The organism is Rhizobium sp. 01T437 (assembly GCF_056398505.1).
The window spans coordinates 113,210-170,366 of the sequence record NZ_JBFTPM010000002.1; the positions used below are offsets into that span (position 1 = coordinate 113,210).

Genomic DNA, 57,157 nt, shown 5'->3' on the forward strand with positions numbered 1-57,157 from the left:
GAAGACGGCATCTATGATCGCTATGCCGAGGCGCTTGCCAAGGCCGTTGCGGCCATGAAGGTTGCGTCCGGCGTCGAGGATGGCGCGGCTCAGGGGCCGCTCATCAATGCGCCGGCGCTGACGAAGGTCGAGCGGCATGTGACCGATGCCGTCGAGAAGGGCGCCAAGGTTCTGACCGGCGGCAAGCGGCATGAGCGCGGTGGTCTGTTCTACGAACCGACGGTGCTGACCGGCATGACGACCGATATGGCGCTCGCGACCGAAGAGACCTTTGGTCCCGTCGCCGGCCTTTTCCGCTTCAAGGGGGAGGAAGAGGCGATCGCGCTTGCCAATGATACGGAGACCGGTCTCTCGGCCTATTTCTTCACGCAGAATCTCGGCCGCGCCTGGCGTGTCGCCGAAGCGCTGGAAGCGGGCATGGTCGGCATCAACGAAGGCGTGATCTCGACGGAAGTTGCTCCCTTCGGCGGCGTCAAGCAGTCCGGCCTCGGCCGCGAAGGTGCCAGCGAAGGGCTCGACGAATATCTGGAGAGCAAATACGTCCTGTTCGGCGGGCTTGCGGGATAATGACGGAGGATCGCTCTCCCCAGACGAAGAAAGAGCCGGCGGTCGATCGCCGCCGGTTGCCGCTGAATGCGCTCCGGGCCTTCGAGGCCGTTGCGCATCACGGCAGCTTCACGGCGGCAGCCGCCGCGCTCAACATTTCGCAGAGCGCGCTTTCACGGCATGTCATTGGTCTGGAAGAGAGCATCGGGCGCAAGCTTTTCGAACGCGGTCACAAGGCCACGACGCTGACGGATGCCGGGCGTTCGCTCGCTGCCGGCATTGGCAAGGGTTTCGACCGCATCGAGCAGGCGCTGAAGGAAGTCTGCGCGCCGGACGAACAGCGCCAGCGTAAGCTGCGCATCAACCTGCCGCCGAGTTTTGCCATGAAGCTCACCGTGCCGCTGCTGACCGATTTCCGGCGCAGCTTCCCGGACGTGCTTCTGGAGGTTTCGACGCCTTACGGGGTGCCGAACAGCGAATTCGATGTGGCGGTCGTCTATACGCGGCCGGCCGTCGATGAATGGATTACCGACTTGCTCTGGGAGGAGCGGCCGACGATCTTGTGTCATCCTGATCTCGTGGGAAGAGGGTTTTCGGATATTGCTGCATTCATTGCCGCAAACGAAATCATCCACATCAAGATCGTCGATATGGAGCCCTACCTCACTTGGCAGCGGTTCCTTGTCCAGAACGGTCTTGGCGGGGTTTCCGTGGCGCGGGGCGTGACATTCGACAGCGCCAGCCTTGGAGTTCAGTACGCATTGTCGGGGCAGGGCCTAGTGCTGGCAGACCCGGCGCTGTTTCGGGAGGAAATAGAAAGCGGCCGCTTGGTTGCGCCGGTCACCGCACACTATTACGAAGGCTTCGGGTATTACCTGAAGACCGATGCGGAAGGGCTGGTCGATCCTTTGATTGCAGGGTTTCGATCCTGGATCATCAGCCGCTTTAGCAATCGTATGGTGAACGAAGGTGAAAAGCCCGCCCTGCGCATCGTGTCTGGCGCAGAGGGTGCCTGAAACGAACTCACTGCCATTCAAGGAGGAGGCAGATTATGACTGAATTGAAGACCAATAGCGGCAAGCCGCTGCATCCCTCGGTGCCGGAGCTGTGCGAACAGGTCCGCGCCGGCAAGATCGATCGCCGCGGCTTTCTGCGTGCCGTCGCCTGGCTCGGTGTGACGGCGGCCTCCGCCAGCGCCTTCCTCGGTGACAGCAAGCCCGCACTCGCCCAGGAAACGCCTGCGGATGGCGGCACGCTGCGCTTCGGCTGCCAGATCCAGGAATTGACCGATCCGATGATGACGAGCTGGATCGAGGCGTCGAATCTCTACCGCAACAGCTTGGAATTCCTGACCTTCGTCGATGCCGACAATGTCACCCATCCCTATCTCGCCAAGAGCTGGATGCCGTCTGCCGATCTCAAGACGTGGGATTTCGAACTCGACGAGCGTGCCAAGTGGTCGAACGGCGATGCCTTTACGCCTGAGGACGTGATCTTCAATATCCAGCGCTGGATCGCACCGGACTCGCAGTCTTCCAACAAGACCGCTTTCTCGGCCGTTGAGAAGGTGGAAAAGACCGGCGACCACACGGTTCGCATCACGCTGTCGCGCGCCGTTTCCTCGCTCCCTGAGCAGCTTTATTCCTACACCTGCCCGATGCTGCACCGCGATTTCGTCAAGGGCGGCGCCAACTGGCCGGCCAATCCTGTTGGTACCGGTCCGTTCAAGCTGGACGCTTACGAAGTCGGCCGTCAGGCCGTGTTCAGCAAACGCGCTGACTATTGGGGCACGCCGGCCCATCTCGACGGTATCCAGTATATCGACCTCGGCACTGATATCACGACGCATCTCGCAGCGCTTTCGAGCGGCCAGATCGATATCATCTACCGCGCGACGATCGCCGAATACGATCTGATGAAGTCGCTGCCGAACATCCAGATCCTGACCGGCAAGGCGGCGCATACGCTCGTCATGCGCATGCAGTCCGACCAGAAGCCGTTCGATGACATTCGCGTCCGCAAGGCCGTGCAGCTTGCCGCCGACAACAAGCAGATGCTCGACGTCGCCTATCGCGGCGAAGGTGAAGTTGGCGCCAACTTCCATGTCTCGCCGGTCCAGCCCGATTATTTCGCGCTGCCCGCCGTTGCTCGCGACGTCGAGAAGGCGAAAGCCCTGCTCACAGAAGCAGGCCATAAGGATGGCCTCGATCTGGAACTGACGCTCGGCAATACACAGGGCACTTGGGAGCAGGATACCGCGCAGGTGCTGCAGCAGAACCTTGCCGAAGCCGGCATCCGGCTGAAGCTCAACGTCCTGCCGGCCTCGCAGTATTGGCCGATCTGGGACAAGGTTCCTTTCGGCCTCACCTACTGGGCGCACCGTCCGCTCGGCGCCATGACGCTCGATCTGGCCTACCGCTCAGGCGGTGCCTGGAACGAGAGCCATTTCGCCAGCAAAGAATTCGACGCCGCGCTCGACAAGGCTCTGGCCGTCGTCGATCCGGCCAAGCGCCCCGAAGCCATGAAGGATGTCCAGCAGATCCTGCAGGATTCCGGCGTCATCGTTCAACCCTACTGGCCGAACCGCTTCAGCGCCGCAGCCACCACCGTGCGCGGTTTCGTGCTCCATCCGGCGGATTACTTCCGCATGGACGGCGTCTGGCTCGCCAAGGCTTGATCTTCGGCGGGGCCGCTCCTCGCGGCGGCCCCGACCCGGCAAAGAGGTGGTTCGTGACCGTTTTTCTTTTCATTCTCCGTAAACTGGCAAGCGCACTCGCGGTGATGTTCACCGTGTCGCTGCTCGTTTACCTGGCACTGGAGGTCAATGTCGGCGATGTCGCCGTCAAAGTCCTCGGCCAGTTCTCGACGCCGGCACAGCGCGCCCAGTGGCTGACTGCCAACGGTTACGACGCCCCCTTCATCATTCGCTATGGCCGCTGGCTCTGGTCCTTCGTGACCGGCGACTGGGGCATGTCCACCTACTATCGTGCGCCGGTTGCCCAGCTTATCCCGAACCGCCTTGCTGCCTCCGGCATTCTTGCCGGCGGTGCGTTGTTGGTGATCGTGCCTGTCGGCCTATTTGCGGGCATCATTGCCGGCATGCGGCCTGGTTCGTTGCTCGATCGTGTCGTCTCCTTCATCGCGATCGCCACGACCTCGATCCCGGATTTTGCCTCCGCCGTCTTCTTCTCGGCCATCTTCGTTTTCTGGCTGCACTGGCTGCCGGGCGCCAGCACCATGCTGACGGGCTTCTCGCTGCAGCAGATCATTCTGCCGGTTCTGGTCCTTGCCTTCTATTCCACCGGCTACCTGGCGCGTGTCACCCGCGCCTCGATGATCGAAGTGATGGGCACGCATTATGTCCGCACGGCGCGCCTCAAGGGGGCGAGCCCGGCGCGCATCGTCTGGCGCCATGCATTGCGCAATGCGCTGATCACGCCGGTTACCGTCATCATGCTGCAGTTTCCGTGGCTGCTGTCAGGCGTGATCGTCGTGGAGGTGTTCTATGCCTACAAGGGTTTCGGCACACTGCTCTATGACGCTGCGCTCAACAGCGATATCCGCCTCGTCGAGGCTTGCGCAATGGTGAGCGTTGTCGTCGTCGTCGCCACGCAAATCCTCTCCGACCTCGCCTATGGCTGGCTCAATCCGCGTGTCTCGCTGCTCGATGCAGCCAAGGGACGGAAGTGAGGGCGCCATGCGGAAAGCTGTAAAACCCTACGTCTCCAATCCGGTCGTGCTGATCGGCGGGTTCCTGACGATCGGCTGGCTGCTGGTGGCGATCTTTGCGCCAATCCTTGCGCCCTTTGACCCGATCCGCACGCTGCTGCCGCTGGCAAAGCCGGGTACCGCCGCTCCGACAGGCGGCGTGTTCTGGCTCGGAACYGACMAGCTCGGCCGCGATATCCTCTCACGCCTGATCTATGGCGCACGCACCGTCGTTGTGTTCTCGACGCTTGCGACGGTGACGGCCTATATTGTCGGCGTGGCGCTTGGGCTTATCGCCGGCTACTGGCGCGGCTGGATCGATGCGGTCCTGTCCTACATCGCCAATGTGGTGCTCTCCTTCCCGGTTCTGGTGCTCTACATCGTCATCATCGTCGTGGTCGGGTCCTCGCCCTTCAACATCGTCCTTGCCGTCACCTTCGGCAGCGCGCCGGCGATCTTCCGTATCGTGCGCGGCATTACCATCGATGTGTCGAGCCGCGACTTCGTGGCATCTGCGGTGACGCAGGGCGAAAGCACGTGGCGCATCATGCTCTTCGATATTCTGCCCAATGCCAGCGGCCCGCTCGCAGTCGATTTCTGCCTGCGCCTTGGCTATACGGCGATCACCATCGGCACACTCGGCTTCCTCGGTCTCGGCCTGCCGCCACCGACACCGGATTGGGGTACGATGGTCAACGAAGGTCGCGCCATGGCGATCGCCTTCCCGCACCTCGTTATCTTTCCATGCCTCGCGATCTCGTCGCTGATGCTGGGCTTGAGCCTGCTGGCGGACGGATTGCGGGAAGTCTCGGAAGCGCAGGGGAGGCGTGCATGAGCAGCAACGAAAACCAACCGATTCTTCGGGTCGAAAATCTGAGTGTCGCCCTGCCGAAAGGCGCCGACAGACCCTATGCCGTCAAGGCGGCAAGCTTCGATCTGAGGCCAAGGGAAATTCTCTGCATCGTCGGGGAATCCGGGTCCGGCAAGTCGGTTCTGTCGGCTGCATTGATGGGCGCCGTACCGGAGGGGCTGAAGGTTGCGGGCGGCAAGGTGATGCTCGGCGATACCGATCTCGTCGGCCTCTCGGAGCGGGCGTTCCGCGCCATCCGCGGCAGCGACATCGCCATGATCTTCCAGGAGCCGATCGCGTCGCTCAATCCGGCGATGACGGTTGCGGCGCAGATCGAGGAAGTCTTCGAGCTGCATTCGGACTTCGACGCCGCCGAGCGGAAGAAGCGTGCCCGCGCGCTGATCGAATCCATGCATTTGCCGAACCCGGACCGCATCCTGCAGGCCTATCCGCATGAACTGTCAGGCGGCCAGTGCCAGCGTGTCGTCATTGCCATGGCGCTTGCCATGAACCCGCGCGTGCTGATTGCCGACGAGCCGACGACGGCGCTCGATGTCACGACGCAGGCGCAGGTGCTGAAGCTCGTGCGCGAGCTTCGCAACATGCACGACCACGGCATTCTCTTCATCACGCACGACTTCGGCGTCGTTGCCGATATTGCCGACCGTGTCGCCGTCATGCGCTATGGCGAGATCGTCGAGATCGGCGAGGCAAAACAGGTGCTGACAGCACCGAACCATCCCTACACCAAAGAGCTCATCGCCGCCGTGCCGAGCCTGAAGCCGCACGACCGCCCGGCTCCGCCGCAGGGTGAAGCGCCGGTGCTTGCCGTGCACGATCTGCAGCATTCCTACGGCAGCGTCCAGGTTTTGAAACATGTGGAGCTCAGCCTGTCGCCGGGCCGTGTGATCTCCATCGTCGGTGAATCCGGCTGCGGCAAGTCTACTCTTGCCAAGGCGATGATCCGCCTGATCGAGCCGAAGAGCGGCCGGGTGGAAGTGGCGGGCGCCGATCTTCTCGGCCTTGCGCCGGCGCCGTTGCGCGCCCGGCGGCGGTCGATCCAGATGATTTTCCAGGATCCATTCGGCTCGCTCAATCCGCGCCGTCGCGTCGGGCCGATGATTGCACGCTCCGCCCAGCTCGCCGGCATGGAAGCAGGCGAGGCGCGGCGTCGGGCGGAAGAGCTGCTCGATCTCGTCGGCCTGCATAAGAGTGCCTACTGGCGCAAGCCGTCGGCCTTTTCCGGCGGGCAGCGCCAGCGCATCGGCATTGCCCGGGCGCTTGCCATGCGGCCGGACGTGCTGATCGCGGACGAGAGTGTTTCGGCACTCGACGTCTCCGTCCAGGCACAGGTTCTGAAATTGCTTCGCGAGCTGCAGGAGAAGCTGCAGCTCGCCATAGTCTTCATCACCCACGACCTGCGCGTCGCCGCCCAGATCAGCGACGAGATCGTGGTGATGCAGAAGGGTGAAATCGTCGAGCGCGGCAGTGCAGCCCAAGTGCTGCAGGCGCCGACGCACCCCTATACGAGAACGCTTCTCGACGCGGCGCCGGGCCGCAGCACGTTCTAGCCGCCGCTTCCGGGCGACGGCACCCTGTTTCGTTTCAACGCATGGCGGGCAGAAACCGGCATGCGCGTGGTTGGCTATTGTCCTGAGGATACCGTGATGACGGATTATCGCAATTTCATCGCCGGAGAATTCCGGTCTTCCGCCACTCTGGTGCCGGTGCTCAATCCGGCAACAGAAGCCCAGTTTGCCAAGGTGCCGTCGGCGACTGCGGCCGAAGCCATCGAAGCTGTCGAGGCTGCGGCGAAGGCACAGAAGGAATGGCGGGCGTTGCCTGCGATTGCGCGCGGCGACGCTCTGCGCAAGCTTGCTGCCGTCATCGAGCAGCGGGCGGAAAAGATCGGCGCGACGCTGGCGCTGGAATCCGGCAAGAGCCTTGCCGATGCGACGGGCGAGGCGATCTATGGCGCCGAGCTGATGCGTTACCACGCCGAATGGGCGCGGCGCATCGAGGGCGAGATCATTCCGAGCGACAATGCCAATGAGACGCTGCTTCTGAAGCGTGAGGCGATCGGTGTCGTTGCCTGCCTGATCCCCTTCAATTTCCCGATCTATACGCTGGTGCGCAAGATCGCGCCGGCGCTGATTGCCGGCAATACCGTCGTCGTGCGGCCGAGCAATTCGACACCGACCTCGGCTTTCGAGATTGCCGAAGCCGTGGCCGAGGCGGGATTGCCAGCCGGGCTCATCAATATTCTCACCATGTCGCACGAGGTTGCGGCGACACTTTGCACCCATCCGAAGGTCGGGATGATCACGCTGACCGGTAGCCTGCAGGCTGGTCGCGTCGTACTCGACTACTGCAAGGCGAACATCGCCAAGCCGTCGCTGGAACTTGGCGGCAAGACGCCTGTCATCGTCGAGCCGGATGCGGATCTCGATGCCGTCGCCGCACAGCTCGTTGCCGCCAAGACCAATCATTGCGGCCAGCTCTGCACCGCGCCGGAGCGTGTCTATGTACACCGCTCCATCCATGATGCGCTGCTTGCCAAGCTGAAGGCCGGCTTTGCCGCTCGTGCCTTCGGCGACCGTTCGGTCGATGCGTCTCGTGTGGGGCCGCTCGCCACGAAGTCTGCGCAGGCGAATGTGCACAAGGCCGTCCTGAAGGCGGTGGAGCAGGGTGCGCGTATCGAGGTGGGCGGTATCCTGCCTGACGGTGCCGGTTTCTTCTATCCGCCGACGCTGCTCTCCAATTGCCGTCAGGACATGGAGATCATCGCCGAGGAAATCTTCGGGCCGGTTCTGCCTGTCGTTGCCTACGATACGACCGAGGAGGCGCTGGCGCTCGCCAACGATCACCAATTCGGGCTGAGTTCAGTGCTCTTCACCAACAATCACCGCACGATCATGCGCTTTTCCGATGCGATCGAGGCCGGCGAATTCTACATCAACCGTTTCCCGGCCGATCCCTATCAGGGTTATCACGCCGGCTGGAAGCGCTCCGGTCTCGGCGGCGACGACGGTAAACATGGCATGCTCGAATTCACCCAGACGCGCCTCGTCATACTCAAGCATTGAGGATCACGGCCATGCAGATCGCATCGCTTTCCACCCATGTCGTCGCTGTCCCGCCGCCGCATATCGGCGGCATGTACTGGATCTTCGTGCGGCTGACGACGGCAGACGGTATCGAGGGTGTCGGGGAAATCTACTCGACGGCCTTCCATCCGAAGGCGCTCGTGCCGCTGATCGAGGATGTCTTCCAGCGTTATCTGCTCGGGCACGATCCGCATGATATCGAGCGCTTCTGGCGGCTTGCCTATTCGAGCGGTTTCACCCAGCGTCCGGACCCGACGATGATGGGCATCGTTTCCGGCCTGGAGATCGCCTGCTGGGATATTATCGGCAAAGCCGCCGGCAAGCCGGTGCACAAGCTGATCGGCGGACGCGTGCATGAGAGGCTGCGCGCCTATACCTATCTCTATCCGAAGAATACTGCCGGCGAATATGACTATAATGATCCGGATCTTGCCGCCGAATGCGCGGTGAAGATGGTCGAGATGGGCTTTACCGCCGTCAAGTTCGATCCGGCCGGTCCCTATACCGCCTATTCGGGCCATCAGGTTTCGCTTGGCGTGATGGACCGCTGCGAGGAATTCTGTGCCAAGCTGCGAGAGGCAGTCGGCAGTCGCGCCGACCTGCTCTTCGGCACGCATGGGCAGATGGTGCCTTCTTCGGCAATCCGGCTCGCGCAGCGGCTGGAGAAATACGATCCGCTCTGGTTCGAAGAGCCTGTGCCTCCGGGCCAGGAAGAGGCGATGGCGGAGGTTGCCCGCAAGACCTCGATCCCGATTTCGACCGGTGAGCGGCTGACGACGAAGTACGAATTCCAGCGCGTGCTAGAAACGGGTGCGGCCTCTATCCTGCAGATGAACGTGGCGCGCGCCGGCGGCATTCTGGAATCCAAGAAGATCGCCGGCATGGCCGAAGCCTATTACGCGCAGATCGCGCCGCATCTCTACAATGGTCCTGTCGGCGCTGCGGCCAGCATCCAGCTTGCCGCTTCTTCACCGAACTTCCTGATCCATGAGGCAATCGTCGATTTCTCGGGCTTCTATGCCGAGATTCTGAAGACGCCTCTGCGCTTCGAGGATGGCTACCTGATCTCGTCGGACGAGCCGGGACTGGGCGTGGAACTCAATCTCGATGTCGTCGCCAAACACTCGCCTTACGAAGGACAGCGACTGCATCTGCAAATGGATGACAAGCCCGCCGACGTGAAGGCCTTTGCCCCGGCTCGCGGCTGAGAACGAAGATGACGACATACGACTACATCATCGTCGGCGCCGGCTCGGCCGGCTGCATTCTGGCCGCACGTCTCAGCGAGAGCGGCAGGCACAATGTGCTGCTCATCGAGGCCGGCGGCAATGACAGTTCGCCGTGGTTTCGTGTCCCGGTTGGCTATGCGCGCTCCTATTACGATCCGAAGGTCAACTGGATGTACTGGAGCGAGCCGGAGGCCGCACTGAACGGCCGGCGTATCTATGCGCCGCGCGGCAAGGTCCAGGGCGGTTCCGGCTCCATCAATGCGATGATCTTCGTGCGCGGTGCTGCCGACGATTTCGACGACTGGAGGGCTGCCGGCAATCTCGGCTGGGGTTATGAGGATGTGCTGCCTTTCTTCCGCAAGCTGGAGACGCATGCGGGCGGCGAGAGCAAATATCATGGCGGCGGCGGGCCGATCCACGTGACGCCGATGCGCGGCCAATCGCATGCGATTACCGACCGTTTCCTTGAGGCGTGCGCCGAACTGCAGATGCCGCTGAATGCGGATTTCAATGGCGAAAGCATCGAAGGCGCCGGCATCTACGACATCAATACGCGGAACGGCGTTCGTTCCTCATCATCGCTCGCCTATCTGAGACCGGCGCTCGGACGGCCCAATCTCGCTATCCTGCGCAACAGCCGGGTAAGGCGCGTCATCGTCGATGCGGAAGCCCGTGCGACCGGCGTCGAAGTGATCGGCCCCGGCGGCATAACAAACTATTCGGCCCGACAGGAAGTCATCCTCTCGGCAGGTGCGGTCGATACACCGAAGCTGCTGCAGCTCTCGGGCGTCGGTGACGGCGCGCATCTGCAATCCCTGGGCATTCCGCTGTTGCGGCACCTGCCGGCGGTCGGCAAGAACCTGCAAGATCATCTCTGTGCCAGCTTCTATTACCGCTCCACCGTGCCGACGCTGAATGACGAGCTTGGGACGCTGTTCGGCCAGGCGCGGCAGGCACTGCGTTATATCCTGACACGGCGCGGGCCGCTGGCGCTCAGCGTCAACCAGGCCGGCGCCTTCCTACGCGGCAGCCCGGATGAAGAGAGAGCGAATATCCAGCTTTATTTCAATCCGCTCTCCTATCGCATTCCAACCGATCCGAAGGCAGGTCTGAAGCCGGAGCCCTATTCGGGTTTCCTTCTCGCCTTCAATTCCTGCCGGCCGACGAGCCGCGGCACGGTCGGCATTGTCTCGCCCGAGATGACGGAAGCGCCACATATCAGGCCGAATTATCTCGGCACTGTGCATGACGAAGAAGAGGTCATTCAGGGCAGCCGGCTGGTGCGCCGGATCATGGAAGCGCCGGCCCTGCGGGCGATCACTGAAGTGGAGATGCCGCCTTCGGTGGAGGCCCAGACGGATGAAGAACTGCTTACCTATTTCCGCGGCAATTCCGGTTCGATCTACCACCTCTGCGGATCGGCTTCGATGGGGCCGGATGCCACGACATCCGTGGTCGATGCCTCCCTGAGGGTGCACGGCATCACCGGGCTGCGGATCGTCGATGCCTCGGTCTTCCCGAACATCACGGCCGGCAATATCAACGCACCGACGATGATGGTGGCGGAAAAAGGTGCGGCGATGATCCTCGCCGCTGCCTGAGAGCTAGTGGTGGTGGATCGGGTCGATCCACGGCACGTCCTCGGGCTTTTCGACCGGTTCGATGTCGAGGTTGACGACCACCGGTTCCTGGCCCGAGCGCACGACCACGCATTCCAGCGTCTCGTCACGGTTGGCATTGATTTCCTGATGCGGCACGAAAGGCGGCACGTAGATGAAATCGCCGGGGCCGGCTTCTGCAGTGAATTCGAGGTTTTCGCCCCAGCGCATGCGGGCTTTGCCTTTCACCACATAGATGATGCTTTCGAGATCGCCGTGATGATGGGCGCCGGTCTTGGCATTAGCATGGATCGTCACTGTGCCGGCCCAGATCTTTTCGGCCCCGGCGCGCGCATTGTTGATAGCGGTCGCGCGGTTCATGCCCGGCGTCTGCGCCGTATTCGGATCGAGTGCATTGCCGGGAATAACCTTCACGCCATGTTCGCGCCAGTCGATATGCTTGTGATCGTCGCTCATGCCGCTCCTCCTGCTTTCAAGCTGAATTTAGGTAAGGTCGGATCGACAGCCAAGGGCCGTCGATCCTTTACGCGCTATTCGCGGATCAGCACATGGTTCGCTTTCAGCCAGAAGGGTGGCAGGTAGAGCGGCGTGTCCGACTGGGGCAGGATACTGTCTTTCAGGGCGACGCCGAGCTTATCCGCCATGAAGGCGCGGCGAGCGGTAATGCGGGCGTGCATCTCAGGGTACTTCGTGCGGATCGCCTCTCTCAGCTTTGCATCTGCAAAGGCGATCGTATCCTCGCAGTTCAACGCCCAGCCGGCTGGCATGGGCACGGGGATGACGTCGACCTGGAAGGGCATGCCTGAACGCAGGCGTTCGGTGGAGCCTGGGCGTACGGGTGAATGCAGCCATTCCTCGTGGCTGCCGAGATGGCCGGGGTTAAGCGCCGAGTTCAGGCCTGCGGATTTCAGTTTCTCGGTGACTGATGTGAAGAGATCGCCGCCGGTCGTGCCGATATCGGCCGTCTCGTACCAGGTGATCAGCGCTTCGAAATAGGCCTTGGCGGGTTTCAGGAAGGCGTCGTCATGGTCGGTCAGCAGGCCGGCGCGGGAGGAGAGGGCGCCCCAATAACCAAGGGCAGTCGTCACGCCGTCACCCTTCTTCACACGCCGTGCCGTCGGGCTGCGCAGGCCGACGATGGCCTCGCCGGAACTGACAGAGGCGAACATCGTGTGCAGGTTCAGCGGGTCGCCTTCATAGCCCAGTCTTCCGAGTGCCTCGAACTCGCTGTCGCCTTCGCGAACACCTGAGACGACACGCCAGAGAGCGCGTGAGCAGCGGGCCGAAGCCCACTCGAAGGCGGCGAGCTGGTCGACATCGACGACGGCACGCAAGCCGGTCTCCGGATGCATGAGAACGGTGGTCGCATCGGTGATCTTGCCGGCCAAGCGGCGCAGCGCAGAGACAACGAAGTCGGGCACGAAGAAGCAGTTTGCGTGATCCTCATCCTCCTCGGCCGAAAGATACTTCCAGCCGACGAGGCCGATGCTGTCAGCCTTGCCGATGCCGGCGTCGCGCAGACGGTCGGAGAGGCGGGGGTTCTGGCTGCGGTCCTGGCCCATGAGGCTGAAGGTCTGGGCTCGCAGCACCTCGATGCCAGGCAGACGGGCGAGCACCGTGTAGCTCTCGGATTCATTGCCCGTGATGATCACCCGCTTTCCCTTGGGGCCGAGCAACAGCAGGGCCTCTTCGAAGCGTGGCTCGAAGCCGGAGAGGAACATGATGTTGCCGAAGTGCTCGCGGTCGGCATAGACCACCAGCCACTCGGTGCCAGCAGCTTTTAGCGCGGCATCGGCGCGGGCGGCGTAGGTCTCCGCCGGGATCTGTGGCTGCTCGGCGCCGACAGGGCCGAAATCGGGCAGGGTTATGGGTGAAAGGGTGATTGCCATACAGTTCCTCCATTCAAGCTGGCATTGAGGCGAAAAGGGCTGGTGGCACCGGTTTCAGTGCCACGAAAGTGGATGATTGCAAGTTTCCGATAGCGAAGATGCGCTTCTGTGCGCTATCACGCCATGACAGGTTGGAAAGCGCTCGAATATGACTCACAACAATGGCCGCGATGCCGCCCCGACGATTGCCGATGTTGCAAAGCTCGCCGGGGTATCGCGTGCGGTTGCCAGCCGAGCACTCTCCAATGAGCCGCGCCCGGTCTCGGCCGACAAGCGCGAACGGGTCGTCGAGGCCGCCGCCCAGCTTGGCTATAAGCCAAACCTTCTGGCGCAAAGCCTGACGACCAAGACGGTCAACCTCGTCGCCGTCGTCGTCAACCATATCCACGACCTTTCGGATCTCGATCTTTTCGACCGGCTGCTCGATCAGATTCAGTCGATCGGCAAGCAGGTCATCATGATCCGCATCGGTTCTGTCGCCCGCGTCGAGGAATTCCTGCGCAACGGCGTCGCCTATCATGTCGATGCGGCACTGGTCTTTTCGGATTTTGCGGATGCGCCCACGGTCCGGCGCATGTTCCGCTCCGATCTCGTCGTCATGCTGAACGGTCTTCATGACGATCTTTCGCCCGTCGTTATTCCCGATGAAGGCAGCGGCATTGCCGAAGCCGTCGCTGATGCCGCCAAGAAGGGCGTGAAGCGTGCGGGGCTCGTTACCGGCCGTTCCTCTTCGCCGATGGAACAGGCGCGCATCGCTTTCTACAGGCAGGCCTTCGCGGAGAATGGCATAGAGCTGGTGCGCACGGTGCAAGGCGACTATTCCTATGAGAGCGGGCATGCGGCTGCGGCAGACCTGACTGGTCAGGATTGCCCGGATGCAATCTTCTGCACGTCGGATGCGATGGCCATGGGCATTCTCGATGTCTGCCGGGCCGATTTTCCCGGCAGCCGGCCGACACGTTTCCGGCTTTACGGCTTCGACAATCTGTCGCTCACCGATTTCGATGCCTATCCGATCTCCTCGATCGGCTATGACAAGGGCGTCTATGTCGAGCAGATGGTGGATTTCATCGCCAATCCCGGCGACTTCCATCCCGGTCAGCCACCGGTCATCGTGCCGACGACCTTTTTTCCGCGCCTGACCTCCCAATAGCAAGCAGGCCGCCCGAAGGCGGCCTGTCATGATCATATTACCACTGTGGATTCAGAGCCGGCGGGTTGGCTTCAGCGCCCCACCACTTCTTGTAATTGGCTTCATAGGCGCCCGACTGAATGTAGTCGGAAACGAACATGTCGAGCCAGCGGACGAATTCCGGATCGCCCTTGGCAACGGCGATGCCGATCGGGTCGTTGGAATAGAGGCCGGCAAGGGTGACCAGCGTCGGGTTCTTGGTGGCGAGGTAGTCGAGCAACGAGGAGTCTTCGATCGCCGCATCGACACGCTTCTGCTGAAGCTGCAGAACGCCGTCAGGCGCGAACTGGTCGACATAGACGAGCTGGGCATCCGGCACGGCCGTCTTCAGGAAAGTTTCGCCGGTCGTGCCGCGGCCGACAACGACCTTCTTGCCAGCGAGATCCTTCAGCTCCTTGATGCCGGAGTCCTTCTGGACGATGACGCGCAGGCCGGCGCGGTTATAGGGGATCGAAAAATTGACGACCTTGGCGCGCTCGAGCGTAGCCGAGGTGTTGGCGATCGCGACGTCGATCTGGCCGGAGACCAGCATGGAGATGCGGGCGTCGCCCGAGACGTCGGTGAATTCGACCGGTACGCCGAGCTTTTCGGCGAGGCGGTTGGCAACGTCGACGTCATAACCGACCGGGTTGTTCTGCGCGTCGCGGAAGCCGATCGGCTCACCGCCGAGCGATACGCCGATGCGAACGACGCCGCGCGAGCGGATGTCGTCGATCATGCCGGCAAAGGACGGAAGCGCAGAGCCGGCAACGACGGCCAGCGCGGCAATGGCTGTGAGAATGCGTTTCATGGTTCCATTTCCCTCTTCTTGATTATGCCAGTTTCGCTGCCCGGAGTTCCGGTTCGGGCATCGAGTCCTCCCAGAGCCAGTAGCGGATTTCGCCCTCGCATCTGAAATTCACGACCTCATGGTTCCCCTTGGCATCGACGGCGTGGATGACCACGCCGGCCAGGAAACCGGAGGAAAGTTCGTTGAGCTCCTCGACGGCCAGCTTGACGGCGTCGGAAAGCGAATAGCCGAATTTGAGCGCCAGGACGACGGTGCGCGCAGTCGAGCAGCGCATGGTCATTTCGCCGGTATGGGTGCAGGCGGCCGCGCCGTAACGGCTGTCGGCATAGAAGCCTGCGCCGGGAATGGGACTGTCGCCGAGGCGGCCCGGATATTTCCAGGCCCAGCCCGACGTCGACGTCGCAGCGTGGATGCCGCGCGTCGGGTCGGCGGACAGGAAGACTGTCGTGTCGCGCACGCGCTCGGGATCGGTGATGGCGCGGCTCAGCGGCGCCAGCGGGATATTGGGGAATTTCGCCAACTCTTCCGGCGAAAGTTCCTTTTCCAGCCGTTCCCACCAGACGCGCTTGCTGTCTTCGAAGAGGACGTTGTCTTCGGAGAAACCGATTTCACTGGCAAAGCGTCGCGCGCCGTCGCCAGTCAGCATCACATGCGGCAGGCGCTTCATGACTTCATGGGCGAGGCGGGCGACGGGCAGCGTGTTCGGCACGGCGCCGACGGTGCCGACGTCGCGGGTATTGCCATCCATGACGGCGGCGTCGAGTTCCATGTTGCCGAGCATGTTCGGCCAGCCGCCGTAACCGACGCTGCGCACCTGGACTTCGCTTTCAACCTTGCTGATGCCGGCAACCATGGCGTCAAGGCTGATGGCGCCTTCACGCAGCATCTGCACTGTCGTCGGGAAACCGGGCCAGGCTTCTTTATTGGCCAAGAGCAGCATGAATACCTCTAATCTTTGCGCATTTTTGACAGGAACTGGGCGATACGCTGATGCGCCATGCCGCCCTCGGCGGCGAAGAAATCCGCAGTTGGCAGATCGACAAGCAGCTTGCCCTTGTCGAGGAAGACGATGCGGTTGGAAATCTGCCGCGCGAATTCGATTTCGTGGGTGACGAAGAGCATGGTCGTGCCCTCGGTCGCGAGCTTGGCGAGGATCGCAAGGACTTCCGATGTCATTTCCGGGTCGAGCGCGCTGGTGACTTCGTCAAGCAGCAGATAACGCGGCTGCACGGCAAGCGCCCGGCAGATGCCGACGCGCTGACGCTGGCCGCCCGAGAGCTGCGCGGGATAGGCTTCCGCGCGATCGCCAAGGCCAACGGACTGCAGCAGGGCGCGGGCGCTAGCTTCGGCTTCTGCACGCGGCTTCTTCAGCACTTCGATCAGCGCCAGCGTGATATTTCCGAGGACCGTCATGTGGGGGTAGAGGTTGAAGAGCTGGAAGACGGTGCCGGAGCGCTTGCGGGCTTCCGCCAACTCCTTCGGCTTGCTGACGTCGAAATCATCGACGGTGATGCTGCCACCGTTCAATTTTTCCAGGCCGTTGATGCAGCGGATCAGCGTCGACTTGCCGGAGCCGGAAGAGCCGAGGATGGAGACGACCTCGCCGGGATTGATGGTGAGATTGACGCCATCGAGAACGGTGACCGGACCGAAGGCCTTCTTTACGTTTTCTACTTTGAGCATATCAGAGCCCTCTCCAGGCGGCATGCGCCCTGAGGCGGTTTTCGAAGCGGGCGCCGAGCCATGCGAGCAGCTTGGCGCAGACGTAATAGAGCAGGCCGACCACTGTCCAGACGACGAAGGGCTTCAGCGTGCGCAGGTTCAAGATGTTGCCGATCTTGGTGAGATCGACGACACCGATGACCGAGATCAGCGAGGTGACCTGCAGCTGGTTGACAAGCAGTGCCGTCAGCGGGCCGATGGCGAAGGCCATTGCCTGGGGCGCCACGACATGGCGCAACACCTGCCAGCGGGTGAGGCCGAAGACGCGGGCGGCCTCGATCTGGTCGCGACCGATGGATTCGATTGCCGAGACCGCGATGACATAGACAAAGGCCGCCGAATTGGCCGAGAGCGTGATCATCGCAGCCGTCGTCGGCGTGATGCGAATATGGAAGAGGCCGGGCAGGCCGAAGAAGACGAGGAAGAGCTGCACCAGAACAGGTGAGTTCTTCAGGAGTTCGGCAAAGAAGGTGATGATCCGCGTCAACACCGGCACGCGATAGAAGCGGCAGACGGCCCAGAGCGTGCCAATCAGCAGGCCGATCAGCGAAGTCGAGAAGAACAGACCGAGGCTGACGCCGAGGCCCTGCAGCAGCAGCCAGATGTCGAATGGTGTGAAATCGGAAAAACGCATCAGGCTACGGCCTCCATCATGTCGCGGTTCAGGCGGCGGTGGAGGAGGGCGATGCCGAGCGAGACGAGATAGGTCAGGACGGCATAGACGACCAGCAGCACGACATAGACTTCGAAGGGCCGGTAAGTCTGCGAGACGACGATCTGTGCCGAGCCGGTCAATTCGTTCAGCGTAATGGTCGAGAGGATCGAGGAGGTCAGGACCATGTTGATCAGCACCGAGCCAAGCGGGCGAACCGAGGTTCTGAGCGCGATCGGCAGCACGATCTTGGTGAAGATGACCCGGCGCGACAGGCCGCTCACTTCCGCTGCTTCGATGATGCCGGGGTCGATCGCCAGGATGCCGGCGCGGATCACGTCAGACGCATAGGCGCCGCCGGCAATCGAAAGTGCCGCAACACCCGTCGTGAAGGCATCGATATAGATGCCGATCTCCGGCAGGCCGTAATAGAAGAAGAACAGCTGCACGATGAAGGGCACGTTGCGGAAGACATCGACGTAGACGAAGGAGATCCTGCGCAGAACTGATGACGACGAGGTGCGCGCAATGGCGACGAAAGCGCCCATGATGACGCTGCCGATCAGCGCCAGGGCACAGGCCTCTGCCGTCAGCAGCGCGCCTTGCGCGAGAAAGCCCAGATGGGGCAAGAGGATCGAAAGGTCGAACCGCACGATCACTCCCTTATGTACGATTGAAACCGGTTTCATCGTGTCGTTTGTGGGCGCTGATGTCAATAACGCCTAATACGAAATGCTGATATATCTGTGACGAAAAGTTCGTTTTTGCCGGTAACGTTCCGCGGAATATTTTTCGTCAAAAGGCGAGAAAGCTGGATGAATATGGACTGCACAATATCTCGCCACCTCGTTAGCCTTTATCGCACAAAGAAAGAGCAATCCGCATGAGCCAGCTTCCCCATATCGATTACGACACCGCTTCCGAAGAGATTCGCGCAGCGCATGACGAGGAAGTGCGGGTTCGCGGCAACATGACCAATATGAAGCGGACCTTGCTGCATTCGCCGCAGGCACACCGCATCTATGCCGAATGGTTCACGCTCAGGGCTGAGCTCAATCCCGCCATCAGCGACCGTGAAATCTGGATCTTCTCGCATTCGATTTCCAAGGCGTTGAAGTCCGACATTGCCATCACCTTCTTTCGCCGGGCGCTGATCAAGAACGGGTTCAACCCTGATGCCCTGGAGTTGAGCGAGGCCGAATCTCTGCTTAAACGTTTTGGCACGGCTGTTGTCGCCGATTCCAATGCCGTTCCTGCCGATATCTGGGCCGAGTTGAAGGCGCGCTACGACACCAAGGTGCTCGTCGATCTCGTCGCCTTTGCCGGCATCATGATTGCCACTGCCGTTTACATCAATGTTGTCGAGGTCGATTTCGATCCCGAGCTTGAGGCTTTTGCCGAAGGCGCCAACTGACATTTTTCATCACCCGAGGGGAGTTTTCCATGTCCATCATTACCAGCCGCGCCAAGCTGCTCGGCACTGTCTTCAGCTTGGCACTGGCATTCAGCGCGCCGGTCGTTCACGCCGAAACGCCGCCGAACGTGCTCGTCGTTGCACAGTCGATCGACGATGCCGTCAGCTTCGACCCGGCCGAAGGCTTCGAGCTGACGACTGTCCAGTCCTTCAACAATATCTACCAGCGCCTCGTGCAGTCCAACCGCGATGACGGCACGAAGATCGAAGCCGCACTTGCCGCTACCTGGGAAGCCGGCAGCGATGGCAAGAGCCTGACATTCGCGCTTTCCGACGCCAAGTTCGCGTCCGGCAATCCGGTTCGCCCTGAGGACGTGATTTTCTCGCTGACGCGCGCCGTGAAGCTCAACAAGTCGCCAGCCTTCATCCTCAACGAACTCGGCTGGAAGGCCGACAATGTCGATGCCGCCATCACCAAGGTTGACGACAAACATGTCAAGCTCACCTGGACGGCCGATGTCGGCTCCGGCTTCGCACTCTCGATCCTGACGGCGCCGATCGCCTCTGTTGTCGATGAGCAGACGGTTTCGCCGCAGGCCAAGGACAATGATTTCGGCAATGGTTGGCTGAAGACCAATTCGGCCGGCAGCGGCGCTTACACGATCGCCACCTACACGCCGCATGAGGCGCTGGTGCTGCAAGCCAATGCCAATTCCTCCGACAAGCCGACGCTCGAAAGCGTCATCATCCGCAATGTGCCTGACGTCGGCGCCCGTCGCCTGCTCGTCGAGCAGGGCGATGCCGATATCGCCCGTGGCCTCTCTGCCGACCAGATCGAAGCGCTGAAGGACAAGAGCGGCATCAAGGTTCTCTCCGTTCCCTCGGCCCGTCAGGACTATATCCTGCTGAACAGCAAGGCGAACCCGACGCTCGGCAACCCGGCTTTCTGGGAAGCGGCGCGTTATCTCGTCGATTATGACGGCATCACCAAGAACCTGCTGCGCGGCCAGAGCAGCGTTCACCAGGCCTTCTTGCCGAACGGTTTCCCCGGCGCGCTCAGCGACACGCCCTTCAAGCTCGATGTCGAGAAGGCGAAGAAGATCCTCGCCGATGGCGGTATCAAGACGCCGTTCAAGATCGAATTCATCGTCTTCAACGACCAGCCGTTCCTGTCGGTCGCCCAGTCGCTGCAGTCCACCTTCGCTCAGGCCGGCATCACGCTCGACATCCAGCCGGGTGTTGCGAGCGACATCTATGCCCGCGGCCGCGCCGGCAAGTTCGAGATGACGCTGCGCTACTGGATCCCGGATTATTTCGACGCCCATTCCAATGCCAGCGCCTTTGCGATCAACAAGGACAATTCGGCCAATACAGTTGCCAAGCAGGCTGGCTGGGTGATCCCGGAACTGACCGACGAAACGCTTGCTGCGGTGAAGGAACAGGACGCCGCCAAGCGCGCTGGGCTCTATCAGGACCTACAGAAGAAGATCCAGGCAAGCTCGCCCTTCGTTTTCATGCTTCAAGGCAATGACCAGGTCGTGCTAAGCGACAAGGTGAAGAACTATGCCCAGGGCCTGAACGCAGACCAGGTCTATTACGACAAGGTAGCAAAATAAGTGCCGCAAACGGCAACGACTGATAATGCCGACATGACCAACTCCCGCCAGCGCAACAGCTGGCGGGAGTTGTCGTTCGTCTGGCCGCTTTCGAAATGGCTATGGTCCTTTGTGCTGACGCTCTTCGGGCTGGCGCTGGTGACCTTTGCGATGACGCGGCTTTCCCCTATCGATCCGGCGCTGCAGCTCGTCGGCGATCATGCCAGCCAATCGACCTATGAACAGGCGCGGCTCGAGCTTGGGCTGGACCAGCCGCTGCCTGTGCAGTTTTTCCGTTATGTCGAGACGGCGCTGTCAGGAAATTTCGGCCAGTCGATCTCGACCGGTCAGCCGGTCGCGAAGGACATTGCCCGGACTTTTCCGGCAACGATCGAGCTTGCTACGGCTGCGATCATCCTCGGTGCGGTCATCGGTCTTGCGCTCGGCATAACCGCCGCCATGCGGCAGGGGACGTGGGTGGACGGGCTTGCCCGTTTCGTGTCTCTCTTCGGCTATTCCGTGCCGATCTTCTGGCTTGGCCTGTTGATGCTGCTGCTGTTCTATGCGCGGCTGCACTGGGCGCCGGGGCCGGGCAGGGCGGATGTCGTCTTTCAATATACGGTCAAATCCGTCACCGGCTTTGCGCTTGTTGATACCTGGATATCGGGCAAGGCGGGTGCCTTTCGCGACGCGCTGGCGCACCTGGCACTGCCGGCGATCGTGCTGGCCTTCCATGCGCTCGCCGCTATTTCGCGGCTGACGCGGGCCGCGATCCTTACCGAACTCGGGCAGGAATATGTGACGACGGCGCGCGCCAAAGGCGCGAGCCTCGGCCGCATCGTCTTCATCCATATCCTGCCGAATATTTCCGGGACGCTGCTCACTGTGATCGCCCTTTCCTATGCAAGCCTGCTGGAAGGCGCCGTGCTGACCGAGACCGTTTTTGCCTGGCCGGGTATCGGCCGCTATCTGACGACGGCAATGTTTGCCGGTGACATGCCGGCGATCCTCGGGGCGACGCTTGTCGTCGGTGCCTCCTTCGTGCTTCTCAATGCGCTGACCGATCTCGGCGTGGCACGGCTGGAAGCGGGGAGGAAGCGATGAGCGCGATCGTCCAGGCGCCGCTCGGCGGCCCATCCTTCCTGCGGCGTGTGCTGCGTTCGCCTTCGGCTGCGGTGGGCAGCGCGGTCGTGATCTTCATTCTGGTGCTTGCACTGCTGGCGCCGCTGATTGCGCCCTATGATCCTAACCTGCAGGAAACCGCCAATCGCCTGATGCCGCCTGATGCTGCGCATTGGTTTGGCACCGATGGTTTCGGCCGGGATATCCTTTCGCGCATCATCTATGGCGCGCGGCCGACGCTGCTGCTGGTGCTCGTCGTCGTGCTGCTGATGGCGCCGCTCGGAATTCTCGTCGGCATCCTCTCGGGCTTCTTCGGCGGCATCACCGAGCGCGTGCTGATGCGGATTACCGATATCGTCATGTCCTTTCCGCGGTTGCTGCTGGCCTTCGCCTTCGTCGCGATCATGGGGCCGGGGTTGATCAACGGTGCGCTGGCGCTGGCGCTGACGAGCTGGCCCGCCTACGCGCGGCAGGCCCGTGTCGAGACGGCGGCGCTGCGGCGCAGCGATTATCTGGCGGCAGCCGAAATGGTTGGTATCCGCGGCGTACGGTTGCTCTGGGGGCACATCCTGCCGCTGGTGCTGCCTTCGGCGATCATTCGTCTGGCGCTTGACCTCTCGGGCATTATCCTTGCTGCCGCAGGCCTCGGCTTCCTCGGCCTCGGTGTGCGTCCGCCGACGGCGGAATGGGGTTCGATGGTGTCGGAGGGAACGCAGGTAATCTTCGATCAATGGTGGGTGGCGGCGGTACCCGGCTTTGCCATCCTGATCACCTCCTTCGCCTTCAACCTGCTGGCCGATGGCCTGCGCGATATCCTGGATCCGCGCCATGACTGAGCCACTGCTTTCCGTCGAGGATCTGTCGATCGCCTTTCCATCCGAGGCCGGGCCGGTGCGCGTCGTCGATGGCATTTCCTTCTCGGTCGGTCGCGAGGTCGTGGCGCTGGTTGGTGAATCCGGCTCCGGCAAATCCTTGACGGGCCGCGCGATCATGGGGTTGTTGCCGCGCCGGGCGGAGGTGCGGGCAAAGCATCTCGCCTTCGACGGGCAGGAGCTGACGACGCTGCCTGCGTCTGGCTGGAACAGGCTGCGCGGCAGTGGTCTCGGGCTGATCCTGCAGGATCCGAAATATTCGCTGAACCCCGCCCATAAGGTCGGCCGGCAGGTGGAGGAGGCGCTGCTTCTGCACACGAAACTATCGTCTGCCGAACGGCGCGAGCGGGCGCTCGATATGCTGGACAAGGTCGGTTTGCCGGATCCGAAGCGCATCTATTCCAGCTATCCCGCTTCCCTTTCGGGCGGCATGGGGCAGCGCGTGATGATCGCGGCCATGCTGATCAACCGGCCGAAACTCTTGATCGCCGACGAGCCGACCTCGGCGCTCGACCGTGGCCTGCAGGACCAGATCCTGACGCTGCTGCGGTCGCTGACTGAAGAGCTTGGCATGGGACTGCTGCTCATCAGCCATGATCTGCAGCAGGTCTCGCGTTATGCCGATCGCGTCATGGTCACGCGGCATGGCAAGATCGAGGAACAGATGGCGTCGGCTGATCTTGCCAATGCCAGATCGGATTATACGCGGGCGCTCTGGGCGGCGCGACCTTCGGCGGCGACCTACGGGACACGGCTGCCGGTTTACGGAGACGAGGCATGAACGCGCTCTCCGTTTCCCATCTTTCCGTGACTTTTCAGAGCGGCGGCAAGGGTTTTATCGCCGTGCGTGGCGTCAGCTTCGAGGTTGCCCCGGGCGAGACGTTCGGGCTGATCGGTCCCTCCGGTTGCGGTAAGACGACGGCGCTGCGTGCTGTTGCCGGGCTGAACACCCATTGGCAGGGCTCCATCAGGGTCTTCGATGAGGCGCTGCAGCCGGGGCACAAGATCACCGGCGCGTTGCGATCCAATATCCAGATGGTGTTTCAGGATCCCTATTCCTCGCTGCATCCGCGCCACCGTATCGCCCATATTCTGGGCGAGCCGCTGGCGTTGCGTGGGGTGCGCAATGTCGAGGACGAGGTGCGCACCGCGCTCGATCAAGTCGGCCTGCCCGCTGCTGCCACCGGGCGTTATCCGCACCAGCTTTCCGGCGGCCAGCGGCAGCGTGTGGCGATTGCCCGCGCGCTGCTTTTGAAGCCGAAGCTGCTGCTGCTCGACGAGCCGACCTCGGCGCTGGATGTCTCGGTGCAGGCCGAAATCCTCAACCTGCTGAACGACCTGAAGGCCTCGCATGGCATGACCTTCGTGCTGGTCAGTCACGATCCCGGTGTTGTCGCGCATATGTGCGACCGGGCCGTGCTGATGCAGGCTGGTCGCATCGAAAGCGAACTCGACCGCGCCGCACTTTCGCAAGGCGGCTGGGTCGAGCAGCTTGCCGTTCGCTAGTTACGCGAGCGGCAGGATCAATACGTCGCGGGCCGGCACTTCGATGCGGCCAGCATCGTAGGCATGATTTACAGGCCACGCCGGCTTACCGCCAGACAGCTTTCCATCGGCAAGGCTGACCGTGGTCGTCTGCGACTTGCGCGTTGGATTGACCAGCCAGAGGAAGCTGCCCTTTTCGCCCTTGTGGATGCGGGCGAAGACCGCGTCATTGGAAAGTGTCACATGACGCGCCCTGCCGCTCCATTTCACCAGTTCGGCGAAGAAGGCGGCATTGGCCTTACCATCGGTGCGATAGAAAGCGACCGAAGGATTGGTGCCGATCAGCAGGGTGCGGCCCTTGCCGAAGCGATTTTCGACGACGGCCAGACGTCCGCCGTCGAACGTACCGCGGCCGGTGCCGCCGGTCAGGCGATAGGACTGCAGGAGGCCGCCGCCATCGACGGCGATATCATCGAATTTGAAGTGAATGCGGTTGCCGATATCGGGCATGAATTCCACTTCTTCCTCGCGCGCACCGAAGACCTCGTCGAGCCCCATATTCGGCTGTACCTGGCCGACATGGCCGCGGTCACCGAAATAGCCGGGGCAGGCTTCCGCAATCAGCGTGCCGCCCTTTTCAACCCAGGTCTTCAGGCGCGCTGCCTGCTCGGCGGTGAACATGATCGGGTAGGGGAAATAGAGGAAGTCGTAGGCGTCGATATCGTCGATATGCACCCAATCCGGCTGCAAGCCCTGACCGAGGAAGGCACGATAGGCGCCCCACATAGCCTCCGGATAGGGCTTTTCCTTGCGGTCGTAGTTCAGCAGGTAATCCCATTCCTGTGTTTCCGGAACGACAAGAATGCCGACTTCGCCGCGCACCGGCTTTGCGTCCCAGAGTGTCTTTTGCGCCGGATCGTTCGCCCATTTTGCCATGGCACTCTGCATGTCGGAGCGCGGCGTGCGGCTGCCGTCCATGCCATAGGCGCCGAAGGCGCCAAAGAGCGGGCCGTCGAGAAGCGGGCGCCAGCGCAGATTGAGGACGCCGCGGGCGCCGCCGGCAAAGGAGGTCATGCTCCAGATGCGGATATCCTCGGGCTCGGCGACACGGCCGTCTTCCTTGTCGCGGCCAATCACCTGCGGCTGCAGCCAGAGCGGGCCGCCCTGACGCTCGGCATGCCAGAAGGGCTTGCCACGGGCGGCGGCGCGATTGATGTCGACGCCATACCATGTCTTCCAGGGCTCGGTGCCCTTGCGCGCCTGGATCCAGGTGAAGCCATAGATTTCCACCTTGGAGGCGGCGAGCCAGTCGTCGCAGCCATTTGCCGCCATGTTGGGGATAGCGCCGGAAATGCCGTGCGCGGCAATGACATTCTTCTGGTCGACGGCGCGGATCGTATCGATACGCCACTGCATCTGGCCATAGAAGTTGTCGCGCTTGAACTGCAGCCAGTCGATGCATTCAGGATAGGGCGCCATGTGGACCGGTGGCTCGATATCGGCCCATTCGGCATAGCTGTAGCGATGCCATGCCTTGGCGAGCACGTTCAGGCTGCCGTATTTCTTCTCCAGCCATGTACGGAAGGCCGCCTTCGCATAGCTGCTGTAGTCGACATCGGCGGAATAGTTGACCTCGTTCCAGACGTCATAGCCGTAGATCGCCGGATGGTCCTTGTAGCGGGTGGCGAGTGCGGTCAGGAACTTGCCAGCGGCTTCCTTCACTTCCGGGCAGTTCAGCGTCAGCGCACCGGCGCCGCCGCCATTGTTGGAAAAGCCGCCGGTTGCGGCCGAGACGCCCATGTAGGAGCCGAGCCTGGTGCCGTCGGCATTGACCTGCAGCGCATCGGCATATTTGCGCACCGCCCAATCCGGCACCGCATGAATGAGTTCGGCAATGATCGTCTTGATGCCGTTCTTGGCGGCGAGATCGAGCTGGCGGTCATATTCTTCCCAGTCATAGACACCGGGGGCTACTTCGATCGCGCTCCACATGAACCAGTGGCGGAAGATGTTCATGCCATCTTCGCCTGCCGTCGTGTAGTCGCGTTCCCAATCATCGCGCGGCGGATTGGACTTGCGGAAATAGACGGCGCCGAAAGGGAATTGGATATCGTTTCTAAGCATTGTCCTGTCCTTCTCTGTCGATGTCCGGACATGGCTTCGCCGTCCGGAGAAAGGCTCCGGCAGGAGGCAATCGAAGATGTCGTCCGGGTGTTCTAGGTGGTCTTGATCTAGCGCGGCCCTCCGGCGAGGAGCTCGAGCGTGCGAATAAGGGCGGAATGGTCGCGTTCACCATCGCCATTGGCAATAGCGGCATTCATGAGCTGCTGGGTGGCCGCCGTATTCGGCAGCGAGAGGTCGAGCGCGCGTGCGGCATCGACGGCGAGCGTCATGTCCTTGCGGTGCAGGCGGATGCGGAAGCCCGGTTCGAAAGTTTCCTTGACCATGCGTTCGCCATGCACTTCGAGAATGCGCGAGGCGGCAAAGCCACCCATCAGGGCGGCGCGCACCTTGGCCGGATCGGCGCCGGCGCGTTTGGCAAAGAGCAGCGCTTCGGAGACGGCTTCGATGGTGAGACCGACGATGATCTGGTTGGCGACCTTGGCGGTCTGGCCGTCGCCGACGCCGCCGACCAGCGTGATGTTCTTGCCCATCTTCTCAAAGAGCGGCCTGGCGCGCTCGAAAGCCGTTTCCTTGCCGCCGATCATGATCGTCAGCGAGGCAGCCTTGGCGCCGACCTCGCCGCCGGAGACAGGTGCATCGACGTAATCGCAGTCAAGCGCTTCGATGCGCTTGGCAAAGCCCTTGGTGGCGACAGGCGAGATCGAACTCATGTCGATCACCAGCTTGCCGGCAGACAGGCCGGAGGCGACGCCGTCTTCGCCAAAGAGCACGGTTTCGACGTCAGGCGTATCCGGCAGCATCAGGATGATGATGTCGGAGGCTTCCGCGACAGCCTTGGCGCTATGAGCGGCCTTGCCGCCTTTACTGACGAGATGCTGGGAGGTCTCCTTCACGCGGCTCAGATACAGCGTATGGCCGGCATCGATCAGGTGTTCCGCCATCGGGCGGCCCATGACGCCCAGTCCGATAAAACCGATATTCATGTCACGCTCACTTCCGATAGGGTTTCATCCAGCCAAGGCCCTCACTGGTGCCGGCTTTCGGCTTGTATTCGCAGCCGACCCAGCCGTCGTAGCCGAGGCGGTCGAGTTCGGAGAGGATGAAGCTGTAGTTGATCTCGCCCGTGCCGGGTTCGTTGCGGCCAGGATTATCGGCGATCTGCACATGGGCAATCCGGTCCTTCAGCCTTGTGAAGGTCGGGATCAGATCGCCCTGCATGATCTGCATGTGGTAGAAATCATACTGGATGTAGAGATTGTCGGAGCCGACCTTTTCGAGGATGCGTTCTGCATGATCGGTGTTCGACAGGAAGAAGCCGGGAATGTCGCGCAGGTTAATCGGCTCGATCAGCAGCTTCACGCCGGCATCTGCAGTGCGTTCGGCAGCATATTTCAGGTTATCCACCAGCACCTTTTCCAGCGTCTCGAGGTCGGCACCCTTTGGCACGAGGCCGGAGATGACGTTGACCTGCGGGCAGGCGAGCGCCTTGGCGTAATCGAGGGCGAGCGAGATGCCGTTGCGGAATTCCTCGATACGGTCCGGCAGGCAGGCGATGCCGCGCTCGCCGCCGGCCCAGTCACCGGAGGGAACGTTGAAGAGAGCTTGCTTCAGGCCGTTTGCCTGGAGCGTATCGGCGACCTTTTCCTTCGGCTCGGCATAGGGGCCGAGATATTCGAGCGCTCCGAAACCGTCTTTCGCGGCGGCGGCGAAACGATCGAGGAAGGCAAGGTCTTGGTACAGGAAGGATAGATTGGCGGAAAATTTCGGCACTGGAACATCCTCAGGCATTGGCGGGAGCGACGAAACGATGCCGGTGCAGCATGCGCTTGTCGCGAGGGTCGGGATTGGGAACGGCTGAAATGAGGCTCTTCGTATAGGCCTCCTGCGGCGCGGTGCAGATCTGCTCAGCTTCGCCGAGTTCGACGATCTTGCCGCGATGCATGACGGCGACGCGGTCGCAGAAGTAGCGGACCACGGAAATGTCGTGGGAAATGAAGATGAAGCTCAGGTTCAGACGCTGGCGGATATCGAGCAGAAGATCGAGGATCTGGCTGCGGATGGAGACGTCGAGCGCCGAGGTTGCCTCATCGGCGATGATGATGCGGGGATCGAGCGCAAGCGCCCGGGCAATGCCGATGCGCTGGCGCTGGCCGCCGGAGAAGGCATGCGGATAACGCTCCATGCCCATCGGATCGAGGCCGACGAGACGCATCAGTTCGGCGACGCGGTCTTCCAGCGCCTTGCCCTTGGCGAGGCCGTTGACGATGAGGGGATCGGCGATCACTTCCTTGACGGTCATGCGCGGGTTCAGCGAGGCGAAGGGATCCTGGAAGACGAGGCGGACTTCCCGATGGAAATTGCGCAGCTCCTTCTTGCCGACCTTGGTGACGTCGGTCTCGCCGCCATTCTTACCGCGATAGAGGACGGTACCGGTGGTCGGCTCGACCGTGCGCAGGATCAGGCGGCCGAGCGTCGTCTTACCCGAACCGCTTTCGCCGACGATGCCGAGGTTTTCACCGGGATAGAGGTCGAAATTGGCGTCATCGACGGCGCGTAGCGTATTGGCATTGCCATGCCAACCGAAGGTCTTGCCGAGATTGCGCACCGAGAGGATCGGTTGCGGCGCTTCGGATGAGAGGGCGATGGCCGGCAGTCTTCCTTCGACATGATGCGTCAGCTTGACCGTCGAGGCCAGCAGCTGGCGTGTATAGGGGTGGGTGGCGGCATGGTAGATCGCATCGACCGGGCCGCGCTCGACGATATGGCCGAAGCGCATGACGGCAACATCATCAGCTACTTCGGCAACCACGCCCATGTCGTGGGTGATCAGCAGCATCGCCATGCCGCGCTCGACCTGCAGGCGCTTGATGAGATCGAGGATTTCGGCCTGCGTCGTCACGTCGAGGGCTGTTGTCGGCTCGTCGGCGATGAGGATATCGGGATTGCCGGCGAGCGCCATGGCGATCATGGCGCGCTGGCGCATGCCGCCTGAAAATTCGAACGTATAGCGATCGGCCATCTTGTCGGGATTGGGGATTTCTACCTGCCGCAGCAGTTCGACCATGCGGGCACGCGCCGCTTTCTTGTCGAGAGTGCTGTGCAGTCGGATCGCCTCGATGATCTGCGAGCCGATCGTGTGGACCGGCGAGAGCGAACTCATCGGCTCCTGGAAGACGAGGCCGATGCGGCGGCCGCGGATCTCGCGCATGGCGCGGCTGCCGGGCGGGAGCGTGGCGATATCGGTGACCTCGCCGCCGTTGCGCAGCAGGATGCGGCCGCCGACGATGGTGCCGGGCTTATCGACGATCTGCAGCAGCGAACGGGCGGTGACGCTCTTACCCGAGCCGCTTTCGCCGACGAGGCAAAGCGTCTGGCCGCGTTTGAGCTGGAAGCTGACATCTTCGACAGCGTGCAGGATATGCGTGCGCAGCCGGAAATCGATCGAGAGGTTTTCAACCGAGAGGACAACGTCTTCGGGAAGATCGGTCATGGCTTCCTCCTCAATTGTCATAGGGATCGGCTGCATCGCGCAGGCCATCGCCGAAGAAGTTGAAGGACAGGACGGCGATGACGACCGCGAGCGACGGCCAGATCAGCAGCCAGGGCGCGGTCGCGACCGTGCGGATATTCTGCGCGTCCTGCAACAGCACGCCCCAGCTGACGACAGGCGGCTTGAGGCCGATGCCGAGGAAGGAGAGCGAGGTTTCGGCAACGATCATCGTCGGCACTGCGAGGGTGACGACGGCGAGGATATGGCTCGTCAGTGAGGGCAGGATGTGGCGGAAGATCAGCCGTGCCTCACTCGACCCGTCGAGTTTGGCGGCGGTGACGAAATCTTCGCTGCGCAGCGCCAGGAAGCGGCCTCGCACCTCACGGGCAAGGCTGGTCCAGCCGAGCAGGGAGACGATGATGGTGATGACGAAATAGACGTTGACCGGCGACCAAGTCAGCGGGATCGCCGCCGCAAGGCCGAGCCAGAGCGGGATGGTCGGCATGGCGCTGACGACCTCGATGACGCGCTGGATCAGCGTATCCACCCAGCCGCCATAGAAGCCGGAGATCGAGCCAAGCACGACGCCGAGCACCAATGACATGGCGACCCCGACGAGGCCGATCGACATGGAAATTCTGGTGCCGTAGATCAGCCGGGTCAGGACGTCACGGCCAAGACGGTCGGCGCCGAGCAGGTACATCGGGTCATTGGGGTTGATCGGGCCGATGAAATGCGTGGTCATCGGGATCAGGCCCCAGAGCTGATAGGCAGGGCCTTTGACGAAGAAGCCGATCGGCACGACCTTGGTGTCATCGACCACGAAAGTGCGCCTCAGCGCCACCTTGTCGATCTCCACCTTGTAGCCCTTCACGTGGAAATTGAACTCGGAGCTGCCGTCAGGTTTCTCCACGAAGAAGCTGAAACCTTGCGGCGGCGCGTAAGTATATTGCGGCTTGGAGGTTGCGGGCAGCGAAGGCGCAAGGAATTCGGCGAAGAGGCCGACGAGATAAAGGAATAGGATGATCGCGCCGGCAACCATCGCCACTTTCTGGCGGATCAGCTTGCCGGCAATCAGCCGCCACGGGCCGATCGCGGCGATCGAGACGGTCTTGCCCTGTTTCAGCGGGCTGATCGACGGGCCGTCGGCGACGACGTTCAGGGGGCCGGTATGGGTTGCGAATGTTTCGTGGGTCATCGGCGCCTCTTCAATTGAACCGGATGCGCGGATCGAGCAGCGCAAGCAGCAGGTCCGAGAGGAGCATGCCGACGAGGGTCAGCGCTGACAGCAACAGGATAAAGCTGCCGGCAAGATACATGTCCTGCGAAACCAGGGCGCGGAAGAGCAGCGGCCCGGCGGTCGGGAGGTTGAGGACGATAGCGGTAATCGTCACGCCGGAGACGAGATGCGGCAGCACCCAGCCGATGGCCGAAACGAAGGGGTTGAGCGCGATGCGCACCGGATATTTGAGGATGACCTTGTATTCCGGCAGGCCCTTGGCGCGGGCGGTGATCACATAAGGTTTGTGCAGCTCGTCCGTCAGATTGGCGCGCAGGATGCGGATCATGGCAGCGGTACCCGAGGCGCCGATGATGATGATGGGTATCCAGAGATGGGCAAGGAAATCGCCGGCCTTGGCGAGGCTCCAGGGCGCCTCGGCAAATTCGGGCGAGTTGAGACCGCCGACGCTCTGGCCGAGATACCGATAGGCGACATACATCAGCGTCAGCGCCAGGATGAAGTTCGGCACTGCGAGACCGATGAAACCGAAGAAGGTGAAGACGTGGTCGCTGATCGAATGGCGGCGTACGGCGGAATAGATGCCGATCGGCAGGGCGACGATCCAGACGAAGAGCAGGCTCAAGAGCGAGATGACCAGCGTCGAGCCCATGCGCGCCCAGATGAGGCCGGAGACGGGCTGGTTCCACTCGAAGGACCAGCCGAAATCGCCGCGACTGACGATGCCCCATATCCATTTGAGATACTGGATATAGAAGGGATCGTCGAAACCGTAGATCTCTTTCAGCCGCTCGATCTGCGCGGGATCCACAGCCTGACCGCTGTCGCTCATCGTCGCGATCATCGACGTCAGGTAGTCACCCGGCGGCAGCTGAATGATCATGAACGAGATCAGCGACATGCCGATCAAGGTCGGGATCATATAGAGCACGCGCTTGAAGATGTAGCCAAGCATCGGAATGTTTCTCCTCCCGTTGGGAGTGCCCGGCCGGGCGCTTCCTTCGGATCTCCATCCGCTTCCGGCCCCTCCAGGCCAAAAGCGCTCCTCCTCTTTTCAACACCTCATTTCCAGGTGAGGTGCAGCACCTCCAGCCGCTCGATGCCCGGCACCTCCACCTGTGCGCGGCCATCCCTAACGCTGAAGTTTGCGGCGCGGTCGGTAACGACGAGCCATGCCTTCGCCACCGATTTGCCTTCAGGAATTTCCACTGAAACCGTCTGGGCCGCCAGAGGGTAATTTTCGCGTATCGGACCCTTCATCATCATCGGGTTGGTGAGGTTGAAGAGGCTGAGCGCGATACCTTCGGCATTTTCGCGCAGCGCCATGTCGATGACGCCGGGGCCTTCGACGGTGACGCGTGGCGTCTTGCCGAGTGCCCAGCTCACAGCATTGGCAATCAGCTTTCCATGATCGACGGCGAAGACTTCCCAGAAGATTTCGCCAATATTCCAAGGGATATAGACGGTGCGGCCGCCCTTGCCGGTTTCGCGGGCGATGACGCCGGCGCCTTCCGGTGCCTTTCGCGGATAAACCTCTTCCATCGGCAGATCCGGAAAGTCGGGAACATAGAGGAAGGGTGTCGTCGCGTTGCCGATAGGGTCAGCATGGACAAGGCGCGTGCCACCCATGATGCGCTCGGCACCCTCATAACCCTGATTGATCGGATGGTCGCCAGACAGCGCCACATAGGTGTTCTTGACGATGCCACGTGGGCCGGAGACGAATTTGGCGCCGAGTACGTCGGAGAGGCCGAATTCGCTGCGCTTCTTGCCGAATTCGTCGCGCAGAGAGGTTTCGTAGGAGGCGACGACACTGCCGCCGCGCTCGACATAGGCGCGGATTGCCTCGTTCTGGGCATCCGAAAGGCAGGAGGCGTTGGCGAGGACGATCAGCTTGAAGCGATCGAGGTTCTCCTTCGTGAGAACCTGATCGGAGAGAAGCTCGAAGGGAAGACGGGCTTCGACGAGGGCATGATAGAAACCGAGATCGTGTTTTTCGGCACTGTGGCGTTCTTCCGGTGCCCAGTGGCGGAGCGTGGTCGAAGGATCGACGACGGCGATTTCGGCCGTCGGATTCATGCTCTCAAGCACCGGCTCGACAGCCGCCTGCAAGGCGAATGCGTCGGCGACCGGTTCCACCCAGCGCTTGTCGGGTACAACGCCATTGAATTTGGTGAACCAGGCATAGAGGCCATGGGCCGTGCCGTCATTGATCCAGAGCTGCATTTCCTCGCCCGAGGTGACCGCGTCCTTCCAGCGATATTCTTCTTCCGGGCCGATCGAGGTGATGAGCACGACGGGGCGATCGGGGAAGGTGGCGCGGATACGCTTGCCGTTGCGGCCGGCCGACCAGCCAAGTTCCAGACCCTTACGGCCCTGGTGATCGACGACGAGGAAGGGGCAATGTTTGGCGATAACCGAGAGGTCGAATTCCATCAGCGAGGCGCCGCCCATGTTGGGGATGAAGCTCGCATGGGGGCGGATCGCTTTGACCGCATCGTCCCACTGGGCGATCATGTCGGTCAGCACCCGGCGGCGCCATTGCAACCAGCTCTGCCAGGCTGGATCATCGGCATCCGCCTTCTTCGGCAGCGCGTGGCCGAACATATCCTTGAAGCGGCGGGCGCTGTCTTCGCCGTAATCGACGCCGTGGCCCTGCCAGCGATTGGCAAAGACTGCATCGATATCGTATTTGCGGACGATCTCCTTCACCACCTCGGGCATGAAGACGGTGTTGTAGTCACCATAGGCATTGGTGACCCAGACATCGGGATAGGCCCAATGCCGGCGCGGCGTGCCATCGGCATTGATCATCACCCATTCGGGATGCGCCTTGGCGGCATCGTCGTGGATGGCATGCGGATCGACACGGGCCATGACATGCATGTCGAGCTTGCGGGCGGCATCGACGAGTGCGCCGAAGATGTCCTTATCACCCAGATATTTGCTCACGTAGTGATAGGGCACTTCGCTCGGATAATAGGCGATGTAGCCGCCGGCGCTGAGGCACACGGCGTTGGATTTCGTGCGCTTGAAGACATCGACCCAGAAGGCCGGATCGTATTTTTCCGGATCGTCTTCCACGAAGGTCAGCTGGGTCCAGCGCGTTGCGGTCTTGAACCAGTCCGGCGCGCGCAGCGTGTCGGTGTTCTGTCTTCTGGCGTCGAGCATCGTCTTCATCCAATCATTGGCAAACGAGGGCATTGGCAAAAGAGGGCCGTGGCGCCGGCCGGTTGGGCCGGCGCCTGGAAAACATCATTGCTGTCGAGGCCATCAGACCTTGTAGAACTGCTCCGGCATGGTGGGAGCGGGGGTCGGCCAACCGAAGGAATTCGGCATGGTCTTCGTGATGTTCTTCATGTTGTTCTTGACGACGCCATAGCCATCCGGCGGCTGGGAAATGCCGAAGACATAAAAGCTTTCGGCAGCACTCTGCAGGATCTGTTTCATGATCTCCTGCTGGCCGGTGGGATCGGAGGTCGCCTTCAGCTTGTCATAGAGCTCAAGCTGCTTCTTCGTTTCTTCCGGTGGTTCTTCCGCATTGGCGTTGTTGCGGTCGAGATACCAGAGCTGCCAGGCCGGAGCGTACATGGCGTTCGAATCCGTCGGCACGTAGTAACGCGGGTCGAGCATGGCCGCGACGCCGCCATTGGCGCCGAACTGGTGGGCCGTCGCATCGAAATCGCGGCCCTGGCGGACGCGGGTTTCCCAGAGCGAGCGGTCCATGGTGCGCATCTGCGCATCGATGCCGACAGCCTGGAACATCGGGATGACTAGCTGGAAGAGATCGAGGAAGACAGCACGCGCCTGGTCAATTTCGAAGATCACCGTCAGGCGGCGGCCCTTCTCGTCCAGACGGAAGTTCTGGTCGTCGCGCTTCGGGATCAGCGTGTCGAGCATGGCATTCGCCTTGTCGACATCATAGCTCGTAAACTGCGTGGCAAGCTGCTCGTTGTAGAGCGGATCGCCCTGCTTGATCGATGGCTGGGCCGGTGCACCCTGGCCGACGAGTACGGCATCGATCAGCGACTGGCGATCGAGCGCCATGGAGAGTGCCGCGCGAAAATCCTTGTTGCGGAAGAGCTTTCGCTTGGTCTCGTCATTATGGTTCAGGTTGAAGATGAAGTTCATCACATTGGCTTCGGTTGAAGTCAGCGTGTAGAAATCGTACTTGCCCTGCTCGCGCGCATCGTAGAGCACCGACTTGTTGTTCGGTGTCGCAATATACTGGTCCATGAGGTCGATTTCACCCTGCATGACCTTGAGTAGCAGCACCTGCGGATCGGCGACCATCTGGTAGACGATGCGATCCATATAGGGGAGCTGGTTACCTTCCGTATCTACCTTCCAGTAGAAGGGGTTTCGTTCGGCGACGGCGCGTTCCGTATTTTCGCCTGGTGCGGTGGTAAACATCCAGGCATTCAGGCAGGGCTTCTTCGAGGAGTTCAGGAAGAAGGCGTTGTCGTCCTGGAAGCCGGAAGCGGACTGGAAGGCGGCAATCCAGGTTTCGAAGCCGCGCTGTTTGGCAAGCTCGTCCGCCTTCGGGTTATAGTCGATATGGAATTGTTCGAGATAATGTTTCGGGCAGCGCGTGGTGTGATCGCTGTTGGCCCAGGCAACCTGCAATGGGAACATACCGTTAGGTTTATCGAAGATAACTTTAAACGTCTGTTCGTCAACGATTTCGAGCTTGGCCGGCTTGCCTGCCGTTTTCCAGTGGCCCTGGCCGTTCACGGCGACGCGCTTGTCGGTCAGGATCGTGTCGTACCAGAATTTCACGTCGGCCGTGGTGTAGGGCTGGCCGTCGGACCATTTCATGCCCTTGCGCAGGCGGATGGTATATTCGGTGGAATCGGCGTTGCCATCGAAGGCCTCGGCGACATTCAGCGTCACGCCGGACCAGTCGGGCGTGTAGCGCAGCAGCGGCTCATAGGCCTGATAGCGGAACAACATCGAGAGCGAACCGCCGCCAACGAGCGCCATATTCCAGTCGCCACCATATTTTCCGACGCTTTCGACCGGCTTGATGACGAGCGGATTCTCCGGCAACCGGTCCTTGAGGGCCGGCAACGCGCCGCTTGAAACCTTGTCTTTCAGAATGCCTGCTTCCTTGTAGTCGGCGGCGAAGGCCGACAAGGCCGGCAGGATCATAACGGCCGAAGTCCCGGCCAGAAACGCACGACGTTTCAGCTTGATCATAGGGTTCTCCTCCAAAAATCCTCAGCTCTTATCGTTATATTTTGCTTTCGGGCTGGGATAACGAGAAGATACATTTGGATATTGTTAGGTAAAGCGTTATGTTTTGTTAGTGCGGGAATTTGCAATTCCGGTAGGGAACGTGTAGCGAAGCGCTCCGAATGCCGGATGGAACATCGAGGTGGAGAGTGGGAAGCAGGGGGCGAGTTACCTTACAGACGATCGCGCGGGAGGTCGGCCTCTCGAAATATGCGGTGTCGCGCTCGCTGGCAGGCAAGAGCGGTGTCAGTGAGGAGACGCGCGCGCTGATCCGCGCGGCGGCTGAACGGCTGGGCTACACGCGCCCTGCCGGCCAATCGCAGACCAATGATATCGCCGTCGTTTTCCACGATCTCGATGCCGTCAACAGCGAACTCTACATGCAAATCCAGAATGGCGTGCAGCGTGAGGCGCATAGGCTTGGCATGGCGCTACGCATCCGCTGGACCCACAGTGCCGGTCAGTTGGAAGAACTGGGGCGGTCCTGCGCCGGTTTACTGCTCGTCGGACCGCATGATCGTGAAGCGATCGCAGCGGCAACAGCGACCGGTGTGCCGATCGTGCGTTTCGGCTGGGTCGATCCGCTGGAGCAGGCCGATCAGGTGACCGGCACCGACCATGAGGCTGGGCAGGCGGTATTGCAATATCTGATCGAACTCGGCCATCGGTCGATCGCCTATGTCAACGGCACGCCTGGTTTCCGCGGCCGGCGCGAGCGCTTCTACGGTGCGCGGGAGATTGCCGAACGCTGCGAGGATGTCTTGCTGCATGTGTTAAGCTTCGACGAACAGATCGGCTTCGGCGAGGTTTTCAAGGACCTCAAGGCAAAGGGTATCCACCCGACGGCTTTCTTCTGTGCCCATGATGGACTGGCGCTGACCGTGGTTTCCGAATTGCTGGGCCAGGGCTATCGCATTCCCGATGACGTCTCGGTCGTCGGCTTCGGCGATTTCTCGCCGGCCACGCAGATTTCGCCGTCATTGACGACGGTGAAAATGGAAGGGCAGGAGGGCGGGGCCGTCGGTCTGCGGCTGCTCCTGGAGCGGATAGAAAATCCACGCCTGCCCGGCATGCCTGCCCGCCGCGTCATGATCGCTTCACGCATCGTCGAGCGCCGTTCGGCTGGTCCGTGCAAGGTGGCGGCAGTTGCCGATCCGGCAAAGCCGAAATCGGAAGCCGATCAGCACAGTGCACTTGTGAAGTGATCGGGCTGATGCTGCCGGATAACGGCAGAATGCTGAACGTCAGCCCAAGGTCGCAATTGCCGCCTTCACCGCATCCGCTCCCGGAGCCGTTGGCTTGTATTCCAAGCCGATGGCACCGGTGTAGCCGTTGGAGAAGATCCAGTTCAGGCGGTGAGCGAGATCGATCGTGCCGGTGCCGGGTTCGTTGCGGCCGGGGTGGTCAGCGACATGAACGTGGAAAACGCGGTCGATGCGGCCGGCCAGAACATCTTCAGTGCGCTCATCCATGACTGCGGAATGATAGATGTCGTAGACGATGCCGATTTCCGGACGGGCGACGTCATCGACGATATCCAGCCCCTCGCGGGCGGAATCGAGAAAATAACCAATGTGGTCGATGCGGATATTGAGCGGCTCGACACCGAGACGCACGCCGCTGTCCTTCAGGATGTCGGCGCCGGCCCGCAGCGTTTCGGTGAGCGCCTTGCGCTGTTCGTCTCGTGTGAAGCCCTCGAGATCGTCGCYGGCCTGCGCGATCAGGACAGGCACGCCGAGGCGTTTCGCGACGACGACGGAATCGGCAAGGCCCTTCAGCCAGGTTTCGCGATTGGCGGTATCGGTCAGCGCGATCATCGGCTCGGCGACGAGGCTCGTCACCTTGAGGCCGGTTTCCTTCAATGCGGCTTCTATCGCGTCGAGGTCCTTGTCCGTCCAGCGCCAAAACTCGATGGCCTTGAGGCCGGCGGCATGGGCACGGCGGATGCGATCGGCGAAATGATCGCCTTCCTCGGCAAACAGCCATTCAATGCAAGCTGAATAAAGACGCATGAAAATTCCTCCACTATGCCCGCAGGCATGCGACAGAACGCGGCCTGCGGCAAGAGGGATCAGTTAGCGGCACCAATGATTTTCTGCCATGGCTTGACGGGCAGAGCCAATGCCGGAAGAGTTGGCGGAGCGGCCGGACCGCCGGCCGGATTGGGAGGATTTCATGGATCTTGGATTGAAGGGGAAGACCGCCGTCATCACGGGTGGTTCGGTCGGTATCGGGCTGGCGATCGCCGAAGGGCTGGCGGCCGAGGGTGCCAACCTCATTTTGTCTGCGCGTGGACGCGAGCGGCTGGATGCTGAAGCCGTGCGCATCGCCGAAAAATATGGTGTCAGCGCCATTGCGGTCGAAAGCGATGTGGCGACTGTCGAAGGCACTGAGGCGATCATCGCGGCGGCAGCCGAACGTGGTGGAGCGGATATTCTCATCAACAATGCCGGCACCGGCTCCAACGAGACGGTCATGGAGGCGCCTGACGAGAAGTGGCAGGCGTATTTTGATCTGCATGTGATGGCCGCCGTGCGCCTTGCCCGCGGAATTGCGCCGCAGATGAAGAAGCGCGGCGGCGGAGTGATCCTTCACAATGCCTCGATCTGTGCCGTGCAGCCGCTGTGGTACGAGCCGATCTACAATGTCACCAAGGCGGCGCTCATGATGTTTTCCAAGACGCTCTCCACAGAGCTCGTCAAGGACAAGATTCGCGTCAACTGCGTCAACGCCGGCCTCATCCTGACGCCCGACTGGATCAAGACCGCCAAGCAGCTGACAGCGGAGACCGGTGGTGACTGGGAGGGCTACCTGCAGAGCGTGGCGGATGAGCATGCCTCGTCCAAACGTTTCGGCACGCCGGAGGAGCTTGCAAACTTCTTCGTCTTCCTCTGCTCCGACCGAGCGAGCTACAGTATTGGCTCCACCTATTTCGTCGACGGCGGCATGCTGAAAACGGTCTAGACGAGACTTCCGGTCTCGCATCGGTTGGCGGTGCGAGACAACCTTCTGGAGGCCTGCAAGGTTCAGGAAACTCTGAATAGCGGTTTTACGGCAACATATTGCTGATGTAGCCTATAAAAACTGGTTATTTTGTTGTCTCTTCATGGTTTTGACTCTATTTGCCTGCTATTACAGAAGCATAATGCCGCAAAGTGCAGGGCGACCCAGATGTTGACGAAAAAAGGAAAATACGGATTGAAGGCGCTGGTCGATCTGGCGCGGCTGGCGCCGGGCGAGACCGCCTTCATCAACGACATCGCGTCGCGCAACAATATTCCGAAGAAGTTTCTCGATACGATTCTGCTCGAACTGCGCAATGTCGGCATCCTGCGGTCGAAGAAGGGGCCGGGCGGCGGCTATTCGTTGTCGCGGCCTGCGTCGGAGATCCGCATTGGTCATGTCATCCGCACGCTGGATGGGCCGCTTGCGCCGATCCGCTGCGCCAGCCGCACGGCTTACGAGGCCTGCGACGACTGCGCCGATCCCGAGACCTGTCAGGTGCGGCGCTCGATGACCGAAGTCCGGGACGCGATCGCCGCCATTCTCGACAACATGACGCTCGAACAGTTCGTTGTCGGCGGCGGTATCGAAACGGTCGAGGAAGAGGTCCCGGTTTCCGCCGCGAGCTGATCCGCGCTCTCTTTATTTTGACGCAATTCCCGATGCAAACCGCGGCACAGTTTTGCGGGAGTTGCTTCAGCTTTCCCTGATTCTTAGAATATGCGCGCCTGCTGCCTTCAACAGCGGCTCGCGCTGGATTGCCATGTCGTGGATGCGGGCGTTGCGCCAGTGACGGTCGAGGTTGAGCGCTATGCTGCCGGTCGCGCCCCGGGCCAGTTCGAAGAGCGCATTTGCCGTGTCCAGCGCCACCTCGGTTGCCGTGAGGCAGGCGGATGAGGCGGAGAAATAGGCTTCCGCCATGGCTGCCTCGGCGGGACTTACCTGGGCGATATCCAGTTTGCGGCCTGCCTGTTCCAGCGCGCCGGTCGCGATTTCGATGCGGATGGCGCGCTCGCCGATTTTGCCAGAGAGGGCAGAGGGCTCCTTCGCCATGACGAGCAGGTCGGCAAAGGCTGCACGGGCGATACCGAGGCTGACGGCTGCCTGCAGCAGAAGGCCCAAGGATTTTTCCGTCGTGTGATCGCCGGATAGGGCGGCGGTGACGGTATCTGCGTTCACATGCAGCTTGCCGGCAATCAGCGTTGCTGTGCCGTTGGTGCGCAGCCCGAAAGCATCCCAGTCGTCCACCGCCTGCAGTTCGTCGCTGTCACGCTGCAGATGCAACGTCACCCTGCGGCGGCCGGGGTCGATCGCTGCTGCGGCGATCCAGTCGGAGAAAAGGATAGCGGCTGCCTGTTCCGACCGGCCTGTCAGGCGAAAGCCGGAGCCCTCGGCAACGAGGCTTGCCTGATCGGTAAAACGGGTTGCAGCGAAACGGTCGCCGTCGAGCGCACGGGTGAAAAGGGCGATCTTCAGTTCTTCCGAGGGCTGGTTGCGCAGCCCTTCCAGCACGCGGAAGTGAGATGCCAGCACGTTGCCGATCGAGGCATCGCTTTCGGCGACGATGGCGACGATCCCGGCGAGCAGGGCGTTGGAAATATCGAGCCCGGTATATTCAGGGGGAACGGTGATTGCTGTGAGGCCGGATTGCGAGAGCGCGTCGAGTTCGGCGTTCGGCATGAGGCGGTTGATGTCGCGCTCGCTTTCCTGCCGGCGAAAGCCGGCCGCAAGCTCGCGAGCCGCGGAGATGGCCTCTTCCTCAGTCTCGATGCGGTGCGCCGGAGGACGCACATTGTCGTGCAGTTGCGATACGGTGCCCATCTGCCACTCTTTCCTAGTGCTAAAAAAGTGCGTGATTGCATCGGCTTGCGTAAGGCCGCTTTTTCCACAAAAGCCCGGCCGGCGGAATTTTCTTACCAGCTTGATCGCCTTGCCGTATGCTCTACTTATGGTTAAGGGACGGCGAACTGATCAGGAATGATGATGAGTGATTCTCTTGCACGAAGCCGCGAGGGTTCGAAGGCTGGACGTCAGCCGCGCCCGCGCGTGAGCATGGATATAGCTGACATCCCCACTTATGCCATCGGCGACGTGCATGGTCGTCTCGACCTGCTGCAGAAAGCGGAAGAGGCGATCGTCCGGGATGCAGAGCATATATCGGGCACCAAACTCATCGTCATGCTTGGCGACTATATCGACCGCGGTCCGCAATCGGCGCATGTCATCAGCCATATCATGGACCCGGCGCCCGAGGGTTTCGAGCGCATCTGCCTTGCCGGCAACCATGAGATCGTCATGCTCGACTATATCGACGGCTGGGCATCCTATGACGACTGGATGACCATGGGTGCCGCCGAGCTCCTGCGATCCTACGGTCTCGATCCCGATCACCTGCCGCTCGTTTTCCGTTCCGGTGCGCAGCTTGACGCCTTCATCCGCCAGTCGCTGCCGCATACCCATATCGATTTCATCCGCTCCCTGCCGATCATGCTCGATACGCCCAATGTAGCCTTCGTGCATGCGGGTATCGACCCGCGTGTGCCGCTCGAAGAGCAGGCCGATGACGACCTGGCTTTCATTCGCCAGCGTTTCCTGGAAAGCCCGCTGCCACTGCCGAAGCTCATCGTCCATGGTCACACGCCCGGCGACCAGCCGGATGTGCAGCCAATGCGGCTGAACCTCGACACCCGCGCCTTCAGGAGCGGCAGACTTTCCGTCGCCCGCTTCTGGCAGGGCCAGGTTTACCTCTTCTCCACCTGAGACCGGTTCAGGCAGCATTCTCCTCTGCATCGACCTGAGCCGGCGCTTCTGCCGGCTTTTTGCGCCAGCGGCGCAGCACGACATAAAAGACCGGCGTCAGGAACAGGCCGAAGATCGTCACACCCAACATGCCCGAAAACACTGCCGTGCCGAGCGACTGGCGCATTTCGGCACCTGGGCCGGTGGCGATGGCAAGCGGCAGGACGCCGAAGATGAAGGCGAAGGCCGTCATCAGGATCGGGCGCAGGCGAAGGTGGCTTGCCTCGATTGCGGCATCCACGACGCTTTTCCCTTCTTCTTCCGCCTGGCGTGCAAACTCGACGATCAGAATGGCGTTCTTSGCCGMAAGGCCGATCAGGACGATCAGGCCGATCTGTGTGAGGACGTTGTTGTCCATTCCTCTTAGCCATACGCCGATCAAAGCGGCGAGCACTGCGAGCGGAACGATGAGGATGATCGCCAGAGGCAGGACCCAGCTTTCATATTGTGCCGCAAGCGCAAGGAAGACGAAGATCACCGACAGGGCGAAGATATAGATGGCGGTATTGCCGGTGTGGGTTTCCTGATAGGCAAGCTCGGTCCATTCAAAGGTCGTTCCCGGTGGCAGGATCTGCTCCGCCAGCGCTTCCATCTTCTTGATGGCGTCGCCGGTCGAAGTGCCCGGAGTCGGATTGCCCTGAAGCGGCACCGAGACATACATATTGTAGCGCTGGACAAGTGCCGGACCGCTGGAGTCCTGGATGTCCATCAGGGTGCCGAGCGGGACCAGTGCGCCGGTTGCCGAGCGAACCTTCAGCGCCAGGATGTCGTCCCTGTCCATGCGGTATTGCCGGTCGGCCTGAGCGCGAACCTGGTAGACGCGCCCGAACGCATTGAAGTCGTTCACATAGGCAACGCCGAGGTTGATGGAGAGCGCGTTGAAGATGTTGGGGATCGGCACGTTCAGGAAACGTGCCTTGTCGCGATCAATCGCGAGGAAATATTGCGGGCTTGCATCCGAGAATGTCGTAAAGACGCCTGTTAGCCCCGGGGTCGTGGCCGCGGCACCCATCATCTGGCGGGCCAGACCAAGGACACGCGTCATGTCCGCGTTTTCAAGATCCGAAATCTGCATCTTGAAGCCGCCGGAATTGCCAACGCCACGTACAGATGGCGGCGGGATGGCAATGATGAAGGCCTCCTGGATGCTCTGCAGCTTGCCATAGAGCTCGCCGATGATCTTGTTGGCGGTTTCGCCACCTTCTTCACGCTCGGCAAAGGATTTGAACGGGACGAAGACGACGCCGGCATTCGAGGCATTGGTAAAAGTTGCACCGCTGAAACCGGCAAATTGCACGGCATTGCCGACGCCCGGCACCGTGCGGGCGATATCGCCCACCTGTTTGACGACGGCGTCGGTGCGCGCAAGAGAGGCTCCGTCCGGAAGCTGGATCACGATGATCGCGTAACCCTGGTCCATGGTTGGGATGAAGCCCGAGGGAACCTTCTGGCCCATATACCATGTCGCTCCGAGCAGGCAGGCGAAGACGACCAGAGAAGCGGTCAACCCTACCCAACTGCTGACCAGATGTCGGACGATCCAGGAATAGCCAGAGCTCATTCGATCGAATCCGCGATTGAAGCCATTCGCAAGCCCGCTTCCCAACTGTGAGAAGATATTCTTAGGCTTGGCTTCGTGATCGTGGGCTTTCAGCAATATGCCAGCCAGTGCAGGCGAAAGCGTCAGCGAATTCAACGCGGAAATGGCTGTAGTGACCGAGATCGTCACCGCAAACTGCTTATAAAACTGCCCGGAAATACCCGGAATGAAGGCCGTCGGCACGAACACTGCGATCAGCACCAGCGAGATGGCGACGACGGCGGTTCCGACCTCGTCCATCGTGACGTGTGCCGCTTGTTTCGGCGTCATGCCGCGCGCCAGGTTTCGCTCGACATTTTCCACCACCACGATCGCATCGTCGACGACGATGCCGATCGCAAGGACGAGGCCGAATAGGGTCAGCATATTGAGCGAGAAGCCGAAGGCGAGCAGCACGGCGAAGGTGCCGATCAGCGATACGGGAATGGCGATGATCGGAATGATGGCGGTTCGCCAGGATTGCAGGAAGACGAGGACGACGATCGCCACGAGGATCGCTGCCTCGGCGATGGTCCTGTAGACTTCATTGATCGAATCCGAGATGAATTCGGTCGTATCGTAGACAATCCGATATTCCAGGCCCTGCGGGAAATTCTGCGAAAGATCCTTCATGATGCCCTGGATCTGATGGGCGGTATCCAGTGCATTGGTTCCCGGCCGGGCGAAGATGCCGAGAGCAACTGCGGGGTCATTGTTGAGATAGCTGTTGGTGACGTAGTCCTGTGCACCAAGCTCGATACGGGCGACATCCTGCAATGCCACAAGCCGGCCGGTGGCCGTCGATTTCACAATGACATAGCGGAACTGGCGCACATCCGAGAAACGTCCGTCGGTTCGCACCGTATATTCAAACGCATTCTTGCCGGTGACGGGTGGGGCGCCGATCTTGCCGCCCGATACCTGGACGTTCTGGTCTCTCAATGCGGCAACGACGTCATCGGATGTCATTCCGTAGGCGGAGAGCTTTTCCGGATCCAGCCAGATTCGCATCGAATACTGGCGCTCGCCGAAGAGCTGTACATCGCCGACGCCGTCAAGGCGCACGAGAACGTCGCGTATGCGGTTACGGGCATAATTCGAGACGTAGAGCTGGTCATAGCGGTGCGACGGCGACAGGAGGTGCACCACCATCATCAGGTCAGGCGAGCTTTTGTCGGTGGTCACGCCAAGCCGCTGAACTTCCTCGGGAAGACGGGGCAGGGCGATAGAAACGCGGTTCTGGACAAGAACCTGGACCTTGTCGAGATCGGTGCCGAGCTTGAAGGTGATCGTCAGCGACATGGCGCCATCGGCGCTGGAGTAGGAAGACATGTAGAGCATGTCTTCCACGCCGTTGATCTGCTGCTCGAGCGGCGTCGAAACCGTATCGGCGATCGTCTGCGGGTCGGCGCCCGGATAGGAGGTGCGCACGACAATGGTCGGCGGCGCGATCTCCGGATATTGGGAGACCGGCAATTGCGTATAGGCAATGCTGCCGACCACGAGAAGAACGATCGAGATGACGGCCGCAAAGATCGGCCGGTCCACGAAGAAATGGGCAAATCTCATTGGCCGCTCTCCGCACCGGCGGTTTCCGGCGGAGCGTCCGTCCGCTCCTTCGGCAGTTCGGTCATCTGAGGTGTTACCTTTGCGCCGGGCCGGGCGCGTATCAGGCCATTGACGATGATCGTCTCGGTGCCGTCGAGGCCTTCGCGAATGACGCGGTAGCCGTAGAGCCGCGGACCGGGCCGCACGGGTTTGGTCGATACCGTGCCGTCTGCGCCGACGACATAGACGACGCGCTCATTCTGGTCTGCGCCGATTGCCTCGTCAGGAACGAGAATGGCCTGATAGGTGTTGGAGGCTTCGACCTGGATGCGACCGAAGAGGCCGGGCTGAAGGACGAGATCGGGATTGGGGAAGCGGGCACGCAGACGAATGGTGCCGCTCTCGTTGTCGATCCGGTTCTCGGCGAAATCGAGTTTTCCCTTGAATGGCTTGGCATTGGGATCCGAGATCGTGACCGTCACATCCAGTCCGCCACCGCCCTGCTGGAGAACCTTGCCGAGCTTGCGTGCCGTGTCGGCGAAATTCAGCAGACGGCGCTCGTCGACGTCGAAATAGAAATCGATCGGGTCGAGAGAAACGATCGTCGTCAGCACCGTCTGGTCGGTCTGCACAAGGTTGCCGGCGGAGATCAGGCGGCGGTCGATGCGGCCGCTGAGCGGCGCGGTGATCTCGGTATATTCCATGTCGAGAGCCGCGCGATCGGCTGCGGCCTGTGCGCCGCGGACGTTGGCCTGGGCCGAATCGAATTCGCGGCGGCGATCGTCCAGCGTCTGCGCCGACTGGCTGCCGCTCGAAGCAAGCGACTGGGCGCGCTTATACTGCGCATCGGCAAAAACCAGAGCCGATTTCGACGCTTCGAGCGCAGCATTGGCCTGATTGAGTGCGGTTACGAACGGCCTCTGATCGATGACGAAGAGCCGGTCGCCTTGTTTCACCAGAGCGCCGTCGGTGAAGTCGATTTCCTGCAGGTAACCACCGACGCGCGAGCGGACGGAGACTTCATCGACAGGTTCGAAACGGCCGATGAACTCATCACTGTCGACCACATCACGCACGACGGGTTTGGCGACGGTAACAGGCGGGGGAGCAGGCGCCTGCTGCGCCTCAGCAATGAGCGGCAGGAAAGCCGCAAAGCAGCCGAGCACCAGTGTCTGTCGAAGCGAATAAGCCATTCCGGTCCCCCTTGCGGGCGGCCGAACGCAGCCGCCTGAACCTATGCCTGAGATAAGCTGTTCATGTCTGCTGGAACGAAAGCATGAGCCTTCGTCCTAAGTCCGAATTCTACTCATGCTTGGCTGCCGGGAAGATGACAGGTGCAGGCCAGCACCTCGAAATCAACCGGAGAGAGAAATTCTGCGTCTCCCTAACTCTATGAAGAAAGACTATAAACGGGAGAATCCAAAAATTGCAAATGCCAATTGATTGCATGGATTTGGAGTTCCGCAAACCCCCGGCATTTCCGCCGATGTGTCGCTTTATCACATTGCTGAGACGAGTTTCGGCCGCTGCTTGAACTTTTCGCGAGGCCGGATCGAAGGCTCTCCTTAGTCCGGGCTGCGGCATTTTGGCCGCAAGTGCGGAATCTTGGGGTTGCATCCTTGTGCACTGCATATGCTCAATATATCTATCAATATCATAAGGATGCTTATTACTAGCCGGCGAAGGTAAATGACCAAGAATCCAACACTCGGTTTTCTTCTGCACGACGTGGCCCGTCTGCTTCGCAAGCGGTTCGAGCAGCGCGCAAAGGACCTCGGGCTGACGCGGTCTCAGTGGCAGACGCTTGCCTATCTCGCCAATAATGAGGGCATCCATCAGAGCGGGCTTGCCGAAATCCTCGAAATCGAGCCGATCACGCTGGTCCGCATCCTCGACAAGCTCGCCGAGCGCGGCCTGGTCGAGCGCCGCCAGCACCCGACCGACAGGCGCATTTGGCTGCTCTACATGCGTGAAGCAGCCCATCCGATTCTCGCCCAAATGCGAGAGATCGGCGACGTGACCCGCGGCGAGGCGCTGGAAAGCATCACACCCGAACAGCGCGACCAGCTTTTCCACATCCTATCCGTAATGAAGACGAACCTGGTGCAGGCGTGCCGGAGTCCGGTCGCCGAGAATGAGACGAAACATGGCTGATCAATCCCCCCTGCGCGTCGTGTCTGACGCGAATGCCAAGAACCCTGTCGAAGAAAAAGAAATTCCCCAACAACCAGAAACGGTGGCTGAGGCGCCTTCATCCAATTCAGCGCCCGCGGCTGCCGCGGTGGCTGCGCCTGGCGGCAACAAGGTCCGCCGCCGGCGCAGCTTCACCCGTCCCGTCCTCTTTGCCCTGCTGCCGGTGGCGCTCGTCGTTGGCGGCTACTACTACGTCAATGGCGGTCAGATCATGTCGACCGACAATGCCTATATCCAGGCGGACATGGTGGGCATCACGACCGACGTTTCCGGTCTTGTCGAGCAGATCAACGTGCATGAGAACGAGCAGGTCAAGGCGGGGCAGGTGCTCTTCAGCCTGCGCTCGGATTCCTTCAAGATCGCGCTCGATGGCGCCAAGGCGCAACTCGGCGCACAGCGCAACCAGATCATGAACCTCAAGGCCAGCTACCAGCAGTCTCTCGCCGAAATCACGCAGGCTGAAGCCGATCTGCCCTATTACCAGGATCAGTTCGACCGGCAGCAGAACCTCGTCAACAACGGCAGCGCGACACAGTCTGCCTATGACGAAGCCAAGCATAATCTCGAGGCCGCGCAGCAGAAGGTTTCCGTCGCCAAGGCGGAAGCGGCAACGACGCTTGCCCAGCTCGGGGGTAATGCCGACCAGCCGGTCGAAGAAAATCCGCTGTACCTGCAGGCCAAATCGCAGGTCGACAACGCTCAGCGCGAGCTCGACCACAGCGTCGTCAAGGCGCCCTTCGACGGCATCGTGACCAACGTCAACGCGCTGCAGGTCGGCTCCTACCTCCAGGCTTCGCAGCAGGCCTTCTCGCTGGTTTCGACCTCGCATCTGTGGATCGCCGCAAGCCCGAAGGAAACTGAACTCACTTACGTCAAGCCCGGGCAGTCGGTCGATATCTACGTCGACACCTATCCGGGAGTCATGTGGAAGGGCAAGGTCGAGAGTATCAGCCCGGCATCGGGTTCTTCCTTCTCGCTGCTGCCGGCACAGAATACGACCGGCAACTGGGTAAAGGTCGTACAGCGCATTCCGATGCGCGTCAGCATTGACGACTCTCAGGGCAAGCCGCCGCTTCGCGTCGGCATGAGCACGGTCGTCGATGTCGATACCGGCCATGCGCGCGGATTGCCTGATTTCGTCAACAACCTTCTGGGCCACGGCAGCAGCCACGAGTAACGGCCATGAGCAATGCTCCTGCATCACCGGCAACCCCGGTTGCCAATCGCGGCGCGATCACGGCCTGCGTCATCCTGGCCGTCATCATGCAGGCGCTGGATACGACGATCGCCAACGTGGCGCTGCCCTATATCCAGGGCAGCGTTTCGGCCTCCGCCGACCAGATCAACTGGGTTTTGACCTCCTATATCGTCGCGGCCGCAATCATGACGCCGCCGTCGGGCTTTCTTGCTGCCAAGTTCGGCCGCAAGCGCGTGCTGCTGACGGCGATCGTCGGCTTCGTCGTCGCCTCCGTGCTTTGCGGTCTGGCGCAGTCGCTGCCGCAGATCGTCGTCTTCCGCCTTCTGCAAGGCCTGTTCGGCGCCTCGCTGGTTCCGCTTTCCCAGGGCATCCTCCTCGACATCTATTCCGTCGAGGAGCGCGGCTCGGCCATGGCCCTATTCGGCGTCTCGGTCATGGTCGGGCCGGTTCTAGGCCCTGTCATCGGCGGCTGGCTGACCGACAATATCAGCTGGCGCTGGGTCTTTTACATTAACATTCCGATCGGCGCTCTCGCCTTTGCCGGCATCGTCATTTTTGTCTCGGAGACGAAGAGGGATGCGCTCGCCAAGCTCGACTGGTTCGGCTTCGGGATGATGAGCCTGTTCATTGCGGCGCTACAGCTTTTCCTCGACCGCGGCGAGCAACTCGACTGGTTCTCGTCAGGCGAGATCATGGTCGAGGCGATCGTCTGCGCCGCGGCCTTCTATCTGCTCCTGGTGCATACGCTGACGGCGGAGAAATCCTTCGTCAATCCGCGGCTGTTCCTCGACCAGAATTTTACCGTCAGCATGATCTTCATCTTCGTGATCGGCATCACCTATCTCGCCTCACTGGCGCTGATGACGCCGTATCTGCAGACGCTGATGGGTTATCCGGTCACTACGGCGGGTATCGTCATGGGGCCGCGCGGCCTCGGCACCATGCTCTGCATGTTCATCGTTGGCCGGTTGATCGGCAAGGTGGATACGCGCTGGCTGCTGCTGCTCGGCCTCGGCCTGACGGCATGGGCGATGTACGACATGACCGGCTGGACGCCCGACGTTTCGCAATGGACGATCGTCTCGGTCGGCTTCATCCAGGGTGCCGGTCTCGGCTTCCTCTTCGTGCCGTTGACGACGATCGCTTTTGCGACACTGCCGGCGCAGATGCGTGGCGACGGAACCGGCCTCTATAACCTGTCGCGAAACATCGGCTCCTCTGTCGGCATCTCCATCGTCTCGGCGCTGATCGTCGAGAACACGCAGAGCAACCATGAGTCGATCGCGGCCTATGTGACGCCGTTCAACCATGCTTTCAACGCGACGGCGGCGCAGGGCCTCAGTCCGCTGACGGCGGTCGGCCGCGCGGCGCTTAACGACGTCATCACGCTGCAGTCGACCATCATCGCCTATATGGACGACTTCAAGCTGCTGATGCTGATGTCGCTTGCCGTCATGCCGCTGGTGCTGCTGCTGCGCAAGCCGAGGGCCGCGCCGGCAATCGACCACAGTGCCGTCATGGAGTGACGTTGAAGGTTCCCATTTAGCGGAACGGCTTGCTCAAATATCGTGATCCCTGAATGCCGAAGCGCCATGGTGCTTCGGCATTTTTCGTAATGCCGATCCGCTTGCCCGAGACGATGGGTACAGGAGCGGAAGGCGAGATCTCATAGGGTGACTGGTCGAGCGTCCGGTCGTTGATGGAGATATCGATATCGAGTGCCTGGCAGAGCTTGCCGGGACCGCTGCAGAGCTGGGTCAGCACATCGGTGCCGCGCCGTTCCATCATCGCAGGCAGACCGATTTCCGGCTGCAGCGCGCGGATCAATACCGCAGAGCCCGGTGTGCAGACGAAGTTCAGGCACCAGTACATGCCATAGATGCGGTAGATATAGACATTGCCCGGATGGCCATACATGGCGCCATTGCGCTTCGTCGGGCCACGGAAACTATGGGAGGCCGCGTCATCAGGGTAATAGGCTTCCGTCTCGGTGATCCGCCCACCTATATCGTTGACCGTGAGGTGGCAGCCGAGAAGATCGCGAGCGACCTCGATCGCATCGCGTTCGAAGAAGTGGCGCAGGCTCTCCCCGGCAAGCGGGCCGGCGCCGATCGCGCCATCAGTCGTTTCGATCGTCATGGAAATTGCCGATAGCATTCCCTTTGCTGATCCGCCACCCGGGACAATCGTTCGCCGGCTGGCTCGCGCGGCATCGACGACATCATCTCAGAGCAGATCTAGTGACCGGCATTCGGATCGCGTATCGAAATCGACGAACTGGTGACGGAAACTGGGTCGCTCGCCGGGAAGGAATCTTCCAGGCCTTCCTGCAGCTCTTCTTCAAGGACCGCTGCATCCTTACTGCGGGCGCCGTCACCGTGAACGGGCTCGAATGCGGAGGAAAGCAATGCCTTTGCCCTGGCGATGGCATTTTCGTGCGTGAGATCGGGCGCGCTACGCAGCGTGACTGCAATCCTGTCTTCACCCTCGTTGCCGAACTCCACGACGAAGCCCTCATCCGTCTGGTAAACCATGGTGTCGCTGAGTGCCATGTCCGTTCCTCCGAGAATGCTAATATGAGTGAACCGCGTTTTCGGAGTTTTGTCGAGCGAAGACCTTCACCAGCCAGTCGATGAAGACGCGCACGCGCGGCGAGAGCTGGCGGTTGCGCGGATAGAGCAGCGAGACCGGCGTCTGCGTGAGCGGAAAATCGGCCAGCACTTGGAACAGGGTGCCGGCGGCAAGATCCCGTTCGGCGTGGTAATGCGGGATCTGGATCATGCCAAGCCCCATGCGAGCGGCGGAAATGTAGCTTTCGGCGGCGTTGACGGTCACAGTCGCGGGGATAGTGATGTTGCGCACGTTTCCGTCGACGATGAATTCGAGGGGCAGGGGGCCGGCGCTGCCGGTCGCGCGGAAGCCGACCATGCGGTGCGCGTCGAGCCTGTCGGGATGCTCGGGCTGACCGAAAGCGGCGATATAGGAGGGCGAGGCGAGGGTGATCTCGTCCAGCACGGCGACTCGCCGGGCGACCATGTCGCTGTCCTGCGGAGTGCCGACGCGCAGCACGCAGTCGATGCCCTCGCGCACCAGATCCACCAGCCGGTCGCCTTCGCTCATATAGAACTCGATATCGGGATAGGTTTCTAGAAAGGACGGCAGGCTTGGCAGCACGAAATGGCGGGCGAGCGTGCCGTGTACATCGACTCGCAGCAGGCCTTTCGGTTTGGCGCCGGCAAAGGCACCCTCCGCATCTTCGATATCGGCGAGGATCGACAAGCAACGCTGGTAATACGCCTCGCCGTCGAGCGTCGGGCTGACATGGCGTGTGGTGCGCTGAAGCAGGCGCACGCCGAGGCGCGCTTCCAACTGCTTGACCGCATCCGTCACCGTCGAGCGCGGCAGGCCGGTATCTTCGGCGGCAAGCGTGAAGCTGCGGCGCTCCACGACGCGGGAAAAGACCCGCATGGCATCAAATCTGTCCATTTTATTTGTTCGCAACTGCCGGATAGTGATGCCGAAGAATGGCTGATTATCCGCAAAGTGAAAAGGGACATCTTCTTCTCATCGAAAGGGCGCTGCGGCGCCGAACCAAAGGAGAAGAAAATGTCTGCCAATCAAAACAAGGTCGCTCTCGTTACCGGCGCTTCCCGCGGCATTGGTGCTTCGATTGCAGAACGTCTCGCAAAGGATGGCTTCACCGTCGTCATCAACTATGCTGGCAACGCGGCACTTGCCGAAGAACTGGCAGAGAAGATCGAGAAGGCCGGCGGCAAAGCACTAACGGCACAAGCCGACGTTGCCGATGCCGATGCCGTGCGTCGCATGTTCGATGCTGCAGAGGCAGCCTTCGGCGGCGTCGACGTCCTCGTCAACAATGCCGGCATCATGCTGCTCTCCCGCCTTGTCGATGTGGACGATGCCGCCTTCGACCGCCAGATCAGCGTCAACCTCAAGGGCACGTTCAACACGCTGCGCGAAGCTGCCCAACGTCTGCGCGATGGCGGCCGGGTCATCAATTTCTCGAGCTCGGTCGTCGGCCTGAAGCCGGAAGCCTATAGCGTCTACGCCGCCACGAAGGCCGCCGTCGAGACGATGAGCGCCATCATGTCCAAGGAAATGCGCGGCCGCCAGATTACCGTCAATACGGTCGCTCCCGGCCCGACAGGCACCGACCTCTTCCTCAACGGCAAGTCCGACGAACTGATCGACCGTCTTGCCAAGGCAAACCCGCTCGAACGTCTCGGCACGCCCGAAGATATCGCCGGTGTCGTTGCCTTCCTCGCCGGCCCCGACGGCGCCTGGGTCAACGGCCAGGTGCTGCGCGCCAATGGCGGCATGGTCTGACACTGGTTTCGTGGCGGTGTCCGCGCCGCCACGCTCTTCCCTCGCATTCTTTCAAGCAACCCCATTCGAACAGCCAACCCACTCGAATAGAAGGAACAGGATCATGAGCAAGCAAGTCATCGTCATCACCGGCGCCTCCAGCGGTTTCGGCGCTCTTACGGCTCGCGCTCTCGCCAAGGCCGGCCACACCGTCTACGCCTCGATGCGCGAAACCGAAGGCCGCAACCGGCCACAGGTCGAGGCCGTCGAAGCCTTCTCGAAAGAAAACGGCGTCGAGCTGAAGGCGGTCGAACTGGATGTCGCCTCTGATGGTTCTGTTGAAGCAGGGATCGCCAAGGTGATCGCCGCCGAGGGCCATATCGACACGATCATCCATAATGCCGGCCATATGTCCTTCGGCCCGGCTGAAGCCTTTGCGCCGGAGCAATATGCCGAGCTTTTCGATATCAACGTGCTTTCGACCCAGCGTGTAAACCGCGCGGTGCTGCCGCATCTGCGCAAGCAAGGCAAGGGCCTGGTTGTCTGGGTTTCTTCCTCCAGCACCCGTGGCGGTACGCCTCCGTACCTTGCTCCCTATTTCGCCGCTAAGGCCGCCATGGACTCGCTTGCCGTCTCCTATGCCAGTGAGCTGACCCGGTGGGGTATCGAAACGGCAATCATCGTTCCCGGCGCCTTCACCAAGGGTACGAACCACTTCGCCCATTCCGGCTCGCCTGCTGATGCCGCCCGCGCCGCCGAATATAATGAAGGTCCCTATAAGGGCCTGCCGGAACAGGCGCTGAAAGGTCTGGCCTCGCTCGAACCCGCTGACGCAGATGCCGCTTCCGTTGCGACCGCCATCGTCGATGTCGTGAACATGCCCTTCGGCAAGCGGCCGTTCCGTACCCATATCGATCCGTCGGAAGACGGTGCGGAGATCGTCAACGGCGTTGCGGACCGCGTTCGCGCCGAACTCTTCCGCCGCATCGGCATCGAGGATCTGCTGACGCCTGCTATCAAGAGATAACCGTCTGTCGCAAAGTTGTGAACGGTCTCTTGGGTGCGGCCCCTTACTATCCGGCCAAGCGCACCTATATCAGAATAGACGGAGGCGGACGGCGATCGCTGCCAGCCTCCCGGCCTCCACTCCAGGGCCTGCCGCGCCTTTCCTGCGGTGCGACAGGCCTTCAGTTTCAGACATCAGATCAAGGCCCGTGACGGTTATCCCTCCCATCACGGGCCGCTTCTTTTCCGCCAGCGGCTCTATGTCAGCGGGCGTTGAGTTTGGCGTCTGCCAGCAGTTTCACCAGCCAGTCGACGAAGACGCGAACCTTATTGCTGAGATGCCGGTTCGGCGGATAGACGACGTAGAGCGGCAGCGACTCGCGCGTCCATTCCGTCAGTGTCTGAACCAGTTCCCCCTTAGCCAGTGGCTCACGAGCCATGAAGATCGGGATCTGGGCGAGGCCGAGGCCGGCGAGTGCCGCGGTCATATAGGTGCGGCTGTCATTGACGGAGACGATATAGCGCGGATTGACCTCGATGCTCTCATTGTCCTTCCGGAATTCGAAAGGCACCGTGCGATTGTTCTGGGCGCGGAAATAATTGACAGAATAATGTTCCGTTTCAAGCTCTTCCGGCCGCTGCGGCAGGCCGAATTTCTCGACGTAGAGGGGAGCGGCGCAGGTGATCATTTCGATCTCCGAAACGCGCCTCGCAATCAGCGACTGGTCGGCCGGCGTGCCGGCGCGCAGAGCACAGTCGACGTTTTCAGCGAGATAGTCGACTGTGCGGTCGCCGACGCCGAGGTCGATGCGGATATCGGGATAACGCTGATAGAAATCACAGAGCGCCGGCACCAGAATGGAATCGGCAAAGGCGCCCGCCATCTCGACGCGCAGCCTGCCCGTCGGCAGGCTCTGGGAGTTTGAAAGACTGCCGTCCAGCTCCTCAAGTTCGGAAATGATCTGCGCGGCGCGTTCGTAATAAAGGGCGCCATCCGTCGTCACCATGACACGGCGGGTGGTGCGGTTGAGGAGCTTGGTGCGCAGATGCGCTTCCAGTCCTTGAATGAGATTGGTCACCGTCGCCTTGGGCATGGCGAGCATGTCGGCGGCGCGGGTGAAATTGCCCGTCTCCACTACGCGGATGAAGACGCGCATTGCCGAGAGTTGATCCATCGGTTCAATTCCGCAGTTTGCGTTGCAACATTGTTCGGGATTTGGAATAGTGTTATCGCGATATCGCTTCTTATTCCCGGTTTTGAATAACAATATCTTTTTGGTGCAAAATGCAAGAGACGGGCGTCATCCGTCCATCTGCAAAGCAGCGAAGAGATAGAGATTATGGTGCCCGAAATTAAGGACATGGTGCTGGAAAAGGTGGCCGCTGGCCCCGTTTCTGCGCGCGTCTATATGGGCGCCGATTTCGGCAAGGGTCCGCCGATCGTTCTCTATCTGCATGGCGGCGCGTTTCTCGACAGCGACCCCAATGCCGATCGCCCGATTGCCGCCAGCCTCGCAAAGGCAGGCGCGATCGTCGTTTCCGCGGATTACAGTACGCTTTCGGGCAATGTCTTTCCGAAGGCGCTCGAAGTTTCCTTTTCGATCTTTTCCTATCTCGCTCTCAAGAAGGCCGGCCTCGGCGACCGCAAGTCACTGCTGTTCGTCGCCGGCGAAGAGGCGGGCGGCAATGTGGCCGCCGGTGTGGCGTTGAAGGCCCGCGACCAGATGCCGGATGCGCTTGACGGCCAGATCCTGCTTTCGCCGCTTCTCGATCCATTCATGGGTACGTCCTCCATCCGCAAGGCAGACAGGATCGGCATGCGCCAGCGCTGGACGGAAGGCTGGAGCCATTACCTGAGCGGCGGCGGCTGTCATCCCTATGCTGCGCCTTGCCTGTGCTCGCGCATATCAGGTGTTGCGCCGGCTCTGATTTTTACAGCGGAGGATGATCCGCTGCACGACGAAACTATCGGCTACGCCGCTCGCCTGAAGAAGGCAGGTGTTGGCGTGCGCCAGCATGTTCTTCCCGCCGGGACAGGTTGGCCATCCATTTACGGCGGAAAATCTGAGGGGACTTCCACGTGGCAGGGCAACGTCAGCCGCCACTTTGGAGATTTTCTTCAGGACGTGAGCGTTCAGCCACAATTGCATTGAAGACGAACTGATTTTTTACGGCCATTCAAGGCCGCAAGGAGAGTACCAATGACGTCCAGAAGTAAGCGCTGGGCCCTGGTGGGCGCCGGTCTGGGTGTTGCTGCGTCCGTTTCGGCCGCTGCCATCTTTTTCGAACTGCCGATGAGCGCAACCGCCACGGCCGCCTCCGAACCCGCACAGGCTCCCGCTGTGCCGGTGACGGTTGCTGTCGTCGCCAGCCGTGATGTGACGAACTGGGAGAATTTCTCCGGTCGTCTTGAGGCTGTCGACCGCGTGCAGATCCGTCCCCGCGTTGGGGGTGCCATCCAGTCCGTGCATTTCCGCGAAGGTGCCCTGGTCAAACAGGGCGATCTGCTTTTCGCCATCGATCCCGCCCCCTATCAGGCGGCCGTCTCCCAAGCGCAAGGTCAGGTCGCTTCGGCCGAAGCCAAGGTCAGCCTGGCGCAGACGGAACTCGACCGCGGCCGCCGTCTCTCAGACAACCGGACGATTTCGCAGAGCGACCTCGACCAGCGTCAGAGCACGCTGGCTGAAGCGCAAGCAAGCCTGCGTTCGGCACAGGCGGCTCTCCAGTCCGCGCAGCTCGATCTCGATTATACGCAGGTTCAAGCGCCGGTTTCCGGCCGTATCGGCAAGATCGAGGTCACGGTCGGCAATATTATCGCGGCCGGTTCGGCTTCGCCTGAGCTGACGACGCTGGTCTCTGTCGATCCGATCTATGCAAGCTTCAATGCCAGCGAAGAGATGGTCACGAAGGCTCTTTCGGAGCTTCCGGCAACTGACGCCGCATTGCCGGCCGTTGAACAGATCCCGGTTGAAATCGGCACGCTTGCCGATGAGGGAACGCCGATCAAGGGCAAGCTTCAACTCGTCGACAACGAAGTCGATGCTGCCAGCGGCACCATTGCCGTGCGAGCCGTCTTCGACAATCCCGGCGGCAAGCTGATCCCCGGCCAGTTCGTTCGGGTGCGCATGGGCCAGCCGAAGGCCGAGAACAAGATCGTCATCAGCGACCGCGCTGTCGGCACCGACCAGGACAAGAAATTCGTCTTCGTCGTCGATGGTGAGAACAAGGTCAACTACCGGCAGATCAAGCTTGGTTCGCTGTTCGATGGCCAGCGCGTGGTCGAAGACGGCCTCGAAGTCGGCGACAAGATCGTCGTCAACGGCCTTCAGCGTATCCGTCCGGGTGCAGTCGTCGCACCCCAGATGGAAGAGAAGGTCGCGACCGCTCAGTAAGATCTGAGCCTCCTTCCCTCGGGGAGGCGGCCGTTACCCCAGACAACATGACCTGCCGGTGCGCCTTTAAGCCGCCGGCGAGGGACTTTGCATCCATGTTCACCCCGGAGAGGGCGCTAAAATGAACATATCCAGATTCTTTATCGACCGCCCGGTCTTTGCCGGTGTTCTTTCGGTCCTCATCGTGGTCGCCGGCCTCATCGGCCTCCGGGCGCTGCCGATCTCCGAATATC

The 57,157-nt window shown here is 61.2% G+C and carries 51 protein-coding genes (2 of these 51 cut by a window edge); 28 read left to right on the plus strand and 23 right to left on the minus strand.

Annotation, left to right across the window (positions count from 1 at the left end; all coding sequences use genetic code 11):
* From AC1DM5_RS03990 to AC1DM5_RS04030, 9 genes are all read left to right on the plus strand, one after another.
* On the plus strand, window positions 1-567 hold the 3' portion of the coding sequence (locus AC1DM5_RS03990; protein WP_477974634.1) for an NAD-dependent succinate-semialdehyde dehydrogenase. It extends 879 nt beyond the left edge of the window; 567 of the gene's 1,446 nt are visible here — the last part of the coding sequence; its start codon lies off the left edge, out of view; its stop codon occupies window positions 565-567.
* Window positions 567-1,562, plus strand: coding sequence for a LysR family transcriptional regulator (locus tag AC1DM5_RS03995; protein WP_477821057.1), 996 nt, complete (start codon window positions 567-569; stop codon window positions 1,560-1,562). The genes AC1DM5_RS03990 and AC1DM5_RS03995 overlap by 1 nt, the downstream gene beginning before the upstream one ends.
* Before the next feature lie 35 nt (window positions 1,563-1,597).
* Entirely contained in the window at window positions 1,598-3,223 is a 1,626-nt protein-coding gene (locus AC1DM5_RS04000; protein ID WP_477974636.1) for an ABC transporter substrate-binding protein, read from the plus strand.
* 53 nt (window positions 3,224-3,276) lie between these two features.
* Window positions 3,277-4,236, plus strand: coding sequence for an ABC transporter permease (locus AC1DM5_RS04005; RefSeq protein WP_477821055.1), 960 nt, complete (start codon window positions 3,277-3,279; stop codon window positions 4,234-4,236).
* A gap of 7 nt (window positions 4,237-4,243) precedes the next feature.
* Window positions 4,244-5,089 carry an ABC transporter permease gene (locus AC1DM5_RS04010; protein WP_477974638.1) on the plus strand — a complete coding sequence of 282 codons (846 nt, stop codon included), beginning with the start codon at window positions 4,244-4,246 and terminating at the stop codon, window positions 5,087-5,089.
* The gene (locus AC1DM5_RS04015) at window positions 5,086-6,675 is read left to right on the plus strand and encodes a dipeptide ABC transporter ATP-binding protein (protein ID WP_477821053.1); all 1,590 of its coding nucleotides are present in this window, start codon (window positions 5,086-5,088) and stop codon (window positions 6,673-6,675) included. The genes AC1DM5_RS04010 and AC1DM5_RS04015 overlap by 4 nt, the downstream gene beginning before the upstream one ends.
* A gap of 96 nt (window positions 6,676-6,771) precedes the next feature.
* On the plus strand, window positions 6,772-8,190 hold the full coding sequence (gene aldA, locus AC1DM5_RS04020; protein WP_477821052.1) for an aldehyde dehydrogenase: 1,419 nt from the start codon (window positions 6,772-6,774) through the stop codon (window positions 8,188-8,190).
* Between the two features lie 11 nt (window positions 8,191-8,201).
* Window positions 8,202-9,419 carry a mandelate racemase/muconate lactonizing enzyme family protein gene (locus AC1DM5_RS04025; protein WP_477821051.1) on the plus strand — a complete coding sequence of 406 codons (1,218 nt, stop codon included), beginning with the start codon at window positions 8,202-8,204 and terminating at the stop codon, window positions 9,417-9,419.
* A gap of 8 nt (window positions 9,420-9,427) precedes the next feature.
* Entirely contained in the window at window positions 9,428-11,041 is a 1,614-nt protein-coding gene (locus AC1DM5_RS04030; RefSeq protein WP_477821050.1) for a GMC family oxidoreductase, read from the plus strand.
* Between the two features lie 3 nt (window positions 11,042-11,044).
* Here the strand turns inward: AC1DM5_RS04030 and AC1DM5_RS04035 are convergent, their stop codons facing one another.
* Together AC1DM5_RS04035 and AC1DM5_RS04040 are read right to left on the minus strand one after the other, a co-directional pair.
* Window positions 11,045-11,515, minus strand: coding sequence for a cupin domain-containing protein (locus AC1DM5_RS04035; RefSeq protein ID WP_477821049.1), 471 nt, complete (start codon window positions 11,513-11,515; stop codon window positions 11,045-11,047).
* 74 nt (window positions 11,516-11,589) lie between these two features.
* Window positions 11,590-12,948, minus strand: coding sequence for a M24 family metallopeptidase (locus tag AC1DM5_RS04040; protein ID WP_477821048.1), 1,359 nt, complete (start codon window positions 12,946-12,948; stop codon window positions 11,590-11,592).
* Between the two features lie 148 nt (window positions 12,949-13,096).
* Here AC1DM5_RS04040 and AC1DM5_RS04045 point away from each other — a divergent pair, with 148 nt between their 5' ends.
* Window positions 13,097-14,101, plus strand: coding sequence for a LacI family DNA-binding transcriptional regulator (locus AC1DM5_RS04045; RefSeq protein ID WP_477821047.1), 1,005 nt, complete (start codon window positions 13,097-13,099; stop codon window positions 14,099-14,101).
* Between the two features lie 37 nt (window positions 14,102-14,138).
* Here the strand turns inward: AC1DM5_RS04045 and AC1DM5_RS04050 are convergent, their stop codons facing one another.
* From AC1DM5_RS04050 to AC1DM5_RS04070, 5 genes are read right to left on the minus strand one after another with little or no spacing between them, the layout of a single operon-like run.
* Window positions 14,139-14,930, minus strand: coding sequence for a transporter substrate-binding domain-containing protein (locus tag AC1DM5_RS04050; protein WP_477974640.1), 792 nt, complete (start codon window positions 14,928-14,930; stop codon window positions 14,139-14,141).
* Between the two features lie 22 nt (window positions 14,931-14,952).
* Window positions 14,953-15,870: a glycosylasparaginase gene (locus AC1DM5_RS04055; RefSeq protein ID WP_477823605.1), complete on the minus strand. Its 918-nt coding sequence runs from the start codon at window positions 15,868-15,870 to the stop codon at window positions 14,953-14,955.
* 8 nt (window positions 15,871-15,878) lie between these two features.
* Window positions 15,879-16,613, minus strand: coding sequence for an amino acid ABC transporter ATP-binding protein (locus tag AC1DM5_RS04060; protein ID WP_477823604.1), 735 nt, complete (start codon window positions 16,611-16,613; stop codon window positions 15,879-15,881).
* Between the two features lies 1 nt (window position 16,614).
* The gene (locus AC1DM5_RS04065; protein WP_477823603.1) at window positions 16,615-17,286 is read right to left on the minus strand and encodes an amino acid ABC transporter permease; all 672 of its coding nucleotides are present in this window, start codon (window positions 17,284-17,286) and stop codon (window positions 16,615-16,617) included.
* Entirely contained in the window at window positions 17,286-17,957 is a 672-nt protein-coding gene (locus tag AC1DM5_RS04070; protein WP_477823602.1) for an amino acid ABC transporter permease, read from the minus strand. Before AC1DM5_RS04070 ends, AC1DM5_RS04065 begins: the two co-directional genes overlap by 1 nt.
* A gap of 230 nt (window positions 17,958-18,187) precedes the next feature.
* On the opposite strand from AC1DM5_RS04070, the gene AC1DM5_RS04075 reads away from it, so the two are divergent.
* The 6 genes from AC1DM5_RS04075 to AC1DM5_RS04100 are packed head-to-tail and all read left to right on the plus strand — an operon-like array spanning window position 18,188 to window position 23,813.
* Window positions 18,188-18,718 (plus strand): carboxymuconolactone decarboxylase family protein, encoded by a 531-nt coding sequence (locus AC1DM5_RS04075; protein ID WP_477823601.1) that lies wholly within the window; start codon window positions 18,188-18,190, stop codon window positions 18,716-18,718.
* A 29-nt stretch (window positions 18,719-18,747) separates the two neighbouring features.
* A complete protein-coding gene (locus tag AC1DM5_RS04080) occupies window positions 18,748-20,334 on the plus strand; it encodes an ABC transporter substrate-binding protein (RefSeq protein ID WP_477823600.1) in 1,587 nt (528 codons plus the stop codon).
* Entirely contained in the window at window positions 20,335-21,417 is a 1,083-nt protein-coding gene (locus AC1DM5_RS04085; RefSeq protein ID WP_477823599.1) for an ABC transporter permease, read from the plus strand. It abuts the gene before it with no gap.
* Window positions 21,414-22,271, plus strand: coding sequence for an ABC transporter permease (locus tag AC1DM5_RS04090; RefSeq protein WP_477823598.1), 858 nt, complete (start codon window positions 21,414-21,416; stop codon window positions 22,269-22,271). The genes AC1DM5_RS04085 and AC1DM5_RS04090 overlap by 4 nt, the downstream gene beginning before the upstream one ends.
* Complete coding sequence (locus AC1DM5_RS04095; protein ID WP_477823597.1) at window positions 22,264-23,088, plus strand: ATP-binding cassette domain-containing protein; 825 nt, start codon at window positions 22,264-22,266, stop codon at window positions 23,086-23,088. Before AC1DM5_RS04090 ends, AC1DM5_RS04095 begins: the two co-directional genes overlap by 8 nt.
* Window positions 23,085-23,813 (plus strand): ABC transporter ATP-binding protein, encoded by a 729-nt coding sequence (locus AC1DM5_RS04100; RefSeq protein ID WP_477823596.1) that lies wholly within the window; start codon window positions 23,085-23,087, stop codon window positions 23,811-23,813. Before AC1DM5_RS04095 ends, AC1DM5_RS04100 begins: the two co-directional genes overlap by 4 nt.
* Here AC1DM5_RS04100 and AC1DM5_RS04105 read toward each other — a convergent pair whose 3' ends face one another.
* From AC1DM5_RS04105 to AC1DM5_RS04140, 8 genes are all read right to left on the minus strand, one after another.
* Entirely contained in the window at window positions 23,814-25,916 is a 2,103-nt protein-coding gene (locus AC1DM5_RS04105) for a beta-galactosidase (RefSeq protein WP_477823595.1), read from the minus strand.
* Window positions 25,917-26,023: 107 nt separating this feature from the next.
* The gene (locus tag AC1DM5_RS04110) at window positions 26,024-26,899 is read right to left on the minus strand and encodes a 2-hydroxy-3-oxopropionate reductase (RefSeq protein ID WP_477823594.1); all 876 of its coding nucleotides are present in this window, start codon (window positions 26,897-26,899) and stop codon (window positions 26,024-26,026) included.
* Window positions 26,900-26,906: 7 nt separating this feature from the next.
* Window positions 26,907-27,686 carry a 2-oxo-tetronate isomerase gene (gene otnI / locus AC1DM5_RS04115; RefSeq protein ID WP_477823593.1) on the minus strand — a complete coding sequence of 260 codons (780 nt, stop codon included), beginning with the start codon at window positions 27,684-27,686 and terminating at the stop codon, window positions 26,907-26,909.
* 10 nt (window positions 27,687-27,696) lie between these two features.
* Window positions 27,697-29,406, minus strand: coding sequence for an ABC transporter ATP-binding protein (locus AC1DM5_RS04120; protein ID WP_477974642.1), 1,710 nt, complete (start codon window positions 29,404-29,406; stop codon window positions 27,697-27,699).
* Between the two features lie 10 nt (window positions 29,407-29,416).
* Window positions 29,417-30,604, minus strand: coding sequence for an ABC transporter permease (locus AC1DM5_RS04125; protein ID WP_477823591.1), 1,188 nt, complete (start codon window positions 30,602-30,604; stop codon window positions 29,417-29,419).
* A gap of 10 nt (window positions 30,605-30,614) precedes the next feature.
* A complete protein-coding gene (locus tag AC1DM5_RS04130; protein ID WP_477974644.1) occupies window positions 30,615-31,601 on the minus strand; it encodes an ABC transporter permease in 987 nt (328 codons plus the stop codon).
* A gap of 107 nt (window positions 31,602-31,708) precedes the next feature.
* Window positions 31,709-33,817, minus strand: a complete 2,109-nt coding sequence (locus AC1DM5_RS04135) for a family 10 glycosylhydrolase (RefSeq protein WP_477823589.1) — start codon at window positions 33,815-33,817, stop codon at window positions 31,709-31,711.
* 102 nt (window positions 33,818-33,919) lie between these two features.
* Window positions 33,920-35,845, minus strand: a complete 1,926-nt coding sequence (locus tag AC1DM5_RS04140) for an ABC transporter substrate-binding protein (protein ID WP_477823588.1) — start codon at window positions 35,843-35,845, stop codon at window positions 33,920-33,922.
* Between the two features lie 185 nt (window positions 35,846-36,030).
* On the opposite strand from AC1DM5_RS04140, the gene AC1DM5_RS04145 reads away from it, so the two are divergent.
* Window positions 36,031-37,086 (plus strand): LacI family DNA-binding transcriptional regulator, encoded by a 1,056-nt coding sequence (locus AC1DM5_RS04145; RefSeq protein ID WP_477974646.1) that lies wholly within the window; start codon window positions 36,031-36,033, stop codon window positions 37,084-37,086.
* 39 nt (window positions 37,087-37,125) lie between these two features.
* On the opposite strand, the gene AC1DM5_RS04150 is transcribed toward AC1DM5_RS04145, so the two are convergent.
* Window positions 37,126-37,893 carry a TIM barrel protein gene (locus AC1DM5_RS04150; RefSeq protein ID WP_477974648.1) on the minus strand — a complete coding sequence of 256 codons (768 nt, stop codon included), beginning with the start codon at window positions 37,891-37,893 and terminating at the stop codon, window positions 37,126-37,128.
* A gap of 163 nt (window positions 37,894-38,056) precedes the next feature.
* Here AC1DM5_RS04150 and AC1DM5_RS04155 point away from each other — a divergent pair, with 163 nt between their 5' ends.
* The gene (locus tag AC1DM5_RS04155; RefSeq protein WP_477823585.1) at window positions 38,057-38,845 is read left to right on the plus strand and encodes an SDR family NAD(P)-dependent oxidoreductase; all 789 of its coding nucleotides are present in this window, start codon (window positions 38,057-38,059) and stop codon (window positions 38,843-38,845) included.
* A gap of 207 nt (window positions 38,846-39,052) precedes the next feature.
* Window positions 39,053-39,514, plus strand: a complete 462-nt coding sequence (locus AC1DM5_RS04160) for an RrF2 family transcriptional regulator (protein WP_477823584.1) — start codon at window positions 39,053-39,055, stop codon at window positions 39,512-39,514.
* A gap of 66 nt (window positions 39,515-39,580) precedes the next feature.
* On the opposite strand, the gene AC1DM5_RS04165 is transcribed toward AC1DM5_RS04160, so the two are convergent.
* Window positions 39,581-40,705 (minus strand): acyl-CoA dehydrogenase family protein, encoded by a 1,125-nt coding sequence (locus tag AC1DM5_RS04165; RefSeq protein ID WP_477823583.1) that lies wholly within the window; start codon window positions 40,703-40,705, stop codon window positions 39,581-39,583.
* 162 nt (window positions 40,706-40,867) lie between these two features.
* On the opposite strand from AC1DM5_RS04165, the gene AC1DM5_RS04170 reads away from it, so the two are divergent.
* Window positions 40,868-41,644 carry a metallophosphoesterase gene (locus tag AC1DM5_RS04170; protein WP_477823582.1) on the plus strand — a complete coding sequence of 259 codons (777 nt, stop codon included), beginning with the start codon at window positions 40,868-40,870 and terminating at the stop codon, window positions 41,642-41,644.
* A gap of 7 nt (window positions 41,645-41,651) precedes the next feature.
* Here the strand turns inward: AC1DM5_RS04170 and AC1DM5_RS04175 are convergent, their stop codons facing one another.
* Window positions 41,652-44,831, minus strand: a complete 3,180-nt coding sequence (locus AC1DM5_RS04175) for an efflux RND transporter permease subunit (protein WP_477974650.1) — start codon at window positions 44,829-44,831, stop codon at window positions 41,652-41,654.
* A complete protein-coding gene (locus tag AC1DM5_RS04180; protein WP_477823580.1) occupies window positions 44,828-46,003 on the minus strand; it encodes an efflux RND transporter periplasmic adaptor subunit in 1,176 nt (391 codons plus the stop codon). Before AC1DM5_RS04180 ends, AC1DM5_RS04175 begins: the two co-directional genes overlap by 4 nt.
* A gap of 496 nt (window positions 46,004-46,499) precedes the next feature.
* On the opposite strand from AC1DM5_RS04180, the gene AC1DM5_RS04185 reads away from it, so the two are divergent.
* The 3 genes from AC1DM5_RS04185 to AC1DM5_RS04195 are packed head-to-tail and all read left to right on the plus strand — an operon-like array spanning window position 46,500 to window position 49,727.
* Window positions 46,500-46,964, plus strand: coding sequence for a MarR family winged helix-turn-helix transcriptional regulator (locus AC1DM5_RS04185; RefSeq protein ID WP_477823579.1), 465 nt, complete (start codon window positions 46,500-46,502; stop codon window positions 46,962-46,964).
* Window positions 46,957-48,180: an HlyD family secretion protein gene (locus tag AC1DM5_RS04190; RefSeq protein WP_477823578.1), complete on the plus strand. Its 1,224-nt coding sequence runs from the start codon at window positions 46,957-46,959 to the stop codon at window positions 48,178-48,180. The genes AC1DM5_RS04185 and AC1DM5_RS04190 overlap by 8 nt, the downstream gene beginning before the upstream one ends.
* Window positions 48,181-48,185: 5 nt before the next feature.
* Window positions 48,186-49,727 carry a DHA2 family efflux MFS transporter permease subunit gene (locus tag AC1DM5_RS04195; RefSeq protein WP_477823577.1) on the plus strand — a complete coding sequence of 514 codons (1,542 nt, stop codon included), beginning with the start codon at window positions 48,186-48,188 and terminating at the stop codon, window positions 49,725-49,727.
* Window positions 49,728-49,743: 16 nt separating this feature from the next.
* Here AC1DM5_RS04195 and AC1DM5_RS04200 read toward each other — a convergent pair whose 3' ends face one another.
* The 3 genes from AC1DM5_RS04200 to AC1DM5_RS04210 form a co-directional block, all read right to left on the minus strand.
* Window positions 49,744-50,358: a DNA-3-methyladenine glycosylase gene (locus AC1DM5_RS04200; RefSeq protein ID WP_477823576.1), complete on the minus strand. Its 615-nt coding sequence runs from the start codon at window positions 50,356-50,358 to the stop codon at window positions 49,744-49,746.
* Between the two features lie 80 nt (window positions 50,359-50,438).
* Window positions 50,439-50,753, minus strand: coding sequence for a hypothetical protein (locus AC1DM5_RS04205; RefSeq protein ID WP_477823575.1), 315 nt, complete (start codon window positions 50,751-50,753; stop codon window positions 50,439-50,441).
* 19 nt (window positions 50,754-50,772) lie between these two features.
* Window positions 50,773-51,687: a LysR family transcriptional regulator gene (locus AC1DM5_RS04210; RefSeq protein ID WP_477823574.1), complete on the minus strand. Its 915-nt coding sequence runs from the start codon at window positions 51,685-51,687 to the stop codon at window positions 50,773-50,775.
* A 120-nt stretch (window positions 51,688-51,807) separates the two neighbouring features.
* Here AC1DM5_RS04210 and AC1DM5_RS04215 point away from each other — a divergent pair, with 120 nt between their 5' ends.
* Both AC1DM5_RS04215 and AC1DM5_RS04220 read left to right on the plus strand, forming a co-directional pair.
* Complete coding sequence (locus tag AC1DM5_RS04215; RefSeq protein WP_477823573.1) at window positions 51,808-52,548, plus strand: SDR family oxidoreductase; 741 nt, start codon at window positions 51,808-51,810, stop codon at window positions 52,546-52,548.
* A gap of 103 nt (window positions 52,549-52,651) precedes the next feature.
* Window positions 52,652-53,554: an SDR family oxidoreductase gene (locus AC1DM5_RS04220; RefSeq protein WP_477823572.1), complete on the plus strand. Its 903-nt coding sequence runs from the start codon at window positions 52,652-52,654 to the stop codon at window positions 53,552-53,554.
* Window positions 53,555-53,795: 241 nt separating this feature from the next.
* Here AC1DM5_RS04220 and AC1DM5_RS04225 read toward each other — a convergent pair whose 3' ends face one another.
* Complete coding sequence (locus tag AC1DM5_RS04225) at window positions 53,796-54,707, minus strand: LysR family transcriptional regulator (protein WP_310385890.1); 912 nt, start codon at window positions 54,705-54,707, stop codon at window positions 53,796-53,798.
* 165 nt (window positions 54,708-54,872) lie between these two features.
* Here AC1DM5_RS04225 and AC1DM5_RS04230 point away from each other — a divergent pair, with 165 nt between their 5' ends.
* The 3 genes from AC1DM5_RS04230 to AC1DM5_RS04240 all read left to right on the plus strand — a co-directional run.
* A complete protein-coding gene (locus tag AC1DM5_RS04230; protein ID WP_477824029.1) occupies window positions 54,873-55,685 on the plus strand; it encodes an alpha/beta hydrolase in 813 nt (270 codons plus the stop codon).
* 48 nt (window positions 55,686-55,733) lie between these two features.
* On the plus strand, window positions 55,734-56,924 hold the full coding sequence (locus AC1DM5_RS04235; protein ID WP_477824028.1) for an efflux RND transporter periplasmic adaptor subunit: 1,191 nt from the start codon (window positions 55,734-55,736) through the stop codon (window positions 56,922-56,924).
* Window positions 56,925-57,045: 121 nt separating this feature from the next.
* On the plus strand, window positions 57,046-57,157 hold the start of the coding sequence (locus AC1DM5_RS04240) for an efflux RND transporter permease subunit (protein WP_477974653.1). The gene runs 3,086 nt beyond the window's last position; the window shows 112 of its 3,198 coding nt (coding positions 1-112); it begins with the start codon at window positions 57,046-57,048; its stop codon lies off the right edge, out of view.

What these genes read in the sequence shown, in the direction of transcription:
- AC1DM5_RS04190 (WP_477823578.1), top strand. Translation starts at nt 46,957, where the DNA reads ATGGCTGATCAATCCCCCCTGCGCGTCGTGTCTGACGCGAATGCCAAG.
- AC1DM5_RS04195 (WP_477823577.1), top strand. Translation starts at nt 48,186, where the DNA reads ATGAGCAATGCTCCTGCATCACCGGCAACCCCGGTTGCCAATCGCGGC.
- AC1DM5_RS04135 (WP_477823589.1), bottom strand. Translation starts at nt 33,817, where the DNA reads ATGCTCGACGCCAGAAGACAGAACACCGACACGCTGCGCGCGCCGGAC.
- AC1DM5_RS04235 (WP_477824028.1), top strand. Translation starts at nt 55,734, where the DNA reads ATGACGTCCAGAAGTAAGCGCTGGGCCCTGGTGGGCGCCGGTCTGGGT.
- AC1DM5_RS04230 (WP_477824029.1), top strand. Translation starts at nt 54,873, where the DNA reads ATGGTGCCCGAAATTAAGGACATGGTGCTGGAAAAGGTGGCCGCTGGC.
- AC1DM5_RS04170 (WP_477823582.1), top strand. Translation starts at nt 40,868, where the DNA reads ATGAGTGATTCTCTTGCACGAAGCCGCGAGGGTTCGAAGGCTGGACGT.
- AC1DM5_RS04160 (WP_477823584.1), top strand. Translation starts at nt 39,053, where the DNA reads ATGTTGACGAAAAAAGGAAAATACGGATTGAAGGCGCTGGTCGATCTG.
- AC1DM5_RS04075 (WP_477823601.1), top strand. Translation starts at nt 18,188, where the DNA reads ATGAGCCAGCTTCCCCATATCGATTACGACACCGCTTCCGAAGAGATT.
- AC1DM5_RS04030 (WP_477821050.1), top strand. Translation starts at nt 9,428, where the DNA reads ATGACGACATACGACTACATCATCGTCGGCGCCGGCTCGGCCGGCTGC.
- AC1DM5_RS04065 (WP_477823603.1), bottom strand. Translation starts at nt 17,286, where the DNA reads ATGCGTTTTTCCGATTTCACACCATTCGACATCTGGCTGCTGCTGCAG.
- AC1DM5_RS04015 (WP_477821053.1), top strand. Translation starts at nt 5,086, where the DNA reads ATGAGCAGCAACGAAAACCAACCGATTCTTCGGGTCGAAAATCTGAGT.
- AC1DM5_RS04035 (WP_477821049.1), bottom strand. Translation starts at nt 11,515, where the DNA reads ATGAGCGACGATCACAAGCATATCGACTGGCGCGAACATGGCGTGAAG.
- AC1DM5_RS04225 (WP_310385890.1), bottom strand. Translation starts at nt 54,707, where the DNA reads ATGGATCAACTCTCGGCAATGCGCGTCTTCATCCGCGTAGTGGAGACG.
- AC1DM5_RS04080 (WP_477823600.1), top strand. Translation starts at nt 18,748, where the DNA reads ATGTCCATCATTACCAGCCGCGCCAAGCTGCTCGGCACTGTCTTCAGC.
- AC1DM5_RS04140 (WP_477823588.1), bottom strand. Translation starts at nt 35,845, where the DNA reads ATGATCAAGCTGAAACGTCGTGCGTTTCTGGCCGGGACTTCGGCCGTT.
- AC1DM5_RS04100 (WP_477823596.1), top strand. Translation starts at nt 23,085, where the DNA reads ATGAACGCGCTCTCCGTTTCCCATCTTTCCGTGACTTTTCAGAGCGGC.
- AC1DM5_RS04205 (WP_477823575.1), bottom strand. Translation starts at nt 50,753, where the DNA reads ATGGCACTCAGCGACACCATGGTTTACCAGACGGATGAGGGCTTCGTC.
- AC1DM5_RS04165 (WP_477823583.1), bottom strand. Translation starts at nt 40,705, where the DNA reads ATGGGCACCGTATCGCAACTGCACGACAATGTGCGTCCTCCGGCGCAC.
- AC1DM5_RS04180 (WP_477823580.1), bottom strand. Translation starts at nt 46,003, where the DNA reads ATGGCTTATTCGCTTCGACAGACACTGGTGCTCGGCTGCTTTGCGGCT.
- AC1DM5_RS04000 (WP_477974636.1), top strand. Translation starts at nt 1,598, where the DNA reads ATGACTGAATTGAAGACCAATAGCGGCAAGCCGCTGCATCCCTCGGTG.
- AC1DM5_RS03995 (WP_477821057.1), top strand. Translation starts at nt 567, where the DNA reads ATGACGGAGGATCGCTCTCCCCAGACGAAGAAAGAGCCGGCGGTCGAT.
- AC1DM5_RS04055 (WP_477823605.1), bottom strand. Translation starts at nt 15,870, where the DNA reads ATGCTGCTCTTGGCCAATAAAGAAGCCTGGCCCGGTTTCCCGACGACA.
- AC1DM5_RS04125 (WP_477823591.1), bottom strand. Translation starts at nt 30,604, where the DNA reads ATGACCCACGAAACATTCGCAACCCATACCGGCCCCCTGAACGTCGTC.
- AC1DM5_RS04130 (WP_477974644.1), bottom strand. Translation starts at nt 31,601, where the DNA reads ATGCTTGGCTACATCTTCAAGCGCGTGCTCTATATGATCCCGACCTTG.
- AC1DM5_RS04040 (WP_477821048.1), bottom strand. Translation starts at nt 12,948, where the DNA reads ATGGCAATCACCCTTTCACCCATAACCCTGCCCGATTTCGGCCCTGTC.
- AC1DM5_RS04105 (WP_477823595.1), bottom strand. Translation starts at nt 25,916, where the DNA reads ATGCTTAGAAACGATATCCAATTCCCTTTCGGCGCCGTCTATTTCCGC.
- AC1DM5_RS04090 (WP_477823598.1), top strand. Translation starts at nt 21,414, where the DNA reads ATGAGCGCGATCGTCCAGGCGCCGCTCGGCGGCCCATCCTTCCTGCGG.
- AC1DM5_RS04060 (WP_477823604.1), bottom strand. Translation starts at nt 16,613, where the DNA reads ATGCTCAAAGTAGAAAACGTAAAGAAGGCCTTCGGTCCGGTCACCGTT.
- AC1DM5_RS04215 (WP_477823573.1), top strand. Translation starts at nt 51,808, where the DNA reads ATGTCTGCCAATCAAAACAAGGTCGCTCTCGTTACCGGCGCTTCCCGC.
- AC1DM5_RS04110 (WP_477823594.1), bottom strand. Translation starts at nt 26,899, where the DNA reads ATGAATATCGGTTTTATCGGACTGGGCGTCATGGGCCGCCCGATGGCG.
- AC1DM5_RS04050 (WP_477974640.1), bottom strand. Translation starts at nt 14,930, where the DNA reads ATGAAACGCATTCTCACAGCCATTGCCGCGCTGGCCGTCGTTGCCGGC.
- AC1DM5_RS04185 (WP_477823579.1), top strand. Translation starts at nt 46,500, where the DNA reads ATGACCAAGAATCCAACACTCGGTTTTCTTCTGCACGACGTGGCCCGT.
- AC1DM5_RS04210 (WP_477823574.1), bottom strand. Translation starts at nt 51,687, where the DNA reads ATGGACAGATTTGATGCCATGCGGGTCTTTTCCCGCGTCGTGGAGCGC.
- AC1DM5_RS04120 (WP_477974642.1), bottom strand. Translation starts at nt 29,406, where the DNA reads ATGACCGATCTTCCCGAAGACGTTGTCCTCTCGGTTGAAAACCTCTCG.
- aldA (WP_477821052.1), top strand. Translation starts at nt 6,772, where the DNA reads ATGACGGATTATCGCAATTTCATCGCCGGAGAATTCCGGTCTTCCGCC.
- AC1DM5_RS04095 (WP_477823597.1), top strand. Translation starts at nt 22,264, where the DNA reads ATGACTGAGCCACTGCTTTCCGTCGAGGATCTGTCGATCGCCTTTCCA.
- AC1DM5_RS04025 (WP_477821051.1), top strand. Translation starts at nt 8,202, where the DNA reads ATGCAGATCGCATCGCTTTCCACCCATGTCGTCGCTGTCCCGCCGCCG.
- AC1DM5_RS04045 (WP_477821047.1), top strand. Translation starts at nt 13,097, where the DNA reads ATGACTCACAACAATGGCCGCGATGCCGCCCCGACGATTGCCGATGTT.
- AC1DM5_RS04200 (WP_477823576.1), bottom strand. Translation starts at nt 50,358, where the DNA reads ATGCTATCGGCAATTTCCATGACGATCGAAACGACTGATGGCGCGATC.
- AC1DM5_RS04155 (WP_477823585.1), top strand. Translation starts at nt 38,057, where the DNA reads ATGGATCTTGGATTGAAGGGGAAGACCGCCGTCATCACGGGTGGTTCG.
- AC1DM5_RS04220 (WP_477823572.1), top strand. Translation starts at nt 52,652, where the DNA reads ATGAGCAAGCAAGTCATCGTCATCACCGGCGCCTCCAGCGGTTTCGGC.